The organism is Streptomyces sp. NPDC002935 (assembly GCF_040611295.1).
In the GTDB taxonomy this organism is placed as follows: Bacteria; Actinomycetota; Actinomycetes; order Streptomycetales; family Streptomycetaceae; genus Streptomyces.
Window position 1 is genome coordinate 115,344 of sequence record NZ_JBEXNW010000006.1, and the last position, 53,474, is coordinate 168,817.

General features: G+C 70.2%; 64 protein-coding genes and 3 pseudogenes (2 of these 67 cut by a window edge). 44 read left to right on the plus strand and 23 right to left on the minus strand.

Translation table 11 applies throughout. The features are described 5' to 3' along the window. From ABZX90_RS09910 to ABZX90_RS09920, 3 genes are all read right to left on the minus strand, one after another. A protein-coding gene (locus ABZX90_RS09910; protein ID WP_351133536.1) for an NADP-dependent oxidoreductase crosses the window boundary here: on the minus strand, positions 1 to 883 show its 5' portion. It extends 41 nt beyond the left edge of the window; the window shows 883 of its 924 coding nt (coding positions 1-883); its start codon is at positions 881 to 883; its stop codon lies beyond the left edge, outside the window. 42 nt (positions 884 to 925) lie between these two features. Next, positions 926 to 1,354 carry a nitroreductase family deazaflavin-dependent oxidoreductase gene (locus tag ABZX90_RS09915; RefSeq protein WP_351133534.1) on the minus strand — a complete coding sequence of 143 codons (429 nt, stop codon included), beginning with the start codon at positions 1,352 to 1,354 and terminating at the stop codon, positions 926 to 928. 92 nt (positions 1,355 to 1,446) lie between these two features. Next, positions 1,447 to 1,680 carry a hypothetical protein gene (locus tag ABZX90_RS09920; protein WP_355203104.1) on the minus strand — a complete coding sequence of 78 codons (234 nt, stop codon included), beginning with the start codon at positions 1,678 to 1,680 and terminating at the stop codon, positions 1,447 to 1,449. Between the two features lie 189 nt (positions 1,681 to 1,869). On the opposite strand from ABZX90_RS09920, the gene ABZX90_RS09925 reads away from it, so the two are divergent. From ABZX90_RS09925 to ABZX90_RS09965, 9 genes and pseudogenes are all read left to right on the plus strand, one after another. Continuing rightward, complete coding sequence (locus tag ABZX90_RS09925) at positions 1,870 to 3,987, plus strand: AAA family ATPase (RefSeq protein ID WP_355203107.1); 2,118 nt, start codon at positions 1,870 to 1,872, stop codon at positions 3,985 to 3,987. Then, positions 3,926 to 4,288, plus strand: a complete 363-nt coding sequence (locus tag ABZX90_RS09930) for a LuxR C-terminal-related transcriptional regulator (RefSeq protein ID WP_355203110.1) — start codon at positions 3,926 to 3,928, stop codon at positions 4,286 to 4,288. The genes ABZX90_RS09925 and ABZX90_RS09930 overlap by 62 nt, the downstream gene beginning before the upstream one ends. A 276-nt stretch (positions 4,289 to 4,564) precedes the next feature. Further along, positions 4,565 to 4,813, plus strand: coding sequence for a hypothetical protein (locus tag ABZX90_RS09935; RefSeq protein WP_355203112.1), 249 nt, complete (start codon positions 4,565 to 4,567; stop codon positions 4,811 to 4,813). A gap of 159 nt (positions 4,814 to 4,972) precedes the next feature. Next, positions 4,973 to 5,470: a MarR family transcriptional regulator gene (locus ABZX90_RS09940; protein ID WP_355203115.1), complete on the plus strand. Its 498-nt coding sequence runs from the start codon at positions 4,973 to 4,975 to the stop codon at positions 5,468 to 5,470. Between the two features lie 27 nt (positions 5,471 to 5,497). Continuing rightward, positions 5,498 to 5,737, plus strand: a pseudogene (locus ABZX90_RS09945) (ester cyclase); the annotation flags it as partial. Positions 5,738 to 5,988: 251 nt separating this feature from the next. Further along, positions 5,989 to 6,300: a YceI family protein gene (locus tag ABZX90_RS09950; RefSeq protein ID WP_351132476.1), complete on the plus strand. Its 312-nt coding sequence runs from the start codon at positions 5,989 to 5,991 to the stop codon at positions 6,298 to 6,300. A gap of 75 nt (positions 6,301 to 6,375) precedes the next feature. Beyond that, positions 6,376 to 6,546, plus strand: coding sequence for a hypothetical protein (locus tag ABZX90_RS09955; RefSeq protein WP_351132478.1), 171 nt, complete (start codon positions 6,376 to 6,378; stop codon positions 6,544 to 6,546). Positions 6,547 to 6,564: 18 nt separating this feature from the next. Next, complete coding sequence (locus ABZX90_RS09960; protein ID WP_351132480.1) at positions 6,565 to 7,128, plus strand: NAD(P)H-dependent oxidoreductase; 564 nt, start codon at positions 6,565 to 6,567, stop codon at positions 7,126 to 7,128. A 90-nt stretch (positions 7,129 to 7,218) separates the two neighbouring features. Continuing rightward, the gene (locus ABZX90_RS09965) at positions 7,219 to 8,166 is read left to right on the plus strand and encodes an SDR family oxidoreductase (protein ID WP_355203119.1); all 948 of its coding nucleotides are present in this window, start codon (positions 7,219 to 7,221) and stop codon (positions 8,164 to 8,166) included. Here the strand turns inward: ABZX90_RS09965 and tnpA are convergent. Then, positions 8,080 to 8,420 (minus strand): annotated as a pseudogene (gene tnpA / locus ABZX90_RS09970) (IS200/IS605 family transposase); the annotation flags it as partial. The gene ABZX90_RS09965 and the pseudogene tnpA overlap by 87 nt on opposite strands. 95 nt (positions 8,421 to 8,515) lie before the next feature. On the opposite strand from tnpA, the gene ABZX90_RS09975 reads away from it, so the two are divergent. The 4 genes from ABZX90_RS09975 (at position 8,516) to ABZX90_RS09990 (ending at position 11,870) form a co-directional block, all read left to right on the plus strand. Next, a complete protein-coding gene (locus ABZX90_RS09975) occupies positions 8,516 to 9,787 on the plus strand; it encodes an RNA-guided endonuclease TnpB family protein (RefSeq protein WP_355203122.1) in 1,272 nt (423 codons plus the stop codon). A gap of 154 nt (positions 9,788 to 9,941) precedes the next feature. Continuing rightward, positions 9,942 to 11,132: an oxidoreductase gene (locus ABZX90_RS09980; RefSeq protein ID WP_355203125.1), complete on the plus strand. Its 1,191-nt coding sequence runs from the start codon at positions 9,942 to 9,944 to the stop codon at positions 11,130 to 11,132. Positions 11,133 to 11,170: 38 nt separating this feature from the next. After that, a complete protein-coding gene (locus ABZX90_RS09985) occupies positions 11,171 to 11,542 on the plus strand; it encodes a nuclear transport factor 2 family protein (protein WP_355203128.1) in 372 nt (123 codons plus the stop codon). Positions 11,543 to 11,717: 175 nt separating this feature from the next. Further along, a complete protein-coding gene (locus ABZX90_RS09990) occupies positions 11,718 to 11,870 on the plus strand; it encodes a hypothetical protein (RefSeq protein ID WP_355203131.1) in 153 nt (50 codons plus the stop codon). 309 nt (positions 11,871 to 12,179) lie between these two features. Here the strand turns inward: ABZX90_RS09990 and ABZX90_RS09995 are convergent, their stop codons facing one another. The 6 genes from ABZX90_RS09995 to pnuC all read right to left on the minus strand — a co-directional run bounded on the left by ABZX90_RS09995 (position 12,180) and on the right by pnuC (position 16,543). Continuing rightward, positions 12,180 to 12,635 carry a DUF6069 family protein gene (locus tag ABZX90_RS09995; protein ID WP_351132492.1) on the minus strand — a complete coding sequence of 152 codons (456 nt, stop codon included), beginning with the start codon at positions 12,633 to 12,635 and terminating at the stop codon, positions 12,180 to 12,182. Continuing rightward, the gene (locus tag ABZX90_RS10000; protein ID WP_351132494.1) at positions 12,632 to 12,928 is read right to left on the minus strand and encodes a hypothetical protein; all 297 of its coding nucleotides are present in this window, start codon (positions 12,926 to 12,928) and stop codon (positions 12,632 to 12,634) included. The genes ABZX90_RS09995 and ABZX90_RS10000 overlap by 4 nt, the downstream gene beginning before the upstream one ends. 5 nt (positions 12,929 to 12,933) lie before the next feature. Next, positions 12,934 to 13,932, minus strand: coding sequence for an RNA polymerase subunit sigma-70 (locus ABZX90_RS10005; RefSeq protein WP_355203134.1), 999 nt, complete (start codon positions 13,930 to 13,932; stop codon positions 12,934 to 12,936). A gap of 186 nt (positions 13,933 to 14,118) precedes the next feature. Continuing rightward, on the minus strand, positions 14,119 to 14,850 hold the full coding sequence (locus ABZX90_RS10010) for an NUDIX domain-containing protein (protein WP_355203137.1): 732 nt from the start codon (positions 14,848 to 14,850) through the stop codon (positions 14,119 to 14,121). Beyond that, positions 14,847 to 15,938: an AAA family ATPase gene (locus tag ABZX90_RS10015; RefSeq protein ID WP_355203139.1), complete on the minus strand. Its 1,092-nt coding sequence runs from the start codon at positions 15,936 to 15,938 to the stop codon at positions 14,847 to 14,849. The genes ABZX90_RS10010 and ABZX90_RS10015 overlap by 4 nt, the downstream gene beginning before the upstream one ends. Next, positions 15,935 to 16,543 carry a nicotinamide riboside transporter PnuC gene (gene pnuC, locus ABZX90_RS10020; protein ID WP_351132502.1) on the minus strand — a complete coding sequence of 203 codons (609 nt, stop codon included), beginning with the start codon at positions 16,541 to 16,543 and terminating at the stop codon, positions 15,935 to 15,937. The genes ABZX90_RS10015 and pnuC overlap by 4 nt, the downstream gene beginning before the upstream one ends. Before the next feature lie 170 nt (positions 16,544 to 16,713). Here pnuC and ABZX90_RS10025 point away from each other — a divergent pair, with 170 nt between their 5' ends. Genes ABZX90_RS10025 through ABZX90_RS10035 form a run of 3 tightly spaced genes read left to right on the plus strand, consistent with a single transcriptional unit; the run spans position 16,714 to position 18,233 of the window. Next, positions 16,714 to 17,055, plus strand: coding sequence for a metalloregulator ArsR/SmtB family transcription factor (locus tag ABZX90_RS10025; RefSeq protein WP_351132504.1), 342 nt, complete (start codon positions 16,714 to 16,716; stop codon positions 17,053 to 17,055). A gap of 3 nt (positions 17,056 to 17,058) precedes the next feature. Continuing rightward, on the plus strand, positions 17,059 to 17,565 hold the full coding sequence (locus ABZX90_RS10030) for an SRPBCC family protein (protein ID WP_351132506.1): 507 nt from the start codon (positions 17,059 to 17,061) through the stop codon (positions 17,563 to 17,565). Continuing rightward, complete coding sequence (locus ABZX90_RS10035; RefSeq protein WP_355203144.1) at positions 17,565 to 18,233, plus strand: dihydrofolate reductase family protein; 669 nt, start codon at positions 17,565 to 17,567, stop codon at positions 18,231 to 18,233. Before ABZX90_RS10030 ends, ABZX90_RS10035 begins: the two co-directional genes overlap by 1 nt. Positions 18,234 to 18,333: 100 nt before the next feature. Here the strand turns inward: ABZX90_RS10035 and ABZX90_RS10040 are convergent, their stop codons facing one another. The 4 genes from ABZX90_RS10040 to ABZX90_RS10055 all read right to left on the minus strand — a co-directional run bounded on the left by ABZX90_RS10040 (position 18,334) and on the right by ABZX90_RS10055 (position 21,254). Beyond that, positions 18,334 to 18,792, minus strand: coding sequence for an SRPBCC family protein (locus ABZX90_RS10040; protein ID WP_355203147.1), 459 nt, complete (start codon positions 18,790 to 18,792; stop codon positions 18,334 to 18,336). A 186-nt stretch (positions 18,793 to 18,978) separates the two neighbouring features. Beyond that, positions 18,979 to 19,353, minus strand: coding sequence for an SgcJ/EcaC family oxidoreductase (locus ABZX90_RS10045; RefSeq protein WP_355203150.1), 375 nt, complete (start codon positions 19,351 to 19,353; stop codon positions 18,979 to 18,981). Positions 19,354 to 19,386: 33 nt separating this feature from the next. Further along, entirely contained in the window at positions 19,387 to 20,100 is a 714-nt protein-coding gene (locus ABZX90_RS10050; RefSeq protein WP_355203153.1) for an SDR family oxidoreductase, read from the minus strand. Between the two features lie 224 nt (positions 20,101 to 20,324). Continuing rightward, positions 20,325 to 21,254: a LysR family transcriptional regulator gene (locus ABZX90_RS10055; protein WP_355203156.1), complete on the minus strand. Its 930-nt coding sequence runs from the start codon at positions 21,252 to 21,254 to the stop codon at positions 20,325 to 20,327. A gap of 148 nt (positions 21,255 to 21,402) precedes the next feature. Here ABZX90_RS10055 and ABZX90_RS10060 point away from each other — a divergent pair, with 148 nt between their 5' ends. Beyond that, on the plus strand, positions 21,403 to 21,696 hold the full coding sequence (locus ABZX90_RS10060; RefSeq protein ID WP_351132517.1) for a muconolactone Delta-isomerase family protein: 294 nt from the start codon (positions 21,403 to 21,405) through the stop codon (positions 21,694 to 21,696). 85 nt (positions 21,697 to 21,781) lie between these two features. Here ABZX90_RS10060 and ABZX90_RS10065 read toward each other — a convergent pair. The 7 genes and pseudogenes from ABZX90_RS10065 to ABZX90_RS10095 form a co-directional block, all read right to left on the minus strand. Further along, a pseudogene (locus ABZX90_RS10065) lies at positions 21,782 to 22,116 on the minus strand (transposase); the annotation flags it as partial. Positions 22,117 to 22,169: 53 nt separating this feature from the next. Then, entirely contained in the window at positions 22,170 to 22,967 is a 798-nt protein-coding gene (locus ABZX90_RS10070) for an inositol monophosphatase family protein (RefSeq protein WP_351132519.1), read from the minus strand. 70 nt (positions 22,968 to 23,037) lie between these two features. Beyond that, on the minus strand, positions 23,038 to 23,208 hold the full coding sequence (locus ABZX90_RS10075) for a (2Fe-2S)-binding protein (protein WP_351132521.1): 171 nt from the start codon (positions 23,206 to 23,208) through the stop codon (positions 23,038 to 23,040). After that, on the minus strand, positions 23,205 to 24,572 hold the full coding sequence (locus ABZX90_RS10080; RefSeq protein ID WP_355203161.1) for an aminotransferase class III-fold pyridoxal phosphate-dependent enzyme: 1,368 nt from the start codon (positions 24,570 to 24,572) through the stop codon (positions 23,205 to 23,207). Before ABZX90_RS10080 ends, ABZX90_RS10075 begins: the two co-directional genes overlap by 4 nt. Further along, the gene (locus tag ABZX90_RS10085; RefSeq protein ID WP_355203164.1) at positions 24,569 to 25,525 is read right to left on the minus strand and encodes a nucleoside-diphosphate kinase; all 957 of its coding nucleotides are present in this window, start codon (positions 25,523 to 25,525) and stop codon (positions 24,569 to 24,571) included. Before ABZX90_RS10085 ends, ABZX90_RS10080 begins: the two co-directional genes overlap by 4 nt. A 22-nt stretch (positions 25,526 to 25,547) precedes the next feature. Beyond that, the gene (locus ABZX90_RS10090) at positions 25,548 to 26,348 is read right to left on the minus strand and encodes a formyltransferase family protein (RefSeq protein ID WP_351132527.1); all 801 of its coding nucleotides are present in this window, start codon (positions 26,346 to 26,348) and stop codon (positions 25,548 to 25,550) included. Further along, positions 26,345 to 27,529: a hypothetical protein gene (locus tag ABZX90_RS10095; RefSeq protein WP_351132528.1), complete on the minus strand. Its 1,185-nt coding sequence runs from the start codon at positions 27,527 to 27,529 to the stop codon at positions 26,345 to 26,347. The genes ABZX90_RS10090 and ABZX90_RS10095 overlap by 4 nt, the downstream gene beginning before the upstream one ends. Before the next feature lie 310 nt (positions 27,530 to 27,839). Here ABZX90_RS10095 and ABZX90_RS10100 point away from each other — a divergent pair, with 310 nt between their 5' ends. The 23 genes from ABZX90_RS10100 (at position 27,840) to ABZX90_RS10210 (ending at position 47,236) form a co-directional block, all read left to right on the plus strand. Next, on the plus strand, positions 27,840 to 28,517 hold the full coding sequence (locus tag ABZX90_RS10100) for an HAD-IA family hydrolase (protein WP_351132530.1): 678 nt from the start codon (positions 27,840 to 27,842) through the stop codon (positions 28,515 to 28,517). Further along, positions 28,514 to 29,410, plus strand: a complete 897-nt coding sequence (locus tag ABZX90_RS10105; RefSeq protein WP_351132532.1) for an HAD-IIB family hydrolase — start codon at positions 28,514 to 28,516, stop codon at positions 29,408 to 29,410. Before ABZX90_RS10100 ends, ABZX90_RS10105 begins: the two co-directional genes overlap by 4 nt. Then, positions 29,398 to 30,066 carry a hypothetical protein gene (locus ABZX90_RS10110; protein ID WP_351132534.1) on the plus strand — a complete coding sequence of 223 codons (669 nt, stop codon included), beginning with the start codon at positions 29,398 to 29,400 and terminating at the stop codon, positions 30,064 to 30,066. The genes ABZX90_RS10105 and ABZX90_RS10110 overlap by 13 nt, the downstream gene beginning before the upstream one ends. Next, positions 30,063 to 30,368: a hypothetical protein gene (locus ABZX90_RS10115; protein WP_351132536.1), complete on the plus strand. Its 306-nt coding sequence runs from the start codon at positions 30,063 to 30,065 to the stop codon at positions 30,366 to 30,368. Before ABZX90_RS10110 ends, ABZX90_RS10115 begins: the two co-directional genes overlap by 4 nt. A gap of 25 nt (positions 30,369 to 30,393) precedes the next feature. Continuing rightward, complete coding sequence (locus ABZX90_RS10120) at positions 30,394 to 31,098, plus strand: hypothetical protein (protein WP_351132538.1); 705 nt, start codon at positions 30,394 to 30,396, stop codon at positions 31,096 to 31,098. Positions 31,099 to 31,134: 36 nt separating this feature from the next. Beyond that, on the plus strand, positions 31,135 to 31,920 hold the full coding sequence (locus tag ABZX90_RS10125) for a hypothetical protein (protein WP_355203170.1): 786 nt from the start codon (positions 31,135 to 31,137) through the stop codon (positions 31,918 to 31,920). Continuing rightward, positions 31,921 to 32,949: a Gfo/Idh/MocA family oxidoreductase gene (locus ABZX90_RS10130; RefSeq protein WP_355203173.1), complete on the plus strand. Its 1,029-nt coding sequence runs from the start codon at positions 31,921 to 31,923 to the stop codon at positions 32,947 to 32,949. It abuts the gene before it with no gap. Then, positions 32,946 to 33,746, plus strand: coding sequence for an SDR family NAD(P)-dependent oxidoreductase (locus ABZX90_RS10135; protein ID WP_355203176.1), 801 nt, complete (start codon positions 32,946 to 32,948; stop codon positions 33,744 to 33,746). The genes ABZX90_RS10130 and ABZX90_RS10135 overlap by 4 nt, the downstream gene beginning before the upstream one ends. Continuing rightward, the gene (locus ABZX90_RS10140; protein WP_355203179.1) at positions 33,743 to 34,312 is read left to right on the plus strand and encodes a pyridoxamine 5'-phosphate oxidase family protein; all 570 of its coding nucleotides are present in this window, start codon (positions 33,743 to 33,745) and stop codon (positions 34,310 to 34,312) included. Before ABZX90_RS10135 ends, ABZX90_RS10140 begins: the two co-directional genes overlap by 4 nt. A gap of 81 nt (positions 34,313 to 34,393) precedes the next feature. Further along, positions 34,394 to 35,470 carry a diiron oxygenase gene (locus tag ABZX90_RS10145; protein WP_351132547.1) on the plus strand — a complete coding sequence of 359 codons (1,077 nt, stop codon included), beginning with the start codon at positions 34,394 to 34,396 and terminating at the stop codon, positions 35,468 to 35,470. 14 nt (positions 35,471 to 35,484) lie between these two features. After that, complete coding sequence (locus tag ABZX90_RS10150; RefSeq protein WP_351132549.1) at positions 35,485 to 36,282, plus strand: hypothetical protein; 798 nt, start codon at positions 35,485 to 35,487, stop codon at positions 36,280 to 36,282. Beyond that, positions 36,282 to 36,566, plus strand: a complete 285-nt coding sequence (locus tag ABZX90_RS10155) for a PqqD family protein (RefSeq protein WP_351132551.1) — start codon at positions 36,282 to 36,284, stop codon at positions 36,564 to 36,566. The genes ABZX90_RS10150 and ABZX90_RS10155 overlap by 1 nt, the downstream gene beginning before the upstream one ends. A gap of 431 nt (positions 36,567 to 36,997) precedes the next feature. Then, positions 36,998 to 39,214 (plus strand): asparagine synthase (glutamine-hydrolyzing), encoded by a 2,217-nt coding sequence (gene asnB / locus ABZX90_RS10160; protein WP_351132553.1) that lies wholly within the window; start codon positions 36,998 to 37,000, stop codon positions 39,212 to 39,214. Between the two features lie 12 nt (positions 39,215 to 39,226). After that, positions 39,227 to 40,228, plus strand: a complete 1,002-nt coding sequence (locus ABZX90_RS10165; RefSeq protein ID WP_351132555.1) for an ABC transporter ATP-binding protein — start codon at positions 39,227 to 39,229, stop codon at positions 40,226 to 40,228. After that, positions 40,228 to 41,016, plus strand: a complete 789-nt coding sequence (locus tag ABZX90_RS10170; protein ID WP_351132557.1) for an ABC transporter permease — start codon at positions 40,228 to 40,230, stop codon at positions 41,014 to 41,016. Before ABZX90_RS10165 ends, ABZX90_RS10170 begins: the two co-directional genes overlap by 1 nt. Positions 41,017 to 41,038: 22 nt before the next feature. After that, positions 41,039 to 41,836, plus strand: a complete 798-nt coding sequence (locus ABZX90_RS10175; protein ID WP_355203185.1) for an ABC transporter permease — start codon at positions 41,039 to 41,041, stop codon at positions 41,834 to 41,836. Between the two features lie 96 nt (positions 41,837 to 41,932). Further along, the gene (locus ABZX90_RS10180) at positions 41,933 to 42,313 is read left to right on the plus strand and encodes a 6-carboxytetrahydropterin synthase (protein ID WP_351132597.1); all 381 of its coding nucleotides are present in this window, start codon (positions 41,933 to 41,935) and stop codon (positions 42,311 to 42,313) included. Then, positions 42,294 to 43,091 carry a 7-carboxy-7-deazaguanine synthase QueE gene (locus ABZX90_RS10185; protein WP_351132561.1) on the plus strand — a complete coding sequence of 266 codons (798 nt, stop codon included), beginning with the start codon at positions 42,294 to 42,296 and terminating at the stop codon, positions 43,089 to 43,091. The genes ABZX90_RS10180 and ABZX90_RS10185 overlap by 20 nt, the downstream gene beginning before the upstream one ends. Then, positions 43,091 to 43,693 carry a GTP cyclohydrolase I FolE gene (gene folE / locus ABZX90_RS10190; RefSeq protein WP_351132562.1) on the plus strand — a complete coding sequence of 201 codons (603 nt, stop codon included), beginning with the start codon at positions 43,091 to 43,093 and terminating at the stop codon, positions 43,691 to 43,693. Before ABZX90_RS10185 ends, folE begins: the two co-directional genes overlap by 1 nt. Before the next feature lie 17 nt (positions 43,694 to 43,710). Further along, entirely contained in the window at positions 43,711 to 44,868 is a 1,158-nt protein-coding gene (locus tag ABZX90_RS10195) for an IMP dehydrogenase (RefSeq protein ID WP_351132564.1), read from the plus strand. Further along, positions 44,865 to 45,449 carry a phosphoribosyltransferase family protein gene (locus ABZX90_RS10200; protein ID WP_351132566.1) on the plus strand — a complete coding sequence of 195 codons (585 nt, stop codon included), beginning with the start codon at positions 44,865 to 44,867 and terminating at the stop codon, positions 45,447 to 45,449. The genes ABZX90_RS10195 and ABZX90_RS10200 overlap by 4 nt, the downstream gene beginning before the upstream one ends. Continuing rightward, a complete protein-coding gene (locus ABZX90_RS10205) occupies positions 45,446 to 46,711 on the plus strand; it encodes a UbiD family decarboxylase (RefSeq protein ID WP_355203190.1) in 1,266 nt (421 codons plus the stop codon). Before ABZX90_RS10200 ends, ABZX90_RS10205 begins: the two co-directional genes overlap by 4 nt. Positions 46,712 to 46,729: 18 nt before the next feature. After that, entirely contained in the window at positions 46,730 to 47,236 is a 507-nt protein-coding gene (locus ABZX90_RS10210) for an NUDIX domain-containing protein (RefSeq protein ID WP_355203193.1), read from the plus strand. Here the strand turns inward: ABZX90_RS10210 and ABZX90_RS10215 are convergent. Then, positions 47,223 to 48,149 (minus strand): carbohydrate kinase family protein, encoded by a 927-nt coding sequence (locus ABZX90_RS10215; protein ID WP_355203196.1) that lies wholly within the window; start codon positions 48,147 to 48,149, stop codon positions 47,223 to 47,225. The two genes, ABZX90_RS10210 and ABZX90_RS10215, sit on opposite strands and share 14 nt — an antisense overlap. Positions 48,150 to 48,294: 145 nt before the next feature. On the opposite strand from ABZX90_RS10215, the gene ABZX90_RS10220 reads away from it, so the two are divergent. From ABZX90_RS10220 to ABZX90_RS10230, 3 genes are all read left to right on the plus strand, one after another. Beyond that, positions 48,295 to 49,593 (plus strand): MFS transporter, encoded by a 1,299-nt coding sequence (locus ABZX90_RS10220; protein ID WP_351132574.1) that lies wholly within the window; start codon positions 48,295 to 48,297, stop codon positions 49,591 to 49,593. Continuing rightward, the gene (locus ABZX90_RS10225) at positions 49,590 to 50,312 is read left to right on the plus strand and encodes an HAD family hydrolase (RefSeq protein ID WP_351132576.1); all 723 of its coding nucleotides are present in this window, start codon (positions 49,590 to 49,592) and stop codon (positions 50,310 to 50,312) included. The genes ABZX90_RS10220 and ABZX90_RS10225 overlap by 4 nt, the downstream gene beginning before the upstream one ends. A 194-nt stretch (positions 50,313 to 50,506) precedes the next feature. Continuing rightward, positions 50,507 to 51,856 carry a helix-turn-helix domain-containing protein gene (locus ABZX90_RS10230; protein WP_351132578.1) on the plus strand — a complete coding sequence of 450 codons (1,350 nt, stop codon included), beginning with the start codon at positions 50,507 to 50,509 and terminating at the stop codon, positions 51,854 to 51,856. Between the two features lie 114 nt (positions 51,857 to 51,970). Here ABZX90_RS10230 and ABZX90_RS10235 read toward each other — a convergent pair whose 3' ends face one another. Next, complete coding sequence (locus ABZX90_RS10235; protein WP_351132580.1) at positions 51,971 to 52,120, minus strand: hypothetical protein; 150 nt, start codon at positions 52,118 to 52,120, stop codon at positions 51,971 to 51,973. Between the two features lie 377 nt (positions 52,121 to 52,497). Between ABZX90_RS10235 and ABZX90_RS10240 the strand changes: the two genes are divergently transcribed. After that, positions 52,498 to 53,474 carry the 5' portion of a hypothetical protein gene (locus tag ABZX90_RS10240; RefSeq protein WP_355203201.1) on the plus strand. It continues 76 nt past the right edge of the window, so 977 of the gene's 1,053 nt are visible here — the first part of the coding sequence; its start codon is at positions 52,498 to 52,500; the stop codon falls past the right edge of the window.

Below are 53,474 nucleotides of genomic sequence, written 5' to 3' on the forward strand. Positions count from 1 at the left end.
CGAGCTCGGTGTAAGCCTCGCGGACTTGCGCCAGCGGGTAGACGTTCGCGATGGGAATCTCGAGGTGTCCGTCGGCGATCAGGCCGGCGAGCTCGGCGAGCACCTTGGCGCCCGGCCCGGCCGCGCTCCCCCCGTCAGTCTTCACCCCGTGCTTCTCGGCGGCCGCGAAATCGGCGATGGTGTCGATCCGTTCGGTCGCGACGCCGAGGGCGAGGGCCAGCTCGACGTACCCGTCGCCGAAGGTGTCGATGAAGGCGTCCACGCCGCTGGGCGCGGCGGCCCTGATGCGGTCCGCGACGCCGTCACCGTACGTGACCGGGATCACGTCGTGGCTCTTCAGCCAGCCGTGGTTGCTCTCGCTCGCCAGGCCGATGACCGTGGCCCCGGTACGGCGCGCGAGCTGTACGGCGAGCGAGCCGACGCCCCCGGCGGCTCCGGAGATGACGACGGTCTCGCCCTCCTTGGGCTGGACGGCGTGTACCGCCCCCCATGCGGTAACGCCGACGACGTACAGGCTGCCGGCCACCTCCCATGAGACCTTCTCCGGCTTGCGCGTGAGGTCACCGGCCTCGACCAGGACCAGCTCGGCCTGGGAGGCACGCTTCTGGTTGAATCCGATCACCTCGTCGCCGGGCGAGAATCCATCAACCCCGGTACCGACCTCCTCGATTGCCCCGGCGAAGTCGCTGCCCTGCCCGGACGGGAACGTCGACGGGAACAGGTCCGCCACCGCCCCCGTGCGGATGACCGCCTCACTGGGGTTGATGCCGGCCGCTTTCACACGTACGAGGACCTGCCCGTCCCCGGGCACCGGGCGTTCCACCTCGTCGACCCGCAACACGTCGATCCCGCCGAACTCGTCGTACCTGACCGCCTTGGGCATGATCTCTCTCCTTCGACTCGCTGAAACTGACCGGGGTGTGGGCTACGCCCGCCGGAGTTCGAGCACGGGAATGATGCGGATTCCGGCAGTCTTGCGTTCGTACTCGGCGAAGCCGGGGTAACGCCGCGCCTGCTCGGCGTAGATGCGGTCGCGTTCGGCGCCGATCAGCTCGCGGACGGTCACCTGGTCGGTCGCGGTGCCGCGTTCGATGGTGCCCTCACCGGCGGCGGTCAGGTTGAGGTACCAATCCGGGTTGGTGGGTGCTCCGCCCTTGGTTGCGAAGACGTAGACGATGTCCGGCGCGGTGTCGTGCGGGAGGTACATCGTCGGGCTGACGTGCTCCTGCCCGCTCTTGCGGCCGCGGTGATGGACGAGGACCAGCGGAGCGCCCTCGAAGACCCCGCCGACCCTGCCCTCGTTCGCTCGGAACTCTGCGACGGTCTTCGCGTTCCGGTCGAGTGCTTCGCTCATGTCGAACTCCTGTCGTTCACGATCCGGGTCATGCGCTGGGAGGATGAGCTGAAGGGACAGGGTGGGTCTTGCCGTCGCGCACGCACCAGAAGTCAGCGGTCGGGATGTCGAGCTTGGCCCCCGTCGGCGGGATCACCCCGGCGGGCGTCTCGAACGGTCCGAGGAAGGTGTCGCTCACCGCGGTAGATCTCCCGGCGAATCACACCGCCGATGCCGTTGAACACGCCGTTGTCGGCGACCAGGCTCGCGAACCCCTGGACGTCCAAGACATCACCCTTCGCCAAGCGGTACGCGCGCCGAACGAGCGCTTCGGTTCCGGTTGTCACAGCCATCTCCCATCCGGGCATCGATCGGCACGAGTCCCAGGTTCACGTCCGGGACGGTGAGAGGTCATCACCCGATCCTGGTGATTCGCGCGCGTGGACAGGGGCGTGCGCTGTCCTGCGTAGAGCGAGAGGATTGTGTCGTCGGCGGCAGAGGGCGTACGGCACAGGCACAGGCACCTAGGAAGGCCTATGACGGTGGCTTCGGCAGCTCCCCGGCTGATCGACCGGGGTGATCTTCTCGCTGCCCTGGATCGCGCGGCGGCGGGGAAGGTGACGATCATCTCGGCTCCCGCCGGCAGCGGGAAGACCTCGCTGCTGCGCGCCTGGGCGCACCAGCCGGGCCGACCGCACCGGCTCGCCGTGGTATCGGTGCAACGCGACCAGCATGACGCCCAGCAGTTCTGGCTTGCCCTGCTCGACGCGGTCCGTCACGCTTCGGCCACGGTCGGCCGTGCGGAACCGCAGGCAGCGACACCCGACTTCAATGCAACGGCGACGGTCGACCGGGTGCTGTCGGAGCTCGCCGATGCTCGTGGCGGCATCACACTGGTGATTGATGATCTGCACGAGCTGCATTCGCCGGAGGCCCTCGATCAGCTCACCCGGCTGCTGATGAATCTTCCCCCGAACGTTCACGCGATGCTGGCCGCCCGTCGCGATATGCGGTTGCGGCTGCATCAGCTACGCCTGGCAGGCGAGCTGGCCGAAATCCGCGCGGCGGACCTGCGCTTTTCCGAGCGCGAGACCCGCGAGCTGCTTCATGCCTCGGGTATCGCGCTGTCCGCGGACGGGGCAGCGCTGTTGCACCAGCGGACGGAGGGGTGGGCCGCGGGCCTGCGGCTCGCGGCGATCTCCCTGGCCGGTCACCCCGACCCGGAGCGTTTCGTCGCGGAGTTCTCCGGCAGCGACCGGACAGTCGCCGAGTACCTGATCGCGGAAATGCTGGACCGCCAGCCGGCCGGCGTCCAGGATCTGCTCCTGCGCACCTCCCTGCTCGATCGCGTCAACGGCGAGCTGGCGGACGTGCTGACGGGCCGCCCTGGTTCGGAACGGATCCTGCTGGAACTCGAGGACGCGAACGCGTTTGTCGAATCACTCGACCCCGAGCGCACCTGGTTTCGCTACCACCGCCTGTTCGGGGATCTGCTCCGGCTGGAGCTGCGCCGGGCGCTGCCTGAGGAAGTGCCGGCACTGCACCGGCGTGCCGCCGAATGGTTCATCCAGCATGGCCAGGTGGTCGACGCCATCCGGCACACGCAGGCAGCCGGTGACTGGCCTGATGCGGCCCGGCTGCTCGCCGACCATTCGTTCAGCCTGACGCTCGACGGGCAGGCGCAGACCATGCAGGCGCTGGTACGGGCCTTCCCGCCCGGCGCGGACCACTCCGAGCTGGCCCTGGTGCGCGCAATGGGTGACCTTGCTCAGGGGCGCCTGGACGAGACGGCCGCCCACCTGGCGGTCGCCGAGACGTACGCCGGGACGACGCCGCCGGGTCGCCGGCGCCGCCTCCAGGTGGCGATCGCGTCGCTGAAGCTGTCGCTGGCCAGACGGCGCGGTCACCTGGCCGGCGTCATCGAGCAGGCCCGATTCCTGGCCTCCCCGGTAACCGGGCCGTCCGACGAGGACATCGCGCTGGGCAGCGACCTGCGAGCTGTGGCGCTGATGAATCTGGGGACCGTCGAGGCGTGGTCCCTGGGGCTGCCAGACGCTGAACGCCACCTCCGGGAGGGCGCCGTCCTGGCCCGGGGGATCGGCCGGCCGTACCTGGAAGTCGGCTGCCTCGCGCAGCTCGCTTTCGCGTACATCTTCCATGGCGCCGCCATGCCGAAGATCCATGCGTTCGCCACCACCCAGCGGCGCTGCCGCGAGGCGATCACTCTCGCCGAACGGTACGGCTGGGGCACGGAACCGGTGATCGCGCCCGCGCTGATGACGCTCGCCGGCACGATGGTGTGGGTGGGTGAGTTCGACGAGGGCGAGCGATGGCTGCGGCGCACCGAACGGGCCCTGCAGACAGACACCGGGCCGGACATCAGGCTGCTGCTGCACCAGGCGGCCGGGATACTGCACGCCGGTCGCGGCCGCCGCCACGAGGCGCTGGAGGAGTTCGGCGCGGCCGAACACCTGGCATCGCAGCTCGAGGGCTCGCAGGCGCTGGCGAGCCAGATGGCCGGCTGGCTGCTCGCCACGCAAGCCCGCCTCGGGAGGCCCGCCGAAGCCCGCGCCCGCCTCGCGGTCCGACCAAGTGGTCCTGCCGTTCGCGATGACGGGCGCCCGGGAGCTGCTCGAGGCGCTGCCCCCGCATGAGACGGCGCACGCCGCACTGCTCGCCGATATCCTCGATGTCCTGCACGGCTCATCCCCGGCGGCCGAAGAGCAACCGTCATTGCCGCCGGCGGAGGAGCTCAGTCCGGGCGAGCTCAGGGTGCTGAGATATCTCCCGACGAACCTGTCCCGGCCCGAAATCGCCGGCGAACTGTCGATCTCGGTGAACACGGTCAACACGCACGTCCGCAGCATCTACGCCAAGCTCCAGGTCCGTGACCGGTCCTCGGCCGTGCAGCGCGCAAGGGAGCTTGGGCTGCTGGCCGCCGGCCGCCCGCGCTAGGGCCTGTCCGGCGGATCATGCCGGAGACGTGGGGCCTGGCACGCCCTCCCCCAAGCTCTTCGAGCAGGGGGGACCCCCAGCGGCGTTGTCGTCGGTTGCCGATGCTCCGCATCGACGCCCTCCTCCGCCTTGCAGTTGCACGCACCAGGCCCCACTCACGTGCGCTGATCAGGCGGCGCAGGTTTCCTCCGACTTGATCCGCCGGACAGGCCCTAGCCCGACGGTCACCGGATCCTGGTGATGTGGTTTCACCTGCCGGCCGGTGACCATGTCGTCATGGACCCGGAACCCGCCCTGTACATGATCCGGATCAACGGGCACCTCGGCGCCACAATGCTGTCCGCGTTCCCGGCGATGACGCCGCGGCGGTGCGGCACAAACACCGTGCTCACCGGGCTCTTGGACCAGTCCGCGCTGTACGGCGTACTGGCCGATATCGAGGCGCTCGGCCTGGACCTGCTCGAGATCCGAAAGCTCACCCTGCACCGCGAATCACCAGGATCAGGTGACCGCCGCTCACCGTGACGGCTACCAGCGTAGTGCGCGTCCGTTTCGCTACGGGAAGGTGCGCTGCCATGACCAGCACCCCGTTCTCTTTACATGAAGGTTCAGGTGATCGGATGGGAAGAGGCAGCGATGCGCGGCCCCACTTCTCCCGCGGTATGGGGCTGATACGCTCTTGACATGCCGACCGATGACAAGTTGCCGCAGGTGGACGAGCACGCCGACTTGTGGCTCACGTCGGCCGAGCTGGCTTCCTGGATGTCGGTGGTCCGACTGATCACTCGGCTTCCCTGGGCCATCGACGCGCAACTGCAGCGCGACGCTGAGCTGAGCATGGTCGAGTACATGGCCCTGGCGATGCTTTCCGAGGCTCCCGAATGGACCTTGCGTATGAGCGTGCTGGCCGAGCACACCAGCACGTCGCTGTCCCGCTTGTCGCACATGGTGAAGCGGCTGGAGGACCGCGGCTACGTCCGGCGCGAGCCGGATCCGAGCGACGGGCGCTTCACGAACGCCGTCCTCCTGCCTGCTGGCATGAGCAAGCTGGAGTCGGCCGCACCAGGTCACGTGGCCTATGTCCGCCATCTCGTGGTGGACAACCTCTCCGGCGAGCGCCTGCGCCGACTCGGCCAGGACGCCGAGCGCATCCTGCAGCGCATCGACTCACCCGCACGCTGAAACCATGAGGTCTACGCGAAGGCGTTCCCCGACATGCACCGTGAGCTCGGCCGGTTCTATGTGACCGACGACGTGGTCATCGTGCAGCTGCGCCTGCAGGGCACCCACCTCGGTCCGCTGGAGTTGCCCTCGGGCACCGTTCCGCCGACGGGCAAGCGCATGGACGCCCCGTGCTGCGACGTGTTCGAGCTGGTCAACGGCAAGATCAAGCGGTTCGACTGCTACGCGGAAGGCTCCGTCATCGCCGCCCAGCTCGGCCTGGTCTGAACGCGGAGCACCGCGCAAGCCGGCGCTGGTCCTGGCCGGTAGTCCGCTGGCACCGGCGGGCCTCCGGGGCGGTCTGGAGGCGGTACATGACCTGGGCGAGGCGCTACCAGGTGTCCAGTTCCTCGGGGCTCGGCCGGCGCGGCCGCCCGGCGGCATGCGAAGCGGGCTCGGTCAAAGGGCATGCACGACTTGAGCATTCAAGTCAAGAGGTCTACCCTTTGACTTGAGGGTTCAACTCATAGGAGGTCGTCATGACCACCGCCACGCCGGAGCCGGGCCAGTACGTCATCGACGTCCCCGCCTCCCGGATCACCTTCACCACCAGGCATCTCTTCGGCCTGAGCACGGTCCGCCTGAGCACGGTCCGCGGCAGCTTCAAGCTGCACGGCGGCACTGTCTCGCCGGCCGACCCGTTGGCCGGATCCCGGGTGGACGCCGTCGCCGACGCGAGCAGCTTCGAGACCGGCAACAAGAACCGGGACCGCCAGGTCCTGTCCAGGACGCTGCTGGACACCGACGCCGACACCTCCCCGGACATCGCCTTCACCTCGACCGCCGCGTAGCTGGACCAGGCGCGCGCCTGGGTCCTCCAGGGCCTGCTGACCGCCCATGGCGTCCGCACACCCCTCACCTTCACCGTGGCCAAGGCCCAGGTCGGCAGGGACGAGATCGCCGTGGAGGCAACCGCGACCGTGGACCGCTACGCCCACGGCGTCACCAAGCTCAAGGGCATGGCGGACCGGCACCCGCAGCTGACCGCGACCATCCGAGCCCGCCGCGCCACCGGCAGCCCTGCCTCGCGGGACTGACACGTAAGGAGCGCACTCATGAACACCCTCAAGATCGCCGTGATCCTCGGCAGCACCCGCCCCGGCCGCAACGGCAAGGCCGTCGCCGACTGGGTCATCGACCGCGCGGGCGCCCGCGCCGGGGCCGAGTACGAGCTGGTCGACCTCGCCGACTGGCCCCTGCCCCACATGGATGAGCCACTGCCGCCGTCCATGGGCCAGTACCGGGGAGAGCACACCAAGGCGTGGACCGCCAAGGTCGCCGAGTTCGACGGATACGTCTTCGTCACCCCCGAGTACAACCACTCCATCCCCGGGGTGCTGAAGAACGCGATCGACTACGCCTACGCCGAGTGGAACAACAAGGCTGCCGCCTTTGTCTCCTACGGCACCGTCGGCGGCGTCCGCGCCGTCGAGCATCTGCGCACCATCGCGAGCGCGATCCAGCTCGCCCACGTCAACCAGCAGCTGTGCTTCTCGCTGTTCACCGACTTCGAGAACTTCTCCCTCTTCAAGCCCGCGGAGCACCACGACGCCGCAGTGACCAGCCTGTTCGACGAGCTGGAGGCCTGGTCGACGGCCATGAAGACCCTGCGCAGCTGAAACCGACCCACTGCGGACCCGCGCGCGGCGCCTGGTCCCCGCGGCTCTCAGCAGATCACCGCCGCCGTGGGTGCGCCAGGAGGAACCCTCATGACAGAGAACAGCTTCTCCGCCCAGGACTCACGGTGGGCCGCGCACCAAGGCCGCGTCGCCGTCGTAACCGGCGCCGCGCGCGGCCTCGGCGCCGCCATCGCCCGCGGACTGGCGCGCCGGGGCGCAACCGTCGTCGCAGTCGACCTGTCGGCGCCCGAGCAGACGTCCAAGGAGATCCAGGAGGCCGGCGGCACATGCGTTCCGTTGGTCGCCGACGTCTCCGACCCGGCCGCGGTCCGCGCCCTGCACGATGCGGTGCTGGCTGCCTGCGGGCCGGCCGACATCCTGGTCGACAACGCCGGGATCGCCGGCATGGCACCGCTCGCGGACGTCGACTTCGCGCATTGGCGCCGCGTGCTGTCCACCAACCTCGACTCCCAGTTCCTGATGTCCACGGCCTTCGCCGCGGACATGCGCGAGCGCGGCTGGGGACGGATCGTCAACATGAGCTCCTCGGCGATCTACACCAACACCACCGACATGACTCCTTACCTCGCCAGCAAGGCGGGCATCCTCGGTCTGACCAGCGGCCTGGCCAACGACCTGGCCCCCTTCGGCATCACGGTCAACGCCGTCTCCCCGGCGTTCACCCGCACCCCGCTGATCGACGAAACCGTCGCGGACGGGGCCATGCCCGCCGACATCGACTCCCTGCTCGCCACCGAGCAGGCGATCAAACGCCGCGCCACGCCCGAGGACATCGTCGGCACCGTGCTCTTCCTCACCGGCGAGGACTCCGCCTTCGTCACCGCCAAGTTCATCGCAGCCGACGGTGGCTACCGGGGCAAATCGCAGTGCACCGGCCTTAAGGTCGGGGGTGAAGCGATTCTGAGGAGTGCTCTGACGGGCAGGCTGGAGCGGACGCTTCTGCTGCTCGATGTACTGACGGACGATCGACAGCGGGGCGCCGCCGACGGATCCGGCGAAGTAGGAACCGGACCATAGCTTGTTGGCCCGGTAGTAGTGCCGCACGAGTCGGGGAACTCCTGGCGCATCCTGCGGGAGCTGACGCCCTTGAGGCTGTTGACGAGCTTGGACGGGGCGACTTTGGGCGGGAAGTTCACGAGGAGGTGGACGTGATTGCTCTCGCCGTTGAACTCGACCAGCTCCACCTCGAAGTCCTTGCATACCGCGCGCATGACCTCTTCGAGGCGGGTCAGGTGCTGGTCGGTGAACACCTTGTGCCGGTACTTCGTCACGAAGACCAAGTGGGCGTGAAGGGCGAAAACGCAGTGTCTGCCCGTGCGAATGTCCCGCATGTCGGCCATCACCAGGTATTGGTACGGTCTGGGTTGTGCAGCTCAGGTATGCCTTCCGCATCGAGCCGGGTCCTGCTCAGCGCATCGCGCTGAGCAGGGCGTTCGGCTGCGCGCGGGTGGTCTACAACGACGCGCTGCGGGCCCGGGAGGGCGCCCGCCGGGACGGTCTACCGTTCCCGAAGTTGGGCGACCTGTCGAAGCAGCTCATCACTGCCGCGAAGCAGACGCCCGAGCGGGCCTGGCTGGGCGAGGTGTCCGCCGTCGTGTTGCAGCAGTCCCTTCGGGACCTGGACACCGCGTACACGAACTTCTTCGACGGCCTGAAGGGCAAGCGCCCACGCGTGGGCGCCCCGCGCTTCAAGTCGAAGCGGGACAGGCGGCAGGCGGTCCGCTTCACCGCGAACGCCCGTTGGTCGATCACGCCGGGCGGGAAGCTGCGCCTGCCGAAGATCGGCGACGTCAAGGTGAACTGGTCCCGCAGCCTTCCTTCGACGCCGTCCACGGTGACCGTGGTCAAAGACGCGGCCGGCCGGTACTTCGCGAGCTTCGTCGTCGAGACGGACACATCCAAGGTGCTGCCCCAGACCACGGGCGAGGTCGGTATCGATCTGGGGCTGACACACTTCGCGGTCCTCTCCGACGGCCGCAAGATCACCGCTCCGAAGCTCTTGCGCCGCGCGGAGAAGAAGCTCCGCAAGGCGCAGCAGAACCTGAGCCGCCAGACCAAGGGCTCGGCGAACCGCAAGAAGGCCGTCGTGAAGGTCGCACGGGCTCACGCCCGGGTCGCCGACGCGCGCAGGGACTTCCACCACAAGCTGTCCACGACGTTGATCCGCGAGAGCCAAGCGGTACACGTCGAGGACCTGTCGGTGAAAGGCCTTGCCCGCACACGCCTGGCCAAGTCCGTGCACGACGCCGGATGTTCGGCATTCGTCGGGATGCTGGAGTACAAGGCCGCCCGGTACGGGCGCACCTTCACCCGCGTGGACCGGTTCTTCCCGTCCTCGCAGCTCTGCTCCGCCTGCGGCGTCAAGGACGGCCCCAAGCCCCTGGCAGTCCGGGAATGGACCTGCACCGGCTGTGGCACCGTCCACGACCGCGACGTCAATGCGGCCCGCAACATCCGCACCGAAGGACTGAAGGTCGCCGCTGGACAGGCGGAGACCGTAAACGCCCGTGGAGCGCAGGTAAGACCGGCATTCGTGCCGGCACAGCGCGCAACCCGCACCCCGGTGCGGAAGAAGCAGGAACCCACCCGAAGCTGCCAGCCGACCGGCTGGGCGCAGACGGGAATTCCCGGCCTTTAGGCCAGGGAGGATGTCAAACCCGCAACTACTGACCCCGCCCCGCCCCCGCCGCGCCCCCGCGGACCCCGACGGCACTCTGCGGAACACGGTCGGGGCCCGGCCGGAACCGCGCGCGACCTGACCGATCACCTCTTCGTGAAAGGCGGTTGAGACCATGTCGGTGCTCGATTCCCCCTCGAACCGCCATTCCTTCCTGGCCCGGTCTGCCAAGGTCGCGGCCGTCCCGGTGATCGCCGCGCCGGCTCCGCCGACGCCAACGGCCTGCCGGGCCACACCCCGATCCCGCCCTCGGCGCTCGGCCCCGCGGTCAAATGCCCAGGGCCACTACGTCGGGCGGATCAACCGGAACATGCCACGCCGGCGGATCCGGGCTCGCGGCCCGTACGAGCACCATCATGGTGGTGCATGCACGAACAGTGATTCCAGCGCAGGAGAAACCATGTCGGACCACCTGCACGCCATCGAATCCGCAGGGTCGTACGCTCTCGGCCCCTGGCACGTGCGCCGGATCGGATACGGCGCGATGCAGTTGGCCGGCGACAACGTCTTCGGCCCGCCACGAGACCGCGACGAAGCGCTGCGCGTGCTGCGTGCCGCGGTCGACAGCGGCGTGAACCACATCGACACCGCGCAGTACTACGGCCCTGTCGTGGTGAACGAGCTCATCCGCGAGGCGTTGCGCCCCTACCCGGCCGACCTGGCGATCGTCAGCAAGGTGAGCGCCCGTCGCGATGCCGCCGACGCGGTACTGCCCTTCGACGAACCACACCAGCTCCGCCAGGGCATCGAAGAGAACCTCACCACCTTGGGCGTCAGCCACCTGGCCGCGGTGAACCTGCGCATGATGGACCAGTCGACACCCGGCACGCGGTTCGACTCCCAACTGGCAGCCTTGATCCAGGCCCGCGAGGAAGGCTTGATCGACGGCATCGGCCTCAGCAACATCTCGAAGCGGCACCTGCTGCGAGCGCTCGAGCAGACGGAAGTCGCCTGCGTCCAGAACCTCTTCAACCTCGCCGATCAGAGCTCCCCGGACGTGCTCCAGGAGTGCACGAACCGGGGCATCGCGTTCGTTCCCTTCTGCCCGCTCGGCTGGCCGCGGAGCGTCCAGAACCAGATCCTGACGAGTCCGGCGCTCGCCGCGCTGGGCAATCGGCTGCAGGCGACCCCCGCACAGATCGCACTCGCCTGGCTCGTCGACCTCGCGTCCAACATCCTTCTCATCCCCGGAACCCGCACGCGCGCTCACCTGGCCGAGAACCTCGACGCCGCCGGAGTTCAGCTTGATGAGGCTTCCAGAGCGGAGTTGGCCAGACATTTTCCGGTGACGCGCCAGTCCGCCTGAATGTTCGACGACCACGCCTTCACCTGAAGGGAACACCTATGACCAGCAGTGTCTCCGACCTCATGCGTCGAAACCTTCTCGACGTCTTCGACGAACGCGATCCGGACCGTCGGGCTTCGGCCGTCGCCGAGATCTACGCCGAGGATGTGGTGTGGCACGAGCCCGACCGAGTCGTCCGCGGCCGCAAGGCGCTCGAAAGCCGGGCCGCGGAGGTGCAAGCCGAAAGCCCAGGCTGGGCTTTCCGGCCGGACGGCCCGGTCTCGGTCAATGACGACCTCGGCCACCTCGGCTTCCATTTCGGCCCCGCCGATCAACCACCCGTTGTGACCGGCATGGACATCGCCCGCTGCAAGGACGGTGTCATCGTGGAGCTCTACACCCTCGTCACCGAGGTCCGCCAACCGTCCTAGCGTCCACCGGCGCGGCGGCTCCGGCCGACCATCAGCCGGGTGCGCACGCCAAGGCGGCGTCGACCAGGTCGCCCAGCTCGAATTCTCCTGACTGGCCATGGGCACGGCGGAGTTCGGGATCGAGGGACCTGGTCATCGCGGAGCTCGCGGCGGGCCGTTCACCGGAGACACAGACTTGATCCTGCACGAACCGGGCACGCTCAGAGCTCTGCTCGACGCGGCACTGACCCAGGGCTGGCACGCCGATGATCCCTTGGTCAAGGAGATGGACGGCTGGACCCTCTTCGATGCGGCCGCTCGTCGTCACGGCGCGACTGCGGCCGACTGATCCTCAGCCACCAGACATCTCCCGGACGAATGACCTGGTCAGCCCTCCGCCGGGCCAGAGCCTGGGGAATTACGTGAAGTTGCCCCTGGGGTGAGGGACATCGGAACGAAGACCGGTGCTATGAGATTGCTGTATGTGGGTTCAGCGAGTGATCGAACTGGCCGGGTGGGAGCCGCTCGGGATCTCCGTCGACTGGGCGGCGATCGAGCGAGAGCTGGGGGTTCCGCTGCCGGCGGACTGCAACGAGCTCTACGAGGTGTTCGGCGGCGGCGTCTTCAGCGATTCCGTCGTTGTCCCGTTGCGGGATCGTCAATCGGTCCGGGTGCGGAGGCTCCGCGTCAGGGTGGGGATCATCACCGTAGCGGGGATGAGGTGTAGCCCGAGGAGGGCGGTGATGGTGGCGGTGTCTGCCCCGGAGAGGAGGGGCGGGACCAACGAGATCGCGGTCAGCGACACTGCCGTCCACACGAAACGCTCGGCGGGGCGAGCGCTCCAACGAAGTAGAGCGACGGCAATGACGATGCCCACGACCGAGAAGAAGCCGGTCACCACGGCGAACCCGGGCAACGGGATCGTCTCGCCACCGTCGGGGACCTCGAAGTCGACGCCGACGGCCTGGGCAAGCGCAGCGGCGAGAGTGGTGGCCACCATCGCTGCGAGCGTGGCAATGAAGCCGGTGCGGGCGAGCCCGCGGAGTCGGTGGGTGTGGCTGGTCCGGCCCGATGTCGGGCCTGCGCCGACCCCGGCGTCATTCATGCTGTTCATGTCGTGCCTCCATCATTCGGAACCTGGGCTACGGGGTGTGTTGACTGGCGTGTGACGGTCCTGACCCTGGGGGTGACGATGCGCACCCTCGCCGTGCGACGGCCGGGGTTCCGCAGGGCGCGGACGCCGGTGCCGCGGAGCCAGAACCCGGCGCCGTGTCCGAGGACCGGCCCGGGCTCGCCGTCGCGCAGCTCCAGCTGCACCCGCCCGCGGGTGACGACGCCGAACGCGTCGCACCACTCCGCCGCGACCACCGCGACACGCGCGCCACCGCGCAGCGCGAGCGTCCGCACCGGGACTACTCCGTGCCGTCCGCCGGCAGGCGCTCCGGCAGCCCGAGCCGGGGGAACTGGTCGTCGTGGAACGTGACGATCTCGGTGATCGCCCCGCCGGTGACGCGCAGGACATCGATCGTCAGCGGCAGGTACGCGCCCTCCCGCTTCCGCCAGAGGTAGAAGGCGACGGCGGGTTGCCGGTTCACGGAGGTGAGGACGGTGCGCAGACCCTTCATGCCCTCGAAGCCGCTCTCGACCCAGTCGTTCACCACCGCGTCGCGGCCGACGTACAGGCCCGGCGTGGGCGGCATCGAGCAGCGGACGTCGTCCCGCAGCAGTGCGGCGAGCCGGTCGACGTCCGTGGCCACGCTGGCGTCGGTATAGCGGCGCACCAGCTCGCGCGTCCCGGCGTCCTGTTCGCCGCCGGTCCAGTCCTGCCGCTCGGCGGGCAGGTGCTCCCGCATACCGGTGCGGGCCCGCTGCAGCGCGCTGTTCACGGAGTTGACGGAGTCCCCGAGGAGCTCCGCGACGTCCTTCGCCGGCCAGCCGAGCACGTCCCGCAGGATCAGCACGGCCCGCGGGCGCGGCGCGAGGTGCTGGACTGCGACCAGGTACGCCAGCTCGATCGTCTCCCGCGCGACGGCGACGGTCTCCGGCTCGTCCGCGTCCTCCGCGGGCAGCTCGTCGAGCAGCCGGTCCGGGTACGGCTGCAGCCACAGCACCTCGCCGCCGGTCGCGGGCTCCGGGCGGCGTTTGGCGAGCAGGTCCAGGCAGGCGTTGGTGGCGATCCGGTACAGCCAGGCCCGGAACGTCGACCGTCCCTCGAAGGTCTCCCGCCGCCGCCAGGCACGGAGGAACGTCTCCTGCACGGTGTCCTCGGCGTCCTCGAACGACCCGAGCATCCGGTAGCAGTGGACGTGCAGCTCCCGCCGGTGCCGCTCCGCCAGCCCCGAGAACGCCGGCTCGTCGACCTCGCCCAGCCCGCTCACGCCCAGCTCCTCCAGCCGCGTGTCCGCACTCATCACGTCATCCTTCCGCCTTGTCGTGTCCCGTCGTAGGTGTGACGCGTGCGGGCGCGAAAACTCATCACCGAGGATTTCATCGAGGGCCGAGGGCCGAGGGCCGAGGGCCGAGGGCCGAGGGGCGATCGACGGGCGCCTGGGGCTTCGGTCCCGGATGGCGGTCGGCCGCCTTGCCGAGGTGGGCGGTCATCGGGGGCCTTCCGGCCGGAGCAGGGGCGGGTGCAGGGCGGTGGCCGGGCCGGCGCGGTAGAGCGCGGCGGGTTTGCCGCGGCCGCCGGTCAGGCGGGCGCCCCCGGGGACGGCCTGCACGAAGCCGGGGGTGGCGAGCACCTTGCGGCGGAAGTTGGGGCGGTCGAGGCCGGTGCCCCAGACCGTTTCGTAGACGGCTTGCAACTCGCCGAGGGTGAACTCGGGCGGGCAGAAGGCGGTGGCCAGGCAGGTGTACTCCAGCCTGGCCTGGACCTGTTCCCGGGCATCGGCGAGGATGCGGTCGTGGTCGAAGGCGAGGGCGGCGGCCTCGGCATCGGCGAGTGGCACCCAATGGGCCTGGGCGGCGTCGCCGCCGGCCGCGGGTTCGGGCAGATCGGGGACCAACGCGGCGAAAGCCACGGAGACCACCCGCATCCGGGGGTCGCGGTCCGGGTCGCTGTAGGTGCGCACCTGCTCCAGATGGAGGCCGTCGAGCAGGGACTCCGGCAGGCCGGTCTCCTCGGCGAGTTCGCGGCGGCAGGCCTCCTCGGCCGACTCGCGGGGCAGCAGGAAGCCGCCGGGCAGCGCCCAGGCGCCCGCGTACGGCTCCTGGCCGCGCCGGATCAGCAGCACATGCAGGGCAGCGGCGCGCACAGTGAGCACTGCCAGGTCGACGGTCACCGCGAACGGCTCGTACACGGACGGGTCGTACGGGGCGGCGGCCGTCATCGGCGCTCCGGGAGCGGGTCGTTGAAGTGCCAGCCCTCGGCGAGCAGGCCGTCCACCGCCGCCACGGCGGTACGGAGCCGCTCCTCGGGGCTGCCGGTGACCAGCAGGAACCGGCGGCCGGTGCGCTCCAGTTCCTCCCGGAACCGGCCGGTCATCCACGGGCGCAGGTGCGGGCCGTCGCGCAGGCCGTCGTCCTCGAAGGGCACGCCCTCGTGGTCGGTGAGCAGGTACAGGTGGCGCGGGGTGCGGGCGGCGACGGCCGCCACCTCGGGGCTGGGCGCGCCGAGGTAGCGCTCGTGCCAGATCGTGGTGGCGAAGGAGTCGGTGTCGCAGAAGAGCACGGGGGAGCCGCCACGCGCCGCCCGCTGCTCGTCGGCGTCCTGACGGCAGGCGATGACGGGGAACTCCTCGGAGGTGAACTCGACCTGCGCCCAGTCGGCTTCGGGGTCGACCCCCCTCAGCGCGGCGAGCTTCTCCTCGCTGTACGCGCGCCCGTACTCGGGCGCCCAGCCGGTCTCCGTCCAGATGCCGCCGCGCGCGCGGAAGTGGGCGGCCAGCTCCCGGGAGAGGGTGGTGGTGCCGGTGGACTCGGCGCCGAGGACGACCACCCGCCGGGCGAGGGCGGCGCGCACGCCCGGGCCGAGGAATTCCCAGCAGCCCACCGGGTCCTTGCGTACGGCGGTACCGGACACGGGGTACGCGGTGCGGTCGGGGTCCACACGGACCTCGGCCGCACCGAACCGGCGGGCCAATTCGGTGCCGTAGGACTCGGAGGTGAACACGGCGTCCACAGGTTCCGGGACGGCCGTGCGGAAGACCGTCATGTGGGCGTCCCACACCGCGGGGTCGTGCACGTCGACCGGATGGTCGTCGACGGCGCCGACGACCACGGCCCCTGGGTGGGCCTCGCGCATCCACGCCACCCGGTCGGCGAGCGGCACCGATTCCACGGAGGCGGCGCAGACCAGGACGGTCAGCCGGTCGCACTGCGCGAGGGCGGTGCGGACGAGGTGGTGGTGGCCGGCGTGCGGCGGATAGAACTTGCCGAGCACCAAGCCATGCCCGTGTGTGCGGGTAGCGGCGCTCACGCGGTCACCGCCGTGGCGGGGCGGGGGGCGGCGGTCGCGAGGGTGCGCCGCCAGCCGAGGAGGCCGACCACGCACAGGGCGAGGAAGCCGATGTACAGCAGGGAGGTCAGGTACAGGCCCTTGTAGGCGTACAGCGGGATGTAGACCAGATCTGCGGCGATCCACAGCCACCAGGACTCCAGCAGCTTGCGGCACTGGCCGTAGGTGGCCGTCAGGGAGAGGGCGGTGGTGAGCGCGTCCCAGAAGGGGACGGTGGAGTCGGTGGCCTGGTCCAGCAGCAGGGTGAGGGCGGCGGTGCCCAGCACTCCGGCAGCAGCGAGCCAGGCCCATTCGACACCCGTGGTGCGGCGCACCGGCAGGGCGCCGGCGGTGGCGGGTCCGCCGCCGTGGGCCCAGGTCCACCAGCCGTAGGCGGCCAGCGCGATGAAGACGACCTGGAGGCCGGCGTCGGCGTAAAGACCGGCCTGTAGGAAGAGCACGATGAAGAACACGTTGTTGGCGATGCCGACGGGCCAGTTGGCGATGTGCTGGCGGACCACCAGCCAGACGCAGACGGCGCCGGTGGCGAAGCCGAGCGCTTCGGTCCAGCTGAGGTTCCAGTTCACGGGGACTCCTTTATAGTCATCGTGACTATAAACAGGGCGGCAGGTGGAGGGCAAGGGAGTTCCCCCGCGGCGCCTGGAGTACCGCGGGGAACAGCGTCAACACCGTTCCCCGCTACGGCAAGGGCGGCGCTCTGCTTGACGTATTCCGATATGGGAATACGATGGCTGTCATGGCACGAGCAGCGACGACGTCGGACGCGTTCAACGCGATAGCCGAGCCGCAGCGCCGGGACATCCTGGCGCTGCTGCGGGCGGGTGAGCGGCCGGTGACCGACCTGGCCCGGGAGCTGGGGATGAGCCAGCCGGGGGCGTCCAAGCACCTGCGGGTGCTCCGGGAGGTTGGGCTGGTGCGGGTCCGCGGGGCGGGCAAGCAGCGCCTCTACGGCCTGGACGCCCGCGGGCTGCGGCCGGTCCACGAGTGGGTCGGCGGATTCGAGCAGTTCTGGAACGAGAGTTTCGACCGGCTGGACACCTACGTGCAGGACCTCAAGCAGACACGACAGGAGGAATGACCGATGGCAGGGGCAAGGCAAGAAACGCGGGCGGAACCGGCGACGGCCGACCGGGAGATCGTGATCTCCCGGGTCATCGACGCCCCGCGGGAGCTGGTGTTCGAGGCGTTCACCGAGGTGCGGCACCTGTCGCGGTGGTGGGGTCCGCAGGGGTTCACCACCACCACGCGGTCCTTCGAGTTCCGCGAGGGCGGGGAGTGGGTCTTCGTGCTGCACGGGCCGGACGGCACCGACTACTCCGAGTGGATCCGCTGGCTGCGGATCGCCCCGCCGGAGCGGATCGCACTGCTGCACGGTGAGTCCCGCGACGACCCGAACGCCTTCGAGTCGGTCCTGACCTTCGCGCCGGACGACGCGGCGACCCGGATCGTGATGCGCACGGTGTTCCCCACCAAGGAACTGCGCGACGAGGCGGCCGAGAAGTACCACGCGATCGAGGGCGGCCGGCAGACCCTGAACAACCTGGCGGCCTACGTCGCCGACCTCGCGCGGAAGGGGGCGGAGGGCTGATGGCCGGGAAGGTGTTCTTCAGCGTGTCGATGTCGCTGGACGGCTTCATCGCGCCCGAGCCCGTGCCCGTCGAGGACGAGCTCTTCGCGCCCGACAAGCAGGACGACCCGGACGTGCAGCGCTGGATGGCGCAGTGGACGGGACTGCAGCAGTGGGTCTTCCCGCTGCGGTTCTTCCGGGAGAACCTGAAGTTCGGCGAGGGCGGCGAGGAGGGCCGCGACAACGACATCGTGCGGGAGACGTTCGAGCGCACCGGCGCGAGCGTCATGGGCAAGCGCATGTTCGACCTCGGCGAGCAGTCATGGCCGGAGGAGGCGCCCTTCCACACCCCGGTCTTGGTCGTGACGCACACCAAGCGTGACCCGTGGGAGCGTCCCGGCGGCACCACGTTCCACTTCGTCAACGACGGCATCGAGCACGCCCTCGACCAGGCCCGCGACGCCGCCGGCGACCGCGACGTCCGTATCGCCGGCGGCGGCGCGACGATCCTGGAGCACCTGAACGCCGGCCTGGTCGACGAGTTCTCGATCGCGCTGTCGCCCGTGCTTTTCGGCGCCGGCACCCGCCTGTTCGACGGCGTGGACGCGTCCAGGGTCGCGCTGGAGCCGGTCCGTTCGGAGCCGTCGTCGCGGGTGACGCACCTGACCTACGCCGTGCACCCACGGTAGCCGCGCCACCACTCCACCCCAGCGACCCGAGCACCCACGGCGCACACTGTGCCCCGCTCGGTGGTCGAGCGCATGGACCGCTACGGCCATCCGCGCGGCTTCAGCCCGACTCGACCAGCCGGGCCAGATTGTCCAGCGCCATGCGCGTTCCGGTCTCGTTGTCGGCGGCGGGCACCGCGTCAGGCACGCCCTCGTGCACGATCACGATCTCGGTGCCGCCGTCCACCTCGGTCAGCTCCGTGGTCATGGTCATCTCTCCACGGAACCCGGGATCGGCTGTCTCGAACGCGAGCACCTCGACCACCCGTTCGTCCGGGACGAGCTCCACGAAACGGCCGTGGTACGTGTCGGTGTGCGCCTCCGACTTGCCGCTCCCGGTCGGTGCGTCGTAGCTGAGCGAGACCCGGAACGCACCACCCTCGCGAGCGTCGAACTCGTGCACCTCGCTGCGCATACCGGTCGGGACCCGCCACTTCGCGACAGCGTTCGCGTCGAGCAGCGCCTGGTAGACATCCGCGCGCGAGGCGTTCACCCGCCGCGAGATTCGCGTCGTATACACGCATTTCAGCGTACACAGAGAGGACGGGGACGCAGACGCCGTTCCCGTGCGCCATCCCGGGCCGATCCACCCCGCCGCCGCGCCGGTCCGCCCGAGGTGGGGGTGAGCGCAGACGGACTTGGGTCCTCTCTTTCGGATCTTGCAGGTCGCCCGGGGTCGGAGTGCGGCGGGAAACGAGGCGGTAGGTCAGGGGAGGAGGGAGACCTGATAGTGGGCGATGGCCCAGCCGTCGTCGGTGCGCCGGAGCAGGATGCCGAGGTTGACGTGGAGAGTGGGGCGGTCGGTGAAGGAGAAGTCCACGGTCAGGTAGCCGAGGATCAGGTCATCGGCGAGGTGCCGGGTCTCCAGGATGCGGTAGTCGGCGGTCAGCCCCGGGGGCTGGGAGTCGTAGTAGGCGGCGATGTCGGAGCGTCCGGTGCTGTAGGGGTGGAGGCCCTGGAAGATCGCGTCCTCGGTGAACAGTGCGGCGGCCAGTTCCGGTCGGTGGCGGTCGACGGCGTCCTTCCAGGCGTCGAGGACGGTGCGCAGGGTGCCGGTGTCGTGGGAGGCGGTGGTGTTCATGGCGATGGCTCCGGGTGGGGTGGTGGGTGGTGTTCAGTGGCCGGCGCTGACGCCGCCGTCGACGTGCAGGATCTCGCCGGTGACGAAGGGGGCGTTCTCCAGGTAGAGGACGGCGTCGACGATGTCGGTGATCTCGCCGAGTCGGCGCACGGGCTGGAGGGCAGCGAGGAAGTCGTGGGTCTCGGGGGCGTGCATGGGGGTGCGGATGGTTCCGGGGGAGACGGCGTTGACGCGGATGCCGCGGGTGGCGTACTCGATGGCAAGGGACTTGGTGGCGGACTGCAGGCCGCCCTTGGTGAGCGAGGCGAGGACGGAGGGGACGCGGGCGTCGGCGTTGTCGACCAGGCTGGTGGTGATGGTGACGATGTGTCCGCCGTCCTGGCCGAGCATCTGGCCCGCGGCGAGCTGGGTGAGGCGGAAGAAGCCGGCGAGGTTGACGCCGGTCACGGCGGCGTAGTCGTCGGCGGTGTAGTCGGTGAAGGGCTTGGCGACGAACAGGCCGGCGTTGTTGACCAGGATGTCGATCCGGCCGAAGCGTTCGACGGCCGCGGTGACCAGGCGTTCGGCGGTGGCGGGGTCGGCGATGTCGCCCGGGACGGTCAGGACGCCCGGGTCGTCGGAGGGGGCGATGGTGCGCGAGGTGGCGACGACGGCGTGGCCGAGCTTGCGGTAGGCGGCGACGAGGGCGGCGCCGATGCCCTGGGAGGCTCCGGTGACGACGGCGACCTTCATTTCGGACGAGGACATGACATACCTCCAGGGGTTGACCGGCACCTGCACGGTCGAGTGGGTCTGGGACGCCGACGCCACCGCTCGCGGACGGGGCCTTCTTGCGGGTCCCGGCCGCCGGCTCCTGCCGACACCTCGAAGGTAGGCCGCACGTCGGGCGGCAGGCAACGCCGAACCGCCCCCGCGCCGGGACCGGCTGCCTCCCTGTTGGAAGGCCGGGCCTCCCAGCCCAGGTCAGCGACTCAGGGACGGATCGGACCGGGCCCGCCACCGGGCAGCCAGGCGTCCGGACGGGGCAGCCCGAGCCCCTCCGCGGCGTCGCCGAAGGCGTCGACCACCGCCAGCACGGCTCCCCGCGTCTCGTCGGCGCGCCGCACCAGCAGCCACGGCCAGTGCACCTCGGGCGAAACGACCGGACGCCTTGTCAGATCCGCGGGCAGCGGCACGGTCTGGCCCTTCGGCGAGTTGAGCACCGGGCGGCCCAGCCGACGGACGTGGTCGAAGAACGCCGGGCCGGTCACCCCGCTGTCGGAGATCCGCTCCACCTCGGCGCCCGTGACGCGGACCAGCTCCTCCGCGTACACGTTCCACGACGCCCAGGAGATGACGTCCTCGTCCAGCAGCACCACCGCGTCCCGCGCCCGAACCGGCCCCGAAGCCGCCCCCGCGGACACCGCGAACAACCGGTCCGCACCGATCGTCCGGGCCACCAGGCCGAGCCGCTCCAGCTCCGCGTCCGGCACCCAGCACACCGCCAGGTCCAGGCTCCCGTCCGCCACCCGCGCGGCCTGGGTGTGCGAGGGCGCCACCCACGCGTCCACGTGCACGGTCGCCACCGCCGACGTCCGCGCCGAGAAGTCCGGCGGCCACCAGTTCACGTACCCCACCCGCACCGGCTGCGCGGACGACAGCCGCCCCGCCCGCCGCCGCAGGTCCTCCGCCCGCTCCAACAGCGACCGTGCGTGCGGCAGCAGAGCGGTACCGACCGGGGTCAGCGCCACCGACCGCCGGTCCCGGTCGAACAGCACCACCCCGAGATCCCGCTCCAGCGCCTTGATCTGCTGGGACAGCGACGGCCCCGCGATCAGCAACCGGGACGCGGCCCGACCGAAGTTCAACTCCTCGGCGACCGCAACGAAGTACCGCAACTGGCGCAACTCCACACCCCCCATCCTACGACCGTGGAAGGCTGCGCCTCCCAGCCCGGAGGATGTCGGTCGTGGCGCCCGCCGCATCCCCAGGCGGAGTATGGACGACAGCGGAACCGCCCCCGGACGACCGGCCGGCGATCCGCCCCCGCCGGAGCGAAGGAGCAGCGCCATGCAGGACTTCCTGGTCGAGATCACCACCGCCGTCCCCCCGGACGTCCCCGCCGGGGAGGTCGACCGCCTACGCGCCGCCGAAGCCGTCCGCGCCCGCGAACTCACCGCCGCCGGCAGGCTGTTCAGGCTTTGGCGGCCCGTCGGCGAGAAGCGCAGCATCGGCGTCTGGCGCGCCGAGGACGAGACCGAACTGCGCACCGAGGTGCTCGGCACCCTGCCGCTGTGGCCATGGATGACCGCCGTCGTCACCCCGCTCGAACCCCACCCCAACGACCCCGGAACGACCCACTGACAGCCAGGACGGCAGAGCACCCCGAACCGGCGACACCGGGGTGGCGGCGGTAGGGCAGCTCGATGATCCATCGAGAGGCGAGGCGCTGCACTCCAGCCGAACGCACTCCCTTCTTCAGGAAGCCGGTGTCGTCCACGGGTCACCGAGCTGTTCGACGACGTAGTCACGTACATCACCAAGTACCTCATCGGCGTCCCACTCGATCCGGTTCAGCAGCCGATGGATACGGTCCGGAGCGGCATGACCTGCCTGTTCGGCCAGCGTCCAGCCGTTCTTCCGCTCCAGCGGAGCGATCAGCCCCCGCATATAGGCAAGTGCCGACTCCCGCGGCTCAGTCCTGCTGAACCGATGCACGAACCGATCGTGCAGCCGCTCCAACTCGCCAGCCCACAACCTGACATCAGCAAGGTCCCCACCCATAACCACACCAACGACCGACCTGGCCAGCAGTCACGGCAAAGACCGTTGCAGTACTAGTTCCGGCCGCGGATCAACGACATCAGCAGATCGTGGGTCTCGGCGTCGGCCGCTGCCACGAGTCCGCGGCCGTTCTCGCCGAGCGGGGCGCCGTCGATCCCCGTCACCACGCAGCCGGCGGCCCGGCACACCGCGATTCCGGCGGCGAAATGCACACTCCCGGACAGGTCTCCGCCGTCGGTCACGTACGCGGCGCGCCTGCCTGCCGCGACCCAGGCCAACGCCAACGTCGTGGAGACGACTCGCGGCCTGAACCGTTCCACGAACCCGGGGTGGGCGAGCAGGTCCACGGCCCGGAATCCGGGCGCGCTCGGAAACGGCGGGTCCAGGTTGACGTCCACCAACTGACTGGCGGGCGTGGGCGCGAGCGGCGTATCGACATCGCCGCTGCGCACCCAGGCGGCCGCAGCGTCGGTGAAGAAGACCTCATCGCTGAACGGGTCGGCCACCGCCGCCGCTCCATGGCGCAGCGCCACGTTCACCGCCACCAGCATGTTGTCGACGGCGTAGTTGAGGGTGCCGCACAGGGGATCGACCAGCCACTGGCGAGCGGCCCCCGCGGCCCCTTGCCGGCCGCCCTCTTCGCCGAGCACCGCATCGTCGGGCCGCGCGGCACGGATCACGTCCAGGATCGCTTTCTCCGCCAGCACATCGGCGGTCGTGGCGAAGTCCCCGCCGCCCTTGTCGAAGCGGGCGAGCCGCTGGCCGTACAGTCCGCGCACCACTTCCGCGCCGGAACGCGCCGCCGCCGTCGCGACCTCGGCGTCGTCCCGGCCGGCATACGAATCGATCATGGCGTCCAGAATATGGGGGCGAGGCGAGGCCCGCGACGGTGCCTGCGGACCCGGTCCGCGCCTTCGGCGTTCACCCCGCTTCCAGCAGCTCCTCCAGATCCATCAGGCAGTCGCCGCAGCCGGTGTTCGCCCCGGTGGCCTCGCGGAGGGAGGCGATGTCGTGGATACCGGAGGCCACCGCGGTGAGGATGATGCTCTCCGGGACCCGGGCGCAGAGGCAGATCAGGGGGTCGGGGGTCACCGGCGCTCCAGGGTCTTGGCGAGGAGGGACAGCGATTGGTCCAGGACCTCCGTCATGGCGTCGAGGTCGTTGGCCCCGATGACCAGCGGGGGGTGGATGTTGATGACGTCGGGGGCCATGCCGGTGGACGCGACGATCAGACCCAGGCCGGGGTCCGCCGTCAGGCACAGGCGGCGCAGCAGGGGCGCGTGGTCGCCGGTCAGGACCAGCCGGGCCGTGCCGCCGAACGCCCGGTGGCCCTCCACCAGATCCGGGTGGGACGCCTGTAGTTGGGCCAGGCGCGTGGTCATGGCCGCCGCGAGGTCGCTCATGGCGGACTCCGCGTCCGGCCAGCGGTCCCAGCGGTCCAGGACCGCCCGGGCCACTCCCAGGGCGTGCGGAATGCCGATGTAGGTCGAGGAGTGGCTGCCGGGCCGGTAGGTCTCCGGGGCGGCCAGGGGTTCGCGGGCCCAGACCGCGCTCAGAGCGGCGGCGCCGTTGGTGAGAGCCTTGCTCGCGACCACGATGTCCGGGGTGACGCCGGAGCGCTGGAAGCCCCAGCGCGGGCCGGTGCGGTGCATGCCGGTGAAGATCTCGTCGGCGATGACCACGGCGCCGTTGGCGCGTGCGTGGTCCACCGCGGCCTTCAGCACCGCGTGGTCGGGCTCCGCCATGCCGCCGACGTTCTGGACGGACTCGAAGACGAACGCGCTCACCCCGCGGCGGAAGCCGGTGCCGCCCACGCCGGACAGTTCGGAGCCCCAACGGGTCACCGCGGCGACGCAGGCGGCGCCGCAGCCGCCCCGGGCGGGGTCGGGGTGGGGGCAGCCGGCGCCGTCGTGGACCGGGAGCCGTACGACCTCCAGGCCCCAGGCCGCGAGCAGTTCGCGGTAGCGGGGGCTGGCGCTGAGCATGCTGGTCACGCCGGACCTGCCGTGGAAGGAGCCCTCGAACACGACGACCGTGCCGGGGCCCACCGCGCTGAAGGCGATGCGCAGCGCCGTCTCCATGCCCTGCGCGCCGCCCAGGTCCAGTTCCACCCGCCCCGGGACGCCGGTCGCCTCGCTGAACAGCCGCTCCAGGCGGTGCAGTACGTTCAGGCGCAGGTCCGATTCGCAGAAGGAGGGCAGCGCGGGGAGGTCCTGACAGTGGCGCAGGGCGTCCGCCAGGATGGTCCGGTCGTAGCCGAAGGCCGCGGTACCGTTCGCCGCCTCGGCGTCCAAGTACCTTCGTCCGTCGGCGGATTCGAGATGGCTTCCCTCGGCCCGTACGAATCGGGGGATGTGGTCGGCCCGGTAGATGAGGTTTCCGGCGCCCACGTGCGGCGGGATCGTGGGCCGTTCGGTCTCCGGGGCGGAGGCGAGCGGGCCGGGGGCGGTCGTCATGCGGGGATCACCTCGTGGGGGAGGGCGGTCGGGCGCCAGGCTTCCGCGGTGCCGGTAGCGATCAAGGGGGCGACTCCCGGCTCGTTGCAGTCGATCCAACTGGTCAGGACCGTCAGTACGTCCCAGCGGGCGCCGCCGCCGGGCAGCGGGGCGACGCGGAGCATCCCGAGCCAATTCCCGATGGTGTCGGGCGTGTTGTTCGCCCGGACGCACTCGCCCCAGGGGAAGGACAGGGCCGACAGACGGCGCAGGGCTGCCTCGACGTCCAGGTCGTGCGCCGGGATCTCGGCCTCCAGCTCGGTCAACAGCGCGTCCGGGGTCCACGCCGGGTGCGTCGGTCCGGAACCGAGGAGGGGACCCGCGCACCAGTCCCAGCCCGTCTGGTAGGAGAACAGTTGCAACTCCCGTACCACGTCGGCTGGTTCGTCCGCCGTGTGCATGAAGTTGAAGAGGCCGTTGACCCTGCCGATGCGGCTGCGCAGGTCGCTCGCGCGGGCCGCGCTCGGTTCCGCCGATCCCTTCGCCGCGGTCAGCCGGGCGCTGGCCGGCAGCCAGTCGGGGCGCTGCCGGTCCGCGAGGAGCACCAGAAGACTGGGCCCGGACGACAGGAGGTGATCGACCACGGCTATGCGCTGCTCCGACGCGGCGTTGAACTGATAGCGCCACAGTTCCCGCACGAGCAGCGGGTCGAAGCGTATCGGCGTCGCCGCGACCGGGTGCCAGCCCTCGGACCGCAGGATGTCCAGGATCAGCCGGCAGCGCCGGCCCGCGAAGGCGTCGGGCTTCAGCACCACGAAGGTGTGGTCGAGCAAGCTCTGGCTCGCCCGACTGCCCGCTGACGCCAGAGAGTTGATGCCCTCTCTCATATACGTGTCGTAGCGGTACGCCTCGGCTTTGGCGGGGTCCTTCGTCAGCGGATCCAGCGCCTGGGCGGCTATCGCGCTGCGCGGCACGGGTCGCTCCTTCGGTTCGGGCTCATGTCAGCTTCATTCCGCCGAGCGGCATCGGGACGCCGTCGACGCCGACGGCCGGGCTGCCGTCGGGGTGGGTCGCGCCGGTCAGCTCAAGGGAACCGGCCGCGAAGGCCCGTACCGTCCACTCCAGACAGGGGCGGTCGCTGAGCTGCTTCTGACTGAGTTCGTGCGCCCAGGCATCGGCGTCGGGCGGCAGCGGGACGGCCGGTCCCTGGCACAGCACCGCGCCGCCGTCGTACGTCTCGTCGACCAGGAAACAGGACGTACGGGTCGAGGTGTGCCCCAGCTCGATGGCCCTGGCCACTGGGTCGTTGCCGGTCAGGACGCGGGCCCCGGACGGGTCCAGGGCGCTCAGGTCGCCGGGGTGCTGGTTGATCATGCGGCCCCGGTAGCGGGTGAGCAGCTCGCCCTCGATCCAGCGGTGGTAGGCCAGCACGATCAGGTCGAGCGGGCCGTTGACCAACTCCCAGCGGGCGATGCGCCGGTCGAGTTCGTCGTGCCACTGCCGGGCCCGGCTTCGGTAGGCGGCGTGGTCGGCCTCGGTCCGGGCCTGAGAGACCAGGCCGCAGCGGGCGTCGAAGTCGCCGGGCCATGCCTCGATGCCGTGGTCGGCGGCGACGGCCAGTGCCTTGGACCGGGTGCCGTGCGAGGCGACCAGGCTGACCTGGAAGGCGTCCGGCTCGGCCGTCTGAAGATCGATGAGGGTGCGCAGGTTGGCTCCGGTCGCCGAGACGAGCACCCCCACCCGCAGCGGGCCGGAGGTGGACAGCCGGCGCAGGGGGCGCGAGGGGGTGACGGTCACCGGGAGCCGCCGACGGTTTCGAGCGAGGCCCAGCCGGCGTGCGAGGCGGCGAGCATGCCGTCGGGCAGTTCGGACGCGTCCAGCGCGGTGAGCCCGAACGCCCGGTGTGCGGTGCCGGCTGCCAGGTCCCACAGCTCGGGTCCCTCGATGGAACGGCCGATGGCGTTGCGCATCTGCTGGGCCAACGGCTGGGACCCCGCGGCGACGATGCCACCCGCCTGGTACCAGAGGCCGTTCTCCTCGCCCTGCGTCAGGTCCTGGCCGCCCAGGCGCGCCGAGTCGCAGCGGTCGGTCATCATCATCGAGTTCTCCAGGCCCATCAGGACGACCGCGCGGCTCGCGATGTCGAGGTCGACGTGGTCGCCGTCGAAGTTGATGCACGCCGCGATCCGGCCCGCGGCTGCCTCGCGCATGATGGCGCCGGGCACCGGGCCGGCGATCTCGTCCATCGCGTCGAGCGTCCAGCCCGGCAGGTCGTACGAGGCGAGGGTGGCCTCGCGGGTCTGGCGGGCCCGCGTGGTGCGGAACGCGTGCCGGATGTTGAGCGGCATGTCGTTGAAGAGGTGGTCGGTGACGACGCGGGCGCCCTGGCCGTTCCACTCGGCGTCCCACGCGATGTCGACGATGTCCGTCACCAGCTGGGCCGCCAGACGCGGGTCGCTGCGCGTGAAGTGGCCGAGCGCGGGGCGCACTCCATGGCCCATCAGCAGCGGGACGATCCATGCGAAGCCGGGGTGGCGTTCGAAGGTCTGGCCGTGGAAGTCGGAGGCGGGCGAGAAGGCGTCCGGCGACAGGACCATGTAGCAGAGGCCGTAGTCGCCCAGCCGCGCCAGGCGCTCCCACTCGGCGCGGGTCGGCGCCCATACGGTGTCGGCCGGGGTGCCGCCGTGGCTGGAGAGCAGCGGCCCCTCCAGGGCGACGCCGACGACGTGCGGGATCCGGCCGGCCCGGCGCATCGCGTCGTAGCGGTGCATGAATTTCTCGAACTCGGCCAGCCGGTGGTGGTGGAGGTAGAGCGTGGGGATGCTGAGCACGCCCTCCCGTGCGCAGACCTCTTCCAGGGCTTCCAGGTCGAGCAGGGAGAACTCGGAGAAGTCCACGCCCTCGAAGCCGTGGCAGTGGACCTCCACCGGGAGCAGCGGCGCGCGCGTCTGCTCGGCCGAGTCAGACAGGTTCCCCATGATTCATCCCTCATCACTCTCCGGGCCGTCCTGGAATCCACCGGGAATTATTGACGCGATTCCATTCCGGGAAATTTCTGATCTGCTGCCGTCCCTGCCTGAGTCAATAAACAAGGCCTGTCTGGGCGGGCGAGCGCCGACATTACCATCGAACGGGTGGTCTGCAAGGGGTCGAAAGCAGGGAAATTTACGAGCGAAAGATGTCAATACGGACACCAAGACTGCCTGTCAACTTACTCAGTCAATAAACCTTGACTCTCTTGTCATGGCTCAGTATGGTCGCCGGGAAGGCAGAGCGAGGGGGAGTCCGTTGGAACACGAACTGGTTATCTTCGACAACAGTGGTGTCCTCGCGGACAGTGAAACCCTCGGAAACCAGGTCCTGGCCGGCCTGCTGACCGCGCTCGTGGTGCCGACGACCTTCGACGAGGCGGTGGAGCACTACCTCGGCAGGACGCTCACGGACGCCTTGCGGGACCTGCGGCAGCGCACCGGCGCGGTCGTGCCCGAGGGATTCGCGGAGCGCTTCCACGCCGAACTGTTCGAGGTCTTCGAGCAGCGGCTCGCGGCGGTCGAGGGCGTGGAGCGGGTGCTCGACGGGCTCCACGGGCTCGGTGTCGCGCACTGTGTGGCCTCCAACGACACCGCCGACCGGCTTGCCCTGTCCCTGCGCCGCACGGGCCTCTTCGACCGCATGGCCGGCCGTGTCTTCAGCTCCGACATGGTCGAGCGCCCCAAGCCCGCACCCGACCTCTTTCTCTACGCGGCCGCGCAGTTCGGGGTCCCGCCCGAAGCGTGCCTCGTGATCGAGGACAGTCCGCGCGGAGTGGCGGCGGCCCGGGCGGCCGGTATGACCGTGTACGGATTCGCTTCGGTCACCCCGCGCGAACGCCTCGCCGACGCGCACCGGATATTCGACACCATGGATGAACTGGTCGACCTGCTACCAGAGTTGTTTCCCGCGCCGCTCGTGGAGGTGGTCCGATGACCGCCGCCCCCGAGGACCGGACCGCCGGCCAGGACGAGCGCGGCGACCTGCATGTCTGCGATCTCGACGGCACGCTCCTGCGCTCCGACGCCACCCTCAGCCCGTTCGCGCGCGACGGACTCAACCAACTCCTGGACGCCGGGCTCGCGTTGACCGTCGCCAGTGCGCGCAGCGCCGCCGCCATGGCAACACTGCTCGCCGGGGTGAGGCTGCGCCTGCCGGTCGTCGAACTCAACGGCGCCTTCCTGACCGACCTGGCGACCGGGCGTCACCTCGCGCACCGCACGCTCGACGTCGCCGCCACGCTGGTCGCGATCGACACGCTGGAGGCGCTGGGCACCCAGGCGGTCCTCACCACCTGGGACGGCGCCGCCGACCACGTCCACTTCGGCAAGGGGCTGAACGCCGCCGCCACTTGGTACATCGACGAGAAGCGCGCCTACGCCGACCCCCGGCTGCGGCCCTGCGCCGACGTCCGGGCCGTGGCACGCGCCGAGCACACCGCCGCGGTCATCGCCTTCGTGCCGGACGACCGGGCCGAGCGGGCCGTGGCCGAACTCGAAGAGGCGCTGGACGGGAGCGCCGCGGTGCTCGCCGCCGCGAACCGGTACGTGCCCGGCTGGTCCGAGGTTCAGGTGGCACACCCGGAGGCCGAAAAGGGGTGTGCCGTACGGAACTTGGCCCAGAGCGTCGGGATGGCGGACGCGCGGCTCACCGTCTACGGCGACCACCTCAACGACCTGCCGATGTTCTCCGTCGCCGACCGGCGCGTGGCGCCCGCCAACGCGCACCCCGACGTGCTCGCCCGCGCCACCGCTGTCACCGCCGCCAACGACGAGGACGGTGTGGTGCGGTACCTGCTGCGCGAGGAGGGCACGCCGTGTTCCTCGTGATGGAAGGCATCGACGGCAGCGGCAAGTCCACCGTCGCCCGGCTGGTCGAGGAGAAGCTCAACTCCCGCACCTCCGTCCGGACCGGTGCGTGGGGCGGCAAGAAGGCGCTGGGTCCCATGGGGGCCGAGGCCGCCGCCCGGGCCGACCGGCTGCGTCAACTGATCTGGGCCTCGCCCGAGGCGGACGGCGACACCTTCGGCGCCACGCACTGGATCCTGCTCATCGCCTCCTGGTACGCGGGACTGGCCCGGCTGCGACCCGACCTCACCGAGCCGGACCGCATCGCGGTCATGGACGGCTGGTACTACCGCAACATCGCCAAGACCCTGGTGCGCGAGCCGCTGGACGCGCAATGGGTGGAATCGCTCTTCGCGCCCGTCCCCGAACCGGAGTTGACGGTCCTGCTCGACGTCGCCCCGGAGACCGCCTGGGCGCGCCGAGAGAGCTTCAAGGACACCGAGACGGGCCGCTGGGACGGATTCACCGGTCCGCCGCGGGAGGCGTTCCACGCGTACCAGAACGTCGTACGACGCGAACTGCTGCGGATGGCGGGGGAGCGGGACTGGCTGGTGCTCGCTCCGCACCCCGACGAGCCGCCCGAGCGGATCGCGCAGGCCGTGGTCGACCGGGTCCGTACGACGAGGAGAGAGCCATGAGTCCCACCCGCGATGTGGTCGGCACGTCTCATCCGGAGGTACTCGCCGACCTGCTCGGCGATGTGCTGGGCGGCAGCAGGACGACCGCCGAACTCACCGCCTTCGCCGCCGCGGCCCCGTCCGCCGAAGTCCCCGCCCTGGTCCGCTTCCTGGAGTCGGCCGCCCGCCACGCAAGGAGCGGACCGGGCGCCCGGCACACCCGAAGCGCGTGCCGGGAGGTGCTCACCGCCCTCGGCACCCCCGAAGCCCTCGCAGCGCTCTCCGTGCTCGGCGAGCCGACCACCGCCCGCGAACACCCATGAAGCAGCCCCGCATCAAGGAGCAACCGTGATCGACTACCTCGACCGACTCACAGTCGACTGGAACGACTTCGAGGCCGCCGGCCAGATCACCCGCGAGGTGGTGCAGCGCCTCGCGGACGACAAGGAGTCGCTGCGCAAGCTCGTCTACGACGTGGAGCACAAGCCGGAACTGCTCGCCATGTGCGAGCGCCACCAGCTGCTCGACTACATCGTGCTGTACGACGCCCTGGACCGGGGCATCCGGCTGCGCCTGCACATCTCCACGGACGACCACTACGACCGTCCGCACGACCACCGCTTCTCCTTCTCCAGCCGCATCGTGGCCGGCGGCTACACGCACACCTGGTATCACCTCGACGGCGACCTGTATGCCGACGGACCGGACCCGGAGGCGCGGCAGTACCTCAGTCGGCACAACCCGGACCCGCGCGGCAACATCCACCTGGAGAAGCTGACGCCGCACGTGGTGCGCTGGGAGGAGCCCGGCAGCTGCTACACGCTGCACCACAGCGCCATCCACACCACGTTCACGACGCCCGACACCGTCTCCCTCTTCCTGCGCGGCCCGGTCGAGAAGGACCGCTCCGTGATCATGGACAAGGAGGAGGGCACGCTGTGGTGGCGCTTCGGCCGCCAGGACGAGCCCGAGGAGCGACGCCTGCAGAAGGCCATGGGCCTGGAGGCGTACCGCCAGATCCGGGAGCGCCTGGAGAAGCTCGACGTCATCTGACGTCCACCCCACCACCATTGACGACTAGGGACACCCATGAGCATCCAGACGACCGAGACGGCGGACCGGGTCCACGTCAACAACACCCGGGTCGAGCTGTTCGACGACATCGGCCCCATCGACTGGGAGGACCTGCCCAAGGTCGCCGTCCTCACCCAGCGCCTCATCCGTGAGTTCGCAAAGGACAAGGCGCTGTTCAAGCGCCTTCTTCTCGCGGTGGAGCACGACCCGTACCTCTGGGCCAAGTGCGAGGAGGACGTGGTCGAGGACAAGATCGTCCTGTGGGACGACGTGGAGAAGGGGCTGCGCATCAGGCTCCGGATGTCCACGGACCACCAGCAGCAGCTGGCCCACAACCACCGTTTCTCCTTCACCAACCTGGTGCTGCGCGGCACCTACCTGCACCGCAACTACGTGGCGCGCAACGGGTTCGACGAGAACACCCTGCCCGACGACGTGCAGCCCGTGCTGCTGCACCAGGACCGGGCCGGCGAGTGCTTCACCATCCACCACAACGCCCTGCACTCCACCCCGTTCACCGAACTGGGCACCATATCCCTGGTGCTGCGGGGCAACCCGGTCAAGGACCGGGCGCCCGTCATGTTCAAGGAGACCCGTGGCCGCGAGGAGGCGCTGCGGCTGCACCAGGAGCGCGCCGACGGCGACCTCTCCGAGGTCGAGCCGGAGGCCGCCGGGGTCGGCACCATGTTCTGGCGCGTCGGCGAGGACCGCGAGTCCGCCGAGCGGCGCGCCGAGCGGCAGATGACCAAGGAGAAGTACCACTACTGGTGCAAGCGGCTGGAAGAGCTGGGGATCGTCTAGATGACCCTCCATCAGCTTCCGTCGGGACCGGGTCCGTTGCGCTACGGGCTGATCGGGCCCGGCACGCACGCGCAGGAGAATCTGCTGCCCGCCCTGTCGGTGCTGGAGGGCGCCCGGCTGACCGCGGTGGCGGCCCGCAGGCCCGAGGCCGCCGCCGCCGCCGCGCAGCGCTGGGGCGCACAGGTCTGGACCGACGACTGGACCGAGCTCCTGAACGGAGCGGTCGACGCCCTCGTCGTCGCGGGCTCGCCCGAACTGAACGCCGAGGTGGTGGAGTCGGCGCTCGCGCGGGGCGTCAGTGTCTTCGTCGAGAAGCCGCCGGCACCCGGCACGGCCACGCTGGAGAAGCTGGTCGAGGCCGAGCGCACGGCGCCCGACGGCACGGTGGCCTTCGTCGGCTTCAACTTCCCCTACGGGCAGTCCTACCGGAAGCTGCGCGAAACCCTGCGCGCCCACGGCGAACCGAGGACCTTCGACCTGCGCATGGTGTCGGCCAAGCCGACCACCCCGGCGTGGGGGAGCGCGACGGTCCTCGAGAGCCTGCTCCAGGGGCTCGGCACACACGCCGTCGACATGGCCCTGCGCGCGTTCGGCGTCCCGGACCGGGTCACGGCCCGCCGTGCCCTCGTGGGCGGACCGCGTTACGCCGTGCACATCCTCCTGGAGTACGCCGACGGCCGCCTGGCGACCTTGCTGGTCGGCAACTACTCCAACCGCCTCGAAGTCCGCTGCGAGCTGGTCACGGACCAGGGCGTCACCGGAGTCCTCGACCAGCTGAACTCTCTTGTCCTGAGCCGTCCGTCGAGCGCGCCCGGCGCGGGGGCGCTCGACGGCAAGGAGAGCGTGGTCTACGACTGGCCCAGCAGGCGCGGGGGGTACGGCCGCACCGGCTACTCCACCGAGCTGGAGTCCTTCCACCACTCGGTCACGACCGGCACGCCCGGCACCTCACCCCTCTCGGCGTGCCTCGATGTCTACCACGTGCTCGACGAGGTGCTCCGCCAGACCGGTACGGAGGGCGGGTCATGAGCCTGCAAGGACCCGAATCCCCGGGGCCGGTCGGGCCCGCGGACCTCGTCAACCCGGCGTCTCCCGACCTCACCGGGCGCACCGCGCTCGTGACCGGCGGCGGCAGTGGCATCGGCCTGGCCGTGGCGCGCACCCTCGCCGGGCTCGGGGCCCGGGTCGCGGTCAACCGGCTGCCGGGCGCCGGCGCCGGGGGCGGCGCCGAGGAACTCCCCGCGGGCTGCTTCTTTGTCGAGGCCGACGTGCGCGACCGGGGACAGGTCGCCGCCATGTTCGCCGAGGCCCGCCATCAGCTGGGCCGGCTCGACATCCTCGTCAACAACGCCGGGGTCTTCCCCCGGGCGAAGGTCCTCGAACTCGACGAGGAGGCCTGGGACCTGGTCCTCGACACCAACCTCAAGGGCGCCTTCCTCTGCGCCCAGGAGGCCGCCGAGCTCATGATCCCCCAGGGGTCCGGGCGGATCGTCAACGTGGCGTCCAGCGCGGCCTTCACCGGCTCGCCGAAGGGCGCCCACTACGCGGCGAGCAAGGGCGGTCTGGTGGCCCTCGGCAAGTCCCTCGCGCGAGCCTTCGCCGAGTACGGGATCACGGTCAACACCGTGGCGCCCGGGGTGACCCGCACCGGCCAACCCGGCCTGGACGACGAGGGGTTCGCCGCCAAGGGCAAGGAGATCCCGCTCGGCCGGGTCGCCTCCCCCCAGGACGTGGCGTACGCGGTGGCCTATCTGGTGGGTGACGCGGGAAGCTACCTCACCGGGCAGACCATCGGCGTCAACGGGGGCGCGGTGATGGTGCCTTGAGCGCGGACACGCCCGTCCACGACGAACTCGCCGAGAGTCTCGGAGCCCCGCTCGACCGCGTACGCGCCAAGGTCTCGCCCGTCCTGCACGCGTGGCTGCGCGAGTTCATCGCCCTCTCCCCGTACGTGGTCATGGCCAGTGCGGACGGGAAGGGGCACTGCGACGCCTCGCCGCGCGGCGGTGTTCCCGGATTCGTACGCATCCTGGACGAGCGGACGCTGTTCGTGCCGGAGGAGTCCGGCAACCGACTGCTCCAGACCTTGCACAACCTGCGCGAGAACCCGGGCATCGGGCTGCTCTTCCTGATCCCCGGCATGCGCGAGACCGCCAGGGTCAACGGGCGTGCGGAGCCGCTGGGCCCGGAGGACCCGCGGTGGGAAGGGCTGCCGCTGGGAGAGGACGAGCGGGCCCGCTACCGGTGGGGCACCCTCGTGCACGTCTCGGAGGCGTACTACCACTGCGGCCGGGCGAGCAAGTTCAGCAACCTGTGGAACACCGCGGACATCGAGCGCAACCTCGCGAACCCGCCGCTGCCGAAACGGCCTCCCGGTACGCCGGCCCGCTGAGGCGCTCGTCGACGACGGCGTGTTCACGGCAGAACGCATTTCAGACGCAGCCAGGACTCAAGAGAAGGGGGCGGGAGACGCATGTGCGGCACGGTCGGTCTGTTCATGGGTTGCACGGCGGTGAGCCTGTGCCCCAAGCAGGCCCTCATGGCCGGGCGGGACGAGACCGCCGGACCCGGGACCGGTCCCGAGCGGACCGAGGGGCCGGCCGGACCCCTGGCTCCGGACGATCCGTACGTGAGCCCTTTCCGCAACTGGTACGAGCGCTCCACCGTGCGGGCCGGCAAGCGTCGTGAGCTGACCCCGCTCGAACCCGAACAGCACTTCTTCGCTCCGGAGCTGGTCCCGCTCGCCTCACACCCCCTCGTCCAGGGGCTGCGCGAGGACCGCCCGGAGCTGTACCAGGAGGTGCTGGTGCGGCACCTGTACCGGTACCTCGACTTCACCGCCAAGCTGGAACACCTGGTGGTCAACCGCACGGTGCTCGGCATCGCGCACGGCACGATCGGGATAGAACTCCCCGACGCCATGCGGCTGGACGCGTTCAAGATCTACTGCGACGAGGCGTACCACGCGCTGTTCTCGGCGGACCTCGCCGGCCAGGTGCGGGAGACGACCGGTGTGCGCTGCGAGCTGCCTCCGGTCCCGTACTTCATGGCGCGCCTGGAGCGTTTCCTGGAGGAGAGCCCGCAGGACCTGCGGGCTCTCACCGAGATCCTCTTCGTCATCGTCTCCGAGACGCTCATCTCGGCCCAGCTGTCGGAGATGTCGAACGACCCGTCGGTCGTCCCGGCGGTCCGCGAGACCGTCCGCGACCACGCCCTCGACGAGGGCAAGCACCACGCCTACTTCGCCGTTTTCCTGCGTCACCTGTGGGGGCAGCTGCCGCCCACGACCCGCAGGAGGGCCGCACTCCAGGTGCCACGGCTGATCCGTATCTTCATCGACCCGGACGTCGATTCCATGGAGCGCGAGATCACGGGATACGGAATCTCGCGGGACGGCGCCAAACAGATCGTCGGTGAACTGTTCCCCGACACGGCGGTGGACGGCTACGCCCGCAGCGTGGCCCAGCAGACGGTGCGGCACTTCGCCTCGGTCGGCGCCCTGAACGACGCCCAGGTACGCGAGGAATTCGCGGCGTACGGACTGATCTGATGAATGGAATGCTGATGGCACAGACAATCACGGCCGCGGACGGACCCCGGCTGATCGGCCAATTGAAGGAACAGGGACTTCTACCGGATTCCTATCGGTGTGTGTACGCGGCGGGCTCGCTCGTACGTGGCTGGGGAAACGCCACGAGTGACCTGGATCTGTATGTCGTGACGGACGATCCCTTCGTATGGGAAAGCGAAGGCGATTTTCACCCGGTGTCCCTGGAACCGGACCGTGTCGGCGTCGCCGTGCCGCAGTTCGGCGCGCTGCGCGGGGATGTCGAGTACTGGTCGGCCGGGCAGTTCGACCAGCTGATGGCGAAGATCTCCTGGGAGGAGTACCGCAGCGGCCGGGACACGGGCGCCACGGTGAGCCAGATCGAGCGCGACTGCCTGGTCAAGCTCCAGCACGCGGTCGCGCTCGACGGCGCCGACTGGCTGGCGGAGCGCCGCCGGCAACTCGCCGACTCCGCGTTCGGCAAGACGATCGCGGCCCGCAGTCTCGACCTCGCCGACACCTTCGCCGAGGACGCGCTCGGCCAGCTCGGCTCGGGCGACCCGGAGAGCGCGCTGCTCACCGCCAAGCTCGCCTTCGGATACGCGGCCGACGCGCTGCTCGCACACCACGGTGAGTACGGCACCACCGCGAAGTGGCGGTCCAAGAAGTACCGGGTCGCAGCACCGACCGTGCTCCCCTTCGAGCGTTACTGGGAGATCGAGACCATGCGCACATACGACCCCGAGGACCCGGGCCGCTGGATCGAGGACGTGATCGGCTGCGTCCGGCGCGTATCCATGGAGGTGGAGGTCTGATGAGCGAGGCACACACCGTGACGTCCGCGGCCGGCGTGCCGCGTCACAACCTCGAAGTGCGCATCCGCTCCAGCCAGGGCGCGATCCTGCTGGCCCGCTACGACCAGGCCTACGAACTGCCGGAGGTGGCGGCCTTCATCTGGCGCCGCATCGACGGGACCGCACCGGTCACGGACATCGCCGGGGCGGTCTCCGAGCGGTACGGGATCGACGGCCCGACCGCGCTCTCGGACACCGTCGACATGCTCGCATGGCTGGTCGAGGAGAAGCTCGTATTCATGTGACACGCATGGCGTACATGGCGCGCCTGACGCGAATTTCCGGGTATTTCATTTAGCCGACCGAGCCGCACATAGAGCCGTTTGCGATATTCGCAAACGGCTTGGCGGCGTTTCCCTTTTCCGATTTGAAAGACGCCGAAAATAAATCCGAGAACGGACTTGCGAGGGCGGGAAAGATCCTCATAAGCTCATCCACAGCTCGCCGGTCCGGAAGATCCGGGCAGGCGGTAACTATTGAAGGAGTATTCACATGAAGCAGTACACGAAGCCCGAGGTCAAGAAGATCGACTTCAACCGCGTCATGATGAACAACCGCTAATCACGCGGTAAGGGCGCCTCTCGCGGACATCTCCGCCGGAGGCGCCCTTCCTCTTGGTGCACCAGTTGTTCGGTGCACCCGCAGAAGATTCGCTGGAAAGGAATGGGTGGGGAGAATGTGCGGACTCGGCGGTTTGGCGAGGATCGACGGACACGACCTCGGCGTCGAGGCCGACGCCGTCCTGGCGACCATGGCCCGCACACTGGCGCACCGCGGTCCCGACGAGGAGGAGCTGCTGCGCGACGGTCCCGTGGGACTCGCCTTCACCCGGCTCTCCCTGGTCGCCCCGGAGAACGGCGGCCAGCCCCTGCACAGCCCCGACGGTTCCGTCGTCCTCATCGCCAACGGCGAGGTCTACAACCACAAGGAGCTCGAGGCCACCCTGCCGGCCGGCACCCCCTTCAGGACCCGGTCGGACTGCGAGGTGCTCGTCCACCTGTACCAGCAGAAGGGCCTGGACTTCCTCGACGACGTCCGCGGCATGTTCGGCCTCGTGCTGTGGGACCGGCGGCGCAATGTCCTGGTCATGGCCCGCGACCACTTCGGCGTGAAGCCGCTCTACTACACGCGGGACCGGGGACGCGTGGCCTTCGCCTCCGAGATCAAGGCGCTCTTCGCCGACCCGTCCTCCCCGCGCCGGATCGCCTGGGACAAGGCGCTGGTGAACCCGACCGTCACCTCGGCGCCCTCGCTCGACCTGGCCGCGCCCACCACGTACTTCGAGGGCATCGAGTCCGTACCGGCCGCCACGATCCTGGAGATCGACCTGCGCGACGGCGCCACCAAGCGCCACCAGTACTGGCAACTTCCCTCCTTCGACGGTGAGTCGACGCTCAGCGACCGCGAGATCATCGGACAGTTCCGCGAGATCCTCGCCGACTCCGTACGGGCCTGCGCCACCGCCGACGCCTCCATCGGCCTCTTCCTCAGCGGCGGCGTCGACTCCGCGGCGGTCGCGGCACTCGCCGCCGGCACCACCTCGCTGGAGACCTTCTCCGTCCTCAGCGGCTCGACCGTCGTCAACGGGGACGCCCGGCACGCCCGGATCGTCGCGGACAAACTCGGTGTCCCCAACCACCAGATCCGCTTCGACGCCTCGTACGTGCCCGGCGCGGACGAGTGGAAGCGACTGCTGTGGCTCACCGAGATGCCGACCTGCAGCCCGGAGCAGTACTACAAGCACGAACTGCACCGGTACGTGCGCGCCGAGCACCCGGAGATCAAGGGCATGCTGCTCGGCGCCGCGGCCGACGAGTTCTGCGGCGGATACTCGGTGACCAGCTCCGGCGGCGGAGGCTGGGACGTCTTCGAGTACGCGCTCACCGAGATGGCGCGGCGCGGCCGGCTGGAGGAGCACCGGCCCAAGCTCGCGGCCTGGTGGGAGGGCGCCGAGGGCGGGCTGCTCAGCGACGCGGCCCTCGACCACGGTCGTACGCTGCTCGGCCGTGACCCGTACGGCGCGTTCGTCGCCGCGAAGATGCGTGACGTCGAGCAGTTCAACTGCTGGCACGAGGACCGCACCGCGGCGGGCAGCGGCACCGAGGCGCGCGTCCCGTTCCTGGACCGCCGGCTGATCGAGCTGGTCGCCTCCATCCCGGCCGCCCGCCGCGAACGCCTCCTGTGGGACAAGGCCATCGTCCGCGAGGCCGTCGCCGACCTGCTGCCGCCCGAAGTGGTGCACCGCCCCAAGGTGCCCTTCTTCTACGGCCAGGGCGTCCAGCACACCCACCGCCCGTTCATCGCCATGCTCACCCAGGACAACGCCGCACTGGTGGAGGAGGCCCTCTCCACCGAACACGGCCGCACGCTCCTGGACGCCGACCGCGTCAGGGGCCTGCTGGCCCGCCTGGAGCACGCACCGCTCGCCGGGCACGTCGAGCGACTGCTGCCGCTGCTCAACCTGTGCCTGCTCGACCGAATGGTCGCCGACGTCCCCCCGCCGCTCGCGGAGACCGCGCACCTGCTGCCCCCGGTCCGACCCGAGCACCCCTTCGGCGACTTCGACGCGGAGGTGGCGGAGATCGAGGCTCTGGTGTTCGCGCCGCCGCGTTGGGACGGGAAGAGCGTGCCCGCCCTCGCCGACAACGCGACGCTGCTCCAGGACCGCTCCGGCACCTGGTATCTCGCGGTCGACGGAGCCCTCGAATACGTCCTGGAGGAAGACAGCGACTGGCTGAAGCTGCTGCTGGCGCTGGACGGCGAGCGCTCGCTCGACGACGCGGCCGCCACGACAGGGGTGCGGCCCGAATCGGTGAGCGCGTTCCTCGACGACTCCCTCGACCTCGGCCTCCTCGAACTGCCCGGGACCCCGGCGTCATCCCCCACCGACTGAGACGAGGCGACCATGACCGACCACGACCTGGCCATCGAGGCCGCCGGCCTGTGCCGCTCCTACCACACGCGCACCGGCTGGCTGCGGCCCCAACGCAAGACGATCCAAGCCGTCCGCGGTGTCTCCTTCACCGTCGGCCGCGGCGAGCTGTTCGGACTGCTGGGCCCCAATGGAGCCGGCAAGACCACCACGATCAAGATGCTCAACACCCTGCTGCTGCCCACCGAGGGCAGCGCGCGGGTGCTGGGCCACGACGTCGCGACCGATCCGGTCGAGGTGCGCCGTCGCATCGGGTACGTCTTCGGTGGCGACCGGGGCCTGTACGAGCGGCTCTCTGCCCTCGACAACCTGCGCTACTTCGCCGAGTTGTACGGAGTCGAGGCGCGCGAGCAACTCCCGCGCATCCACGAACTGCTGGAGACCGTCGGCCTCAAGGGACGGGAGAGCGAGCGGGTCGAGGGCTACTCGCGCGGCATGCGGCAGAAGCTGCACATCGCGCGTGGCCTGCTGCACCGCCCCGAGGTTCTCTTCCTCGACGAGCCGACCATCGGCGTCGACCCGGTCGCCGCCCGCGAACTGCGCCAGATGGTCGCCGACCTGGTCGCGGCCGGCACCACGGTCCTGCTGACCACCCACTACATGGCCGAGGCCGACCAGTTGTGCGACCGCATCGCGGTCATCGCCTCCGGCACCCTGCGCGCGGAAGGCACCCCCAGCGAACTCAAGGACCGGGTACGCAAACTCGACGTCCTGGAGGTGGAGGTCCACGAGGCCGCGGGCGACGACCAGCTCCGGACGCTGCGTGCGACCCCCGGAGTCGAACAGGTCACCGTGGAGACCCGTGGACCGGTCGACACCGTCACCGTGCACGCCCAGCCCTCCGCCGGCAACCACGGAGCCGTGATGGCGGCGCTCGCGGGGCTGCGCACCGGAAAGGTCACCAGCCGCGAACCCACCCTCGAAGACGCCTATGTCTCCATCATCGGTGCCTCGGGCGCTACGGGGGAGCAGTGATGAACGGGCTCTCCCTGCAACGATTCTGGCGGCTGATGGCCGTCGGTCTGCGCACGCACGTCCTGCATCTGTCGCGCTCCGGCGTGGAGTTGGTGATGGCGGTTTTCACCCCCCTCGTCTTCGCCACCCTGGCCGTCTACCTCTTCCGCGCCGGGGACAGCCCGGACCGGCTGCTGCAGGCGTCGGTCGGTGCGGGCCTGATGGGTGTCTGGTCCGCCGTGCTCTTCGGCTCCGGCGGCGCCATCCAGGAGCAGCGCTGGATGGGAACGCTGGAGACACTGGTGTCGGCGCCGACCCGGCTCTCCCTGATCCTGATCCCCATCACCTTCGCGACCGCCCTGGTCGGCGTCTACTCGATGGTCGCCACCATCCTGTGGGGGGTCCTGCTGTTCGGTGTGCCCTTCACCCCGGCCGCGCCTGCGCTGTTCGTGCCCGCGCTGCTGGTCTGCGTGGTGGCCCTCGGCATGATGGGTCTGCTGATGGCGGCCACCTTCGTGCTGCTCCGCAACGCCAATGCCCTCGCCAACGCACTGGACTCGCCGGTCTGGATGCTCTCCGGGATGCTCGTCTCCACCGCGACCCTGCCGGCCTGGACGCACCCCATCACCTGGGCGCTGCCCACCAGTTGGGGCGCACGTGCGGTCCAGGCGGCCACGTCCGGCGGGCCCGTCCTGTGGCCGTCGGCCGTCGCCCTCGGGCTCGGCGTGCTCTATGTGGTCCTGGCCCTGGTCGCCCTCGTCTGGGTGGAGCGCCGCGCCCGCGGCGCCGGCACCCTCGCCCTCACCTGAGCGCCCGGAACGGAGACAAGTGATGAATTCAGTGACCCGCGCCCTGCGCCTGACGTTCCGCGGCGGAGGCATCTCCTACCGCGCCCTGTTCAACTGGACCACACCGCCGATGTTCATCGGCACGCTGCTCGTCAGCCCGCTGTTCCAGATCTTCTTCTTCGTCCACGTCGGGCGCAGCCTCGGCGTCGCCGACGACCGGTTCTACCTGCTCGGCAACGCGGTGCTCGCCACGAGCGTGCCGTGCGTGTACGGAGCGATCATGGCGGTCGCGAACGAGCGCCGCTACGGGACGCTGGGAGCGGTGCTGCTCAGTCCCCGCTCCCGGGGACTGATCTGGGGCGGCCGGGTGCTGCCGTACATCCTCAATGGCTGTGCGGTGATGGCTTTCATGATGCTGGCGGGCTCGCTCGCCCTCGGGCTCGACCTGCCGCCGCGCGTCCTGTTCGGCCTGGTCCAGGTGTTCGTGGTCGCCGCCACGTCCTGTGCGCTGTTCGGCCTCATGCTGGGCGCGCTCGCGGTCCGCATCCGTGATGTGTTCGTCATCTCGAACGCGGCCTTCACCCTGCTGATCCTGTTCAGCGGCGCCAACCTGCCGCGGGACGCCATGCCCGGCTGGATGAGCACGGCGGGCAGCCTGCTGCCGCTCTCCCACTCCATCGAGGCGCTGCGCGCACTGTTCGCGGGCGCCCCGCTTGCCGAGGTGTGGTCGAGCCTCGGACAGGAGCTGCTCGTCGCACTCGGCTACGGGCTGCTGGCCCTCGGGCTGCTGCGCTTCTTCGAGCGCCGCAGCAGGGCGGACGCGGCACTCGACGTCATGTGAGCCGACCAAGCCACTCGCGCATCCGGACCTCTCCATGAGCAGTCCGCGTGACGAACCTTCGTGAAAATGCTTCCCGAGAAAGAGAGGGACCGCGCCGTGCTGTCCATCACCAAGGAGTTCCACTTCTCGGCCAGCCACCAGCTGGCCAACCTCCCGCCGGACCACCCGTGCGGCCGGCTGCACGGCCACAACTACATCGTGGTCCTCGAACTCTCCGCCGCTCCGGAGCAGTTGACCGAGCCCGGCTTCGTGCGGGACTACGGCGAGCTGGCCGTCTTCAAGAAGTGGATCGACGACACGATCGACCACCGGCACCTCAACGACGTCCTGGGCGACGAGAACCCGTCGGCCGAGCACATCGCCATGTGGATCCATCGCTCCTGGGTGGCGGACTTCCCCGAGCTGACCGCCGTACGGGTCTCGGAGACGCCGAAGACTTGGGCGACGTACCGGCCGGGTGCCCTCGAAACCGTCTGACGGACAGCAACTTGTAGGCGACAACGCCCGGTTGGGCAAGAGGGGGTGGTGTCAATGGCGGTTCCGAAGCTCGTGGTCAACGAGATATTCGGACCCACCTAGCGCCGTACAGGGCGAAGGGCCTTCCACCGGAAGGCTGTGTGCGTTCCTGCGGCTCGGGGGTTGCAATCTGACGTGTCGCTGGTGCGACACGCCGTACACCTGGGACTGGAAAGGCGAGTCGGACACCGGCATCGCGTACCGCGCCGCCGATGAGCTGCACGCACTCGGCGTCGACGAGGTGACCGAGCGGCTGCTCGGCTTCGGCGTCGAACTGATCGTGATTTCCGGCGGTGAGCCGCTCAGCCAGCAGGACCGGGTGCTGCCCGTGGTCCGCGCGCTGGGCCGGCACGGTGTGGCCGTGGAGTTCGAGACCAACGGCACCGTGATGCCCACGGACGCGCTGGTGGAGACCGGAGTCCGGTTCAACGTGTCGCCGAAACTCGCGCACTCCGGGGTGGCGGAGGACCGGCGCATCGTCCCGGACGTGCTGCGCAGGTTCTCCGAACTGCCCACCGCGGCCTTCAAGTTCGTCTGCGCCGACGGCTCCGACCTCGCCGAGGTCGACGCACTCGTCGGTGAACTCGGCCTCAAGAACGTCTGGATCATGCCCCGGGGACAGTCCCCCGAAGAGATCGAGCACGGTATGCGCACGTTGGCTGACGACGTGATCGCACGCAAATGGAATCTGTCGGGACGGCTGCACGTCAACGTGTGGGGAAGCAAGCGGGGTATCTGATGACCAGCAGCATCGAAGTACTGACCGACGACCTGGCTCTGCCGGACGACACGGCGGGCCGGGACCCGCTGGAGGCGATCGCGCGGCGGCTGCTCGTGGAGATAGGCGAGGACCCCGACCGTGAGGGTCTTCAGGACACCCCGGCCCGCTATGCGCGCTGGTGGCGCGAGTTCACCCAGTACGACCCGGGCTCCGTCGACACCGTCTTCGGGACCACCGCGAGCGGCAGCCTGGTCGCCGTGTCCGGCATCAGCGTCTGGTCGCTCTGCGAGCACCATCTGCTGCCGTTCTCGTGCCGGATCACCATCGGCTATCTGCCGCAGGACAAGATGCTGGGCCTGAGCAAGTTCGCCCGCATCGCCCACCAGCACGCCCACAAGTTGCAGTCGCAGGAGCAGCTGTCGCAGCAGATCGCGGACGACGTCGAGAAGCTCACCGGCTCGCCCGACGTGGCCGTGATCGGCCGCGGCGAGCACCTGTGCATGGCCATGCGCGGCATTCGTACGCCCGCCACCATGACGACCGCCGTGTGGCGCGGCGCGCTCGCGGAGGCGCCGATGCGGGCCGAACTGCTCGCACTGACCGCTGCCGACCGCGACTGAGGGGGAGGGAGACACTCATGCGGATCACCGAACCGGCCCGTACCGGACTGAGCTTCGACGACGTCCTGTTCGTGCCCCGGCGCACCTCGCTGACCAGCCGCCGGCAGGCCGACACCAGCTCCGAACTGGTGCCGGGCGTACGGCTGCGGGTGCCGATCATCTCAGCCAACACCCAGTGGTGCACCGGCGACCGGATGGCCGCCGCGATGGCACTCCAGGGCGGCCTCGGCATCCTGCACCGGATGCAGACCGTCGAGCAGCAGATCAAGCAACTCGACGCGGTCAAGTCCGTGGAGCTCTCCACCAAGCAGGCCGAGAAGGCCACGGTCGCCGCGGACGGGCGCCTGCTCGTCGGCGGCGCCGTCGGTGTCACGGGCGACTGGCGGGAGCGCGCCGCCGAACTCGTCGCGCACGGCGTGGACATCCTCCTCGTCGACGTCGCCCACGGACACAGCGATCAAGTCATCGCCGTGGTCGAGGAGTTGCGGGCCTCATATCCGGAGATCCCGCTGATCGCGGGCAACGTGGCCACGCCGGCGGGCGTACGCGACCTGGCGGCGGCGGGGGCCCAGTCGGTGAAGGTCGGCATCGGCCCCGGCGGCGTCTGCACCACCCGCCTCGTGGCGGGGACCGGAGTGCCCCAGCTCACGGCTGTCCTGGACTGCGCGGCCGCGGCCGAGACGGCCGGCGTGACGATCATCGCCGACGGCGGCATCCGCCAGTCCGGCGACATCGCCAAGTCCCTCGCCGCGGGCGCCCACGCGGTGATGCTCGGCTCGGCGCTCGCGGGCGCCGACGAGAGCGAGGCCACCCCGGTGGAACGGGACGGCCGCCACTATCGCGTCAGCAACGGATTCGTGTCCCTCGGCATGGAACTGACCCTGCGCAAGGCCGCCGGCGGCAAGGTCACCCAGGAGGAGGTCGACGACTACGTCCCCGAGGGCGTCGAGGCGACCTTCCCCGCCTCCGGGCCGCTCGCCCGCACCCTGCGGGCACTCACCGGCGGCGTGCAGTCGGCGATGAGCTACTCCGGGGCGCGTGACCTGGACGCCTTCCGCGCGACCGCCGAGTTCATCCGGGTGACCAGCGCGGGACGGGCGGAGAACGTGCCGCACGCCCGCGAGCGTTCGGTGCAGATCGACACGGACCACATCGCGAAGGCGGTACGAGGATGAGTCAGGCAGCGCTCACGGAGCAGCCGGGTGTGGCGGGCGAGCAGCCCGGGATGTGGTCCCGGCAGGGCGCCTACCTGCTGGACTGGGCGGGTTTCGGGCAGCTCACCGACGACATCGCCGACGAGGTGCGTGCCGAGGGCTTCGTTCCGGACGCCGTCCTGGCGGTGGCGCGTGGCGGGCTCACCGCCGCCGGGTACCTGACCTGTGCGTTGGACGTGCAGGTCATGCACACCGTGCGGGTGCGCAGGACCGCCGACGACAGCCGGTACGCGGCCAAGCAGCGGCCCGTCATCGAGGCCTCCGCGGGCCTGGCGCTGAAGCCGGGAGACAAGATCCTGGTGGTCGACGACATCGTCGGCACCGGGGCGACCGCCGACGTGGTGCTCGCGTTCCTGGCCGAGCAGGGGATCGCCGGGGACGACGTGCGGTTCGCCGCGGTGGTGCGCAACCATCTCAGCGCCTATGTACCGGACTTCTGCCCAGCAGTCATCGACGACTGGATCGTCTTCCCCTGGGAGACGACGCGTGAGTCCCTCGACAAATGCCGGCCCTTTCCCCGTGAGCCGAGGGTGCGCACATGACCGCGTCCAGGCCCGGATTCGAGGGCAGTGGGCTGAGCCCGGCGGCTTCCGCCGCCGGGCTCGGCCTGCCCGCCTGCTACGACGCGGTCGACCTCTACACGTACGACCGCCGGATCAGCAGCCGCGTCGAGGCGGCACGCACCCTCGCCGACATCGAGAAGGCGCACGGTGCCCGGCCCACGGTGGTGTTCACCGACATCGCCGAGCGGCCGGGAAGCAGCGTGCTGTGCCACCCCTACCCCCGGGCCGTACTGCTGGCGGCGCTCGCCACGACGGAGGAGAAGCACCTGGACGAGATGGCGCGGCGGCTCGCGTCGCCCGCCCCGGCCCCGTCGCCCGCCGGCGCGGGACCGGTCCTCCGTCAGCAACTTCCCGGCCTGCTCGACGACTTGCCGATCCTCCAGCATCGTCCGGGCGACGCGGGACCGTACATCACGGCGGGTGTCGGGGTGACGTCACGGCCGGACGGCAGCGGCGTCAACATGGGCTTCTACCGGATCCAGGTGGTCGGCCCCGGCGAGGCGCGCATCTTCCTGGACCCGCGCACCGACGGTCACCGCAACATGCTCGCCTGGCACGAGACGGGCCGCCCCATGCCCGTCTCGATCTTCCTGGGCGCCGATCCGGCGATCACCGTGGTCGCCGCCTCCCGGCTGCCCGCCGAGGGAGACGACTACGCGATCGCCTCCCGACTCCTCGGACGCCCGCTCGGCGTCGGCGGGACCCCGCCCGTGCCGGACGACGCCACCCACGTCGTCTCCGGCCACGTGGAGGCGCGGGACGAAGTCGAGGGCCCGTTCGGCGAGTTCAAGGGCTACTACGCCGAGGCGCGGCGCAGCAATGTGCTCACGGTGACCTCGGTCGAGGCTACGCCCGGCGCGCCCTGGCCGACGATCGTGGCGGGCGGCGAGTCGGGCCTGACCCTGATGAGCTTCCAGAACGAGTACCTGATGTACGCGCACCTGCGCGGCCTCGGGTACCCGATCAGGTCCGTACGCTATTCGATCAAGGCGCGGGGCGAGTTCGTCGCGTACATCGAGACGGACCAGCCGAGCCAGGAGCTCGTGCGAGAGGCGATGGTGTTCGACGTACGCTCCAAGGTGATCATCGCCGGCCCGGACCTCGCCAACCCCGGCCAGGCCCTGGCCACATACGGCTTCACCACGCAGGCCGAGCCGTACTACCGCAAGGGCAAGGTCGAGGGCGAACGCATCGGGCTCGCCCTGGTGATCCCGCCGGACGGCTGGCCGACCGAGTACTGAACGAGGACCGCACACCCCATGGAACGATTCGCACGCGCACTGCCCGCCGCCCTGCTGGTCATCCCCGGCCCCGGCGGGACCGTGACGTTCATCCGCCAGCTCAAGGGCCCGTACGCTGACAACTGGCTGCTGCCGGGCGGCGGCATCGAGCCCGGCGAGGCCGCCGCGGCAGCCGCCCTGCGGGAGGCTCGCGAGGAGACCGGGATAGCCGTACGGTCTTGCTCGCTGTTCGCCGTATACGAGTTCACCGGCAAGTGGGAGCAGGGCGGCTACCACCTGCTGATGTTCGCGTTCCTCGCGGACAGCGCCTACGAGATGCCCGAGGGCTTCTCGGGCGACAACGTCGGCGAGATCCGCCAGGCCCGTGTCGAGGACATTCCCATGCACTCGACGGACCTGCGGATCCTCACCGACGCCGGGCTCGCCGCCTACGACGACGAGACCGTCGAGCGGGCGCTGGCGGCGGACGGCATCACGATGCACGCGCACCGGGTGTCCTCCACCACCCGCTTCATCGCGCCGTGAGCGCTTGGCAGGTGCTCTCCCGGCAGCCGATGGTCAGCCGGGCCGCACGCAGCCCTCGGGTCAACGCGGCCCGGGGGCTCGCGCCGTTCACGAGCGCGAGCAGGAAGGCCGAGGCCAGCGCGTCGCCGGCCCCGGTGTCGTCCGTGCAGGGCCCGGCCTCGGCGGGCAGCGTCACGGCCGTCGGCCGTTCCGCCGAGGCCACCGCGGCGCCGTCCGCCCCGGCGGTCACCACGACCACCCGCGGCCCCCGCAGGAGAAGCCGCTCGGCCTGTTCGGCGGGCTCGCCCGGCCGGCCGGTGAGGGGCGCGGCCTCCTTCGCGTTGAGCACGAGTACGTCGTACAGCCCGAGCAACTGGGCACGCGGCCCGAAGTCGGCCTGGCGCGTGGGCATGCAGCACATCGGTATCGCGTTCCGCCGGGCCTCTCGCGACACCCAGGCGAGCACGTCCTCGTCGAGGCCGCCCTCGGCCACCACCGCCTTCGCCCGGCCGATGACGGCGCCCAGGTCGGGCCCGCACAATGCCTTGGCGGCCGCGGGGTCCGGGAGCTCGATCGTCGACGTGATCTGGCGGCCCCGCTCGTCGAGCAGCACGTCGAAGCGCCCTATGCCGGCTGCGGTGCGCAGGACTTCGAGGTGCACGCCGAGCCCACTCAGCTCAGCCTCCAGATCGACGGCGTCCTGCCCGAACCCGGACAGGCCCGCGAACGCGGTACGGCCGCCGAGCCGGGCGGTGTTGACCGCGACATTGCGTCCTACGCCGCCGTGCTGGCGCTGCACGCCCCAGACCGGCAGTGCCGCCGCGAACGTCCCCGCCGCGAAGTACTTGCGGTCCATGACGAGCGACCCGAGTACCACCACGTCGCACGCGGCCCCAACGGGATCGCCGACGTCGTAGCCGAATTGCGTGCTCACAGGACAGACCTCCGACAGTTTCAGGATGGGGTAGGGCTTCATGGCAGCGGAGAACGAAGTCGCGTTCGGCGACGGAGAAATCGATCCGGTCCCAGAGGGACACCGGCCAGAACGCGGGGATGAACGCGGGGATGAACGCGGGGAAGTGAGCTTCGAAAGGCGCGAGGCACGCGCGTTCTGGTGGAAGTTCGCTCTCATTTACCTGGCGGGCGTCACCGCCGCCACCAGCATGGGAAAGATATCACCGGTATCTGTCGCGCTCCGTGCGGATCTTCATCTTTCTCTCGCCCAAGTAGCCTTGATCGCCTCGCTGGTGACCTTTGTCGCGGCCGTTCTCGGAGTGTTCGTCAGTTACCTGATCCGGCCGCTCGACCCGCGCCGGATGCTGATCGCCGGGCTCGTCCTGATGGGGCTCGCGGGGCTCTTCTGCGCCCGTACCGAAACGTTCGCCGCCATGCTGGGCGGGCGCCTCGTGGAGAGCGTCGGATATGTGGTCGTGGTGATCGTCGCGCCAGTGCTGCTGTTCGCCCTCGGCGACGGCCGCAGACTGACCGGGGCGCTGGCGATCTGGGGCACCTTCATGCCGGTGGGGCTCGCGCTCGGATCGTTCGCGGGCGGGCTGCTCTCGAGCCGGCTGGACTGGCAGAGTTGGCTCATGCTCACCGCGGCCGGAACGCTGCTCGTCGCCGTGGCGATGACCCGGCTGCCGCGCGCACGGGGCGAGTCGACGGCCGGGAAGCCGGACGGCGGGGAGGCCTCCGGGACACCGGCGGCCGTCAGGCCCGGTGCCCGGATCGCACGGCTGGCCAGGCCCGCCGCGCTGGGCGCGGGATTCGCCACGATCAGCGGGTCGATCGTCACCGTCGTCACCCTCTACCCTGCCTATCTGCACGAGGAGTTCGGGCTTGCCGCCGGGGCGGCCGGCACGCTCACCGGAACGGTCTCTCTGGTCGGGGTGGCGGGCGGTTTCCTCGCGAGCTGGCTGCTGGTCAGGGGGGTCGGCGTCAAGTACCTGTTCCTGGTCGCCCTGTTGATGCCGGCCGGAGCCCTCACCGCCTTCGCGGGGGCGGGCGGGCTCGGGGTCTCGGTGGGCAGCGCCCTGGTGATCGCGCTCGCCAACGAGCTGGTGGTGGCCTGTGTGTTCGCCGCGATTCCCCTGACCGTACGGGCCGGTTCGGATCTGGGGGCCGCCAATGGCCTGGTCGCCCAGTTCGGCAGCATCGGCGCGCTCGCGGCGCCGCCGCTGGTAGGGCTCGCGGTGACGGCGGCCGACGGCTGGTGGGCCGTCGGGCCTTGTCTGCTCGCGGGATGCGTGGGAGGGCTCGTGCTGTTGCAGCTGGGGGTGCGGGAGAAGGCGTACCCGAAGGACAGCGAAATCGAGAACGGCCAGGACGGCCAGAACGGCCGGAACAGCCAGGAAGAACAGAAGGAGAAGTCGGCGTGACCGTCAAATATGTGGTGTTCGACTGGGCGGGCACGCTCACCCCTTGGCACACCGTGGATCTGCCGGGCATCTGGCGGGCGGCCGCCGAAGCCATCGACGGGGTCGCCGCAGACGAGGCGGCGGGTGTCGCGGACCGGTTGTTCGCCGCGGAACGGGAGCTGATGGCCCGCTGCCGCGAAACGCAGAGCTCGGCCACTCTCGACGAGGTCTTCGAACGGGCCGGGGTGACGCCCGGGCCGCGGGCTCTCGCCGCCTACCGGCAGGCATGGGAAGCGCACACGCTGCTCGACCCGGACGGCTCGGAGATGCTGGTGGGGCTGCGTGAGCGTGGTTACGGGATCGGCGTGCTCTCCAACACCCTGTGGCCGGCCGAGTGGCACGAGGAGATCTTCGACCGGGACGGGGTGCTGGGACTTCTCGACGCGGCCGTCTACTCCAGTGAGGTCGCCTGGACCAAGCCGCATCCGGAGATCTTCGCGGCCGTCGTCGAGCAGCTCGGCGCGGACTCGCCGGCCGAGTGCGTGTTCGTCGGCGACCGGCTCTTCGAGGACGTGTACGGGGCCAGGGAGGCCGGGATGCGTACGATCCTGGTGCCGCACAGCTCCATTCCGTCCGAGGAACTGGGTGCTCGGGGCGGCGAGCCGGACGCGGTCGTGGCGACGCTCAAGGACATTCCGGCCGTGGTGGACGAATGGAACGGCAGAGCACGGACATCCTGACCAATGGTCAATAGAAGTTGTACCGAGCGTGATTCCCAGCGCACTGGGGGTAAAGTAACTCGAGTTGCACGGCCTATTACGGGCAGTGAGGCTTTCGCGCTCAATCGGTCACTTTAGTGACAAATCTTGTTGACCTGTCCGTCTCGTTTGGTGTAATGCTAAAATAGATTCCATCGATATGGATAGAGGTAGTGATGGCGGACCATCAGTCCCTCGGGGGGAGAATCCGTGCGCTCCGGCGCCAGCAGGGGCTGTCGCAGGCACAGTTGGCCGGCGACGGCATCTCACCCAGTTATGTCTCCCTGGTTGAGGCCGGCAAGCGGATTCCGTCACCCGAGGTCGTCTCGAAGCTCGCGGTCAAGCTCAAGTGTCCCGAGTCCGAGCTGCTGTCCTATCTCGGCCGCCAGCAGGACGACGAGCTGGAGCTGGAGGTGCGGTACGCCGAGCTGGCGCTGGCCAACGGCGATGCCAAGCACGCCGTCGAGCGCTTCTCGGCACTCCTGGAAAGGATCGGGTCCTCCGGCAACCCGGGTCTGACGGTCGGCGCCACATGGGGACTCGCCCAGGGGCTGGAGCGATCCGGAAAGCTGGAAGAGGCCGTACGTCTCTACGAGCGTCTGCGCACCTGGCCCGACGGAGCCGCGGCGGAGCGGGTGGACAGGACCGCGGTGCTCATCGCGGTCTGCCGCTGCTACCGCGAACTCGGCGACCTCGGGCGGGCGATCGACGTAGGCGAGCAGGCGCTCGCCGTGCTCGAGCAGTTGGACCTGGTTCCCAGCCCCGAGGGCATCGAGCTGATCTCCACGATCGTCGGCCTGTACTGCGAACGCGGCGACATCCACCGGGCGAGCTACTTGGCGGAGATGGCCGTCGAGCGGGCTTCGGCGCTGGACAACCGCAAGGCGCTGGGCGCCGCCTACTGGAACGCGAGCATGGTCGCGTACGAAGCCGGCCGCACCTCGGACGCGCTGCGCCTGGTGCAGCGCGCCCAGGCGCTGTACGCCGAGAGCGACAACGAGCGGGCGGTCGCCCGGCTCCGTACGGCCCACGCGGCGGTGTTGCTGCAGGCCGACCCGCCGCAGCCGGTCGAGGCACGCGGACTGCTCACCGAAGCGGTGGAGTCCTTCCGGCGCATCGGTGGCGATGTGGACATGGCGTACTGCCAGACCGAACTCGCGCGGGTGGCGCTGCTGCTCGCCGAGCCGGAGGAGGCCGAGAGCTGTGCGCTGGAGGCGCTGCGGGGGCTGGGGGACGGGCATCGTCTGGAGGCGGCACGGGCAACGCTGATCCTGGGGGCGGCCCGCAGTGCGCAGGGTGACGCGGCGAGAGCGCGGCAGGCGTACGAGCGGGCGGCGCTGAGCCTGGAGGCTTCGGGCGCCGGCCGGCAGGCGGCCCGGGTGTGGACCGAGCTCGCGGAGTTCCTCGACGCCCAGGGCGAGGCCGAGCGCGCGGTCAAGGCGTACCGCGAAGGTATGCGGTGTCTGGGCTACCAGTCCTCGGACCGGGCCAGAGGGCCGCTCCTGAAGGGGCAGCGTTCGGTGTAGGGCCGGCCCCGTACGCGGGGCGCGGGGGAGTGGTTCCCCTCATCGCGGAGTGTTCTTGCCGGGCGGACGCGCAGCGCCCGCCCGGCAAGAACACTTTTTTGTGCGTGGGCAGGCTCAGCAGCAGGGCGGGAAGCCGATCAGGGGGGTCTGCGTCTGCGCGGCGGCGGTGGGCGCGGCGGCGGTGGCGACGCCGTTCGTTGACGCGAAGCCGAGAGCGGTGAAGGCAATGGCGATAGCGGCGGCAACGATGCGCTTGCGAAGCATTGGGGATCCCCTTTTTTGATGATCTTGTCGGCGAGCGACCTAATCATGTGAAACTTGACTCAGCCTGTCAAGGGTCGAGTCATGCCTCGGTTTTGGGGCGTTTTGTTACCTGATGCCGACCTATCGACCGACTGATTCTCGCCGTGAGGGCCGACTTCCTTCGGGAGATGGCTCCGGGCATGACTGCTGTCATGACACCTGTCATTATTGATGTCATGGGGTCGTTTGCAGGATGCTCGGATACGTTCGCCGCCGATTACCTGGTGGATCACGGATATGCGCGGGTGCCCGCGGGACCGGTCGCCGGGGCGGACGAGGCGACCGCGCTCGCGCACCCGCACCGATGGTGGAACTGGCCTCGGAGAGGAGGGCTCGCCATGGCTTCGCCCGCCGTGATGTCCCAGTGGTGCGTCCACCCGCACGGCATCAATCCCTTCGGGCCGCAGACTCCCGGCTCCGTCGAGTGCGTCACGGCCGTGGCCTTCTCGCGCGAACACGGATACCAGCGAATTTTCGGCGACGTCCTCGGGATGCTCCGCGCGGCCGGAGTCGACGCGGCCGGCCTCGTCGGCCTCGTCGAGGGTGACGAGGCCGGGTGCGGCCGGGCGACGGGAATCGCCAAGTCCCTCGCGGCGTGCGGTGTTCCGGTGGTCGTCCGCGAGAGCGGCGGTCCCGAGGGCGGTGGCCCGGTCCTCGTCCGGCTGCTGTACGACCTCGGCGCGGACTGTTCCCCCGACTGCTCCCCAGGCTGCCTCTGTGGCCGCCTGCTGCCCCTGGCCGAACTCGACCTGACGCACCGTCACCAAGGCTGCCTCGGCCTGTTGGTCAGGGCCGAGGGTGTCGCGGCGGCCGCGAGGGCGGGCGGCGGTGCGACCGGGTTCCCGGACATGGCGGAGCTGCGGGAGTGGGTCGCCGGCCGTTTGGGTGATGACGCGGCCGACGCGGCCGCGCATGCCGCCCGATCGCTGGCGCTGCTCCTCGGGCTCGGGGTCGTGCCCGGTCCCCGAGGCGCCGGCCACGTCGTACGGCGGCTCGTCACAGCCCAGTTCACCCGGCTGATCACGGGACACGTGCCCCTGGACTTTCTCGACGACATGGTGTGCCGGGCGGCCGAAGTGTTCGGTGGCGTCGCGGGATTCCCCGTCTGCGACGCGCCCCTGTCACGCCGACGGCTGCATGCCGAACGGGTGCGGTTCGGTCGGGCGGTGGGCAGGGCGCGACAGCGCTATGTGCGCACCGTGCTGCACCGTCCGCCCGGTGATGACGCGGCCCGTGCCCTGGCTGTGCTGATGTCCGAACACGGCGCGCCGCTGGGGCTGTTGGTGACGTGGCTGGCCGACGACGGGATCGTCGT

Excerpts from the sequence above, each read along its gene's own strand:
- ABZX90_RS09915 (WP_351133534.1), bottom strand. The coding sequence starts at position 1,354 with ATGAGCGAAGCACTCGACCGGAACGCGAAGACCGTCGCAGAGTTCCGA.
- ABZX90_RS09925 (WP_355203107.1), top strand. The coding sequence starts at position 1,870 with ATGACGGTGGCTTCGGCAGCTCCCCGGCTGATCGACCGGGGTGATCTT.
- ABZX90_RS09935 (WP_355203112.1), top strand. The coding sequence starts at position 4,565 with ATGGACCCGGAACCCGCCCTGTACATGATCCGGATCAACGGGCACCTC.
- ABZX90_RS09940 (WP_355203115.1), top strand. The coding sequence starts at position 4,973 with ATGCCGACCGATGACAAGTTGCCGCAGGTGGACGAGCACGCCGACTTG.
- ABZX90_RS09950 (WP_351132476.1), top strand. The coding sequence starts at position 5,989 with ATGACCACCGCCACGCCGGAGCCGGGCCAGTACGTCATCGACGTCCCC.
- ABZX90_RS09960 (WP_351132480.1), top strand. The coding sequence starts at position 6,565 with ATGAACACCCTCAAGATCGCCGTGATCCTCGGCAGCACCCGCCCCGGC.
- ABZX90_RS09965 (WP_355203119.1), top strand. The coding sequence starts at position 7,219 with ATGACAGAGAACAGCTTCTCCGCCCAGGACTCACGGTGGGCCGCGCAC.
- ABZX90_RS09980 (WP_355203125.1), top strand. The coding sequence starts at position 9,942 with ATGTCGGTGCTCGATTCCCCCTCGAACCGCCATTCCTTCCTGGCCCGG.
- ABZX90_RS09985 (WP_355203128.1), top strand. The coding sequence starts at position 11,171 with ATGACCAGCAGTGTCTCCGACCTCATGCGTCGAAACCTTCTCGACGTC.
- ABZX90_RS09995 (WP_351132492.1), bottom strand. The coding sequence starts at position 12,635 with ATGAACAGCATGAATGACGCCGGGGTCGGCGCAGGCCCGACATCGGGC.
- ABZX90_RS10005 (WP_355203134.1), bottom strand. The coding sequence starts at position 13,932 with ATGAGTGCGGACACGCGGCTGGAGGAGCTGGGCGTGAGCGGGCTGGGC.
- ABZX90_RS10010 (WP_355203137.1), bottom strand. The coding sequence starts at position 14,850 with ATGACGGCCGCCGCCCCGTACGACCCGTCCGTGTACGAGCCGTTCGCG.
- ABZX90_RS10025 (WP_351132504.1), top strand. The coding sequence starts at position 16,714 with ATGGCACGAGCAGCGACGACGTCGGACGCGTTCAACGCGATAGCCGAG.
- ABZX90_RS10030 (WP_351132506.1), top strand. The coding sequence starts at position 17,059 with ATGGCAGGGGCAAGGCAAGAAACGCGGGCGGAACCGGCGACGGCCGAC.
- ABZX90_RS10035 (WP_355203144.1), top strand. The coding sequence starts at position 17,565 with ATGGCCGGGAAGGTGTTCTTCAGCGTGTCGATGTCGCTGGACGGCTTC.
- ABZX90_RS10045 (WP_355203150.1), bottom strand. The coding sequence starts at position 19,353 with ATGAACACCACCGCCTCCCACGACACCGGCACCCTGCGCACCGTCCTC.
- ABZX90_RS10050 (WP_355203153.1), bottom strand. The coding sequence starts at position 20,100 with ATGTCCTCGTCCGAAATGAAGGTCGCCGTCGTCACCGGAGCCTCCCAG.
- ABZX90_RS10055 (WP_355203156.1), bottom strand. The coding sequence starts at position 21,254 with ATGGGGGGTGTGGAGTTGCGCCAGTTGCGGTACTTCGTTGCGGTCGCC.
- ABZX90_RS10060 (WP_351132517.1), top strand. The coding sequence starts at position 21,403 with ATGCAGGACTTCCTGGTCGAGATCACCACCGCCGTCCCCCCGGACGTC.
- ABZX90_RS10070 (WP_351132519.1), bottom strand. The coding sequence starts at position 22,967 with ATGATCGATTCGTATGCCGGCCGGGACGACGCCGAGGTCGCGACGGCG.
- ABZX90_RS10080 (WP_355203161.1), bottom strand. The coding sequence starts at position 24,572 with ATGACGACCGCCCCCGGCCCGCTCGCCTCCGCCCCGGAGACCGAACGG.
- ABZX90_RS10095 (WP_351132528.1), bottom strand. The coding sequence starts at position 27,529 with ATGGGGAACCTGTCTGACTCGGCCGAGCAGACGCGCGCGCCGCTGCTC.
- ABZX90_RS10105 (WP_351132532.1), top strand. The coding sequence starts at position 28,514 with ATGACCGCCGCCCCCGAGGACCGGACCGCCGGCCAGGACGAGCGCGGC.
- ABZX90_RS10115 (WP_351132536.1), top strand. The coding sequence starts at position 30,063 with ATGAGTCCCACCCGCGATGTGGTCGGCACGTCTCATCCGGAGGTACTC.
- ABZX90_RS10125 (WP_355203170.1), top strand. The coding sequence starts at position 31,135 with ATGAGCATCCAGACGACCGAGACGGCGGACCGGGTCCACGTCAACAAC.
- ABZX90_RS10130 (WP_355203173.1), top strand. The coding sequence starts at position 31,921 with ATGACCCTCCATCAGCTTCCGTCGGGACCGGGTCCGTTGCGCTACGGG.
- ABZX90_RS10135 (WP_355203176.1), top strand. The coding sequence starts at position 32,946 with ATGAGCCTGCAAGGACCCGAATCCCCGGGGCCGGTCGGGCCCGCGGAC.
- ABZX90_RS10145 (WP_351132547.1), top strand. The coding sequence starts at position 34,394 with ATGTGCGGCACGGTCGGTCTGTTCATGGGTTGCACGGCGGTGAGCCTG.
- ABZX90_RS10150 (WP_351132549.1), top strand. The coding sequence starts at position 35,485 with ATGGCACAGACAATCACGGCCGCGGACGGACCCCGGCTGATCGGCCAA.
- ABZX90_RS10155 (WP_351132551.1), top strand. The coding sequence starts at position 36,282 with ATGAGCGAGGCACACACCGTGACGTCCGCGGCCGGCGTGCCGCGTCAC.
- asnB (WP_351132553.1), top strand. The coding sequence starts at position 36,998 with ATGTGCGGACTCGGCGGTTTGGCGAGGATCGACGGACACGACCTCGGC.
- ABZX90_RS10165 (WP_351132555.1), top strand. The coding sequence starts at position 39,227 with ATGACCGACCACGACCTGGCCATCGAGGCCGCCGGCCTGTGCCGCTCC.
- ABZX90_RS10170 (WP_351132557.1), top strand. The coding sequence starts at position 40,228 with ATGAACGGGCTCTCCCTGCAACGATTCTGGCGGCTGATGGCCGTCGGT.
- ABZX90_RS10175 (WP_355203185.1), top strand. The coding sequence starts at position 41,039 with ATGAATTCAGTGACCCGCGCCCTGCGCCTGACGTTCCGCGGCGGAGGC.
- folE (WP_351132562.1), top strand. The coding sequence starts at position 43,091 with ATGACCAGCAGCATCGAAGTACTGACCGACGACCTGGCTCTGCCGGAC.
- ABZX90_RS10195 (WP_351132564.1), top strand. The coding sequence starts at position 43,711 with ATGCGGATCACCGAACCGGCCCGTACCGGACTGAGCTTCGACGACGTC.
- ABZX90_RS10200 (WP_351132566.1), top strand. The coding sequence starts at position 44,865 with ATGAGTCAGGCAGCGCTCACGGAGCAGCCGGGTGTGGCGGGCGAGCAG.
- ABZX90_RS10205 (WP_355203190.1), top strand. The coding sequence starts at position 45,446 with ATGACCGCGTCCAGGCCCGGATTCGAGGGCAGTGGGCTGAGCCCGGCG.
- ABZX90_RS10210 (WP_355203193.1), top strand. The coding sequence starts at position 46,730 with ATGGAACGATTCGCACGCGCACTGCCCGCCGCCCTGCTGGTCATCCCC.
- ABZX90_RS10230 (WP_351132578.1), top strand. The coding sequence starts at position 50,507 with ATGGCGGACCATCAGTCCCTCGGGGGGAGAATCCGTGCGCTCCGGCGC.
- ABZX90_RS10235 (WP_351132580.1), bottom strand. The coding sequence starts at position 52,120 with ATGCTTCGCAAGCGCATCGTTGCCGCCGCTATCGCCATTGCCTTCACC.